This window comes from Microcoleus sp. Pol10D4 (genome assembly GCF_036701555.1).
GTDB lineage: Bacteria > Cyanobacteriota > Cyanobacteriia > Cyanobacteriales > Microcoleaceae > Microcoleus.
Genome location: NZ_JAUBRA010000032.1, coordinates 1 through 57,671 on the forward strand (window position 1 = coordinate 1; position 57,671 = coordinate 57,671).

Consider the following 57,671-nt stretch of genomic DNA (forward strand, 5'->3'; position numbering starts at 1 on the left):
TTATAAAATGGAACCGAAAAATAAAAAATAAAGGTAACTTAGTTAATGCAGTTTAGATGTCGAACAGCTTATCATCCCTCCATTGACCGAGCCAAGCAATAAAAAAATGATTGCCGTAGTGGGTGATAAAACATTGCTAGACACGACAACCAAGACGGGCTACCGATTGTGCGTACCGATGCTTGCGCCGACTCATCCTGACTTGATAGAGCGTCTAGAAATTAAGTCAGGTAAACCGCCTGAAATCCGTTTACTCTCAAGTAATTCGGAAACGATTTCTAGAGCTTATGCTAAGAGAGGGCGCGAGGCTCTAGTGGGATGGAGTAAGAACTTAAGCCAGACTCATGCTTTACGTCACCTAGCTAATCTCAATGGTCAGATGGCGGGGATTTCTCAAGAAACGAGAGCAAAAAGCCTGGGACATTCACCACAGATCAATGAAAACGTTTACAAGCGTCGCGCCAGTAGCAGCACAACCATTGACTTGCTAACTCACTCTACAAAAGAAGCTATTCCTTTAAATGACGCTATTGGGGTGCTTAAACAAATGGGTGGCAAAAAAGACTTGATTGCCTATACGGCTGCTATCTATGGCATTACGCATGAGGAAGTTATGGAACTACTGGCAGATTAAGTTTATTGCTGAGCTTAGCTTACCCCCACCTATGGGGTTTTTTATTGGCTGAAAATGGAATTCTTGAGGGGATGGCGAATCTAAAACTGTTGATTCGTAAACGATTAAAATTAATGGGCAATGCAGGATTTGAACCTGCGACCCCTTCCGTGTGAAGGAAGTGCGCTACCACTGTGCTAATTGCCCGCAGATAATTACCATACCATACCAAGTCCAAATTCGCAACTAAATTTTTCCTAAAAAATCAGCCGCTTGTTTCGGAGTTTAACTCGACACAATGCCAAGAATACAGGCATTTGTCGAGTCTGGCATCAGTTAACCTGCCACCAACCCGCCGACGGGCCGACAAACCGCACTACAATCCACCAAACAACCAAAAGACTAATCCCGATCCAGCTTCCGCGACTTGTCCACTTCACAAAATCTTCGCTTTGGGTTTTCGTGATTGGCAGCCAGGGAACGATGCGCTCTTCTTTACCGTATTCGTCGCCGATCGACTCTTTGCGACGCTTAGCTTCACCCATAATCTTTGTCTGCTAAATTAGATTTCAACTCAATACCTAACCAAATTATAGGCCAACAGGTCATCTCAAGCCTGCGTCAGCCAAGTCGTATCCAAATAATCAATCCTCGCAAAAGGACTCAAAGCCGCTAAAACCTGCTGTCCATAACTGCGGTGAATCACCCGGCTGTCGAAAATCGCCACCACCCCTTGACGTTCTCGCACAGGCGCGATCGCCCGCTGCAACTCATTCAGCGCCGCCGGCAGCAAATACAACCGAAACCAATCCCTGCGCTGCTCCTTATAATAAGCCACACGCGCCGTCACCAAAGGATTTTCCAAAGAAGGTAGCGGCAAAGTTGCGATCGCCAGCAAGTGAGGCGCGCTCAATTCCCCCTGATGTTCCCGCCAAAACTCCCACCCAGTCACCAAAATCGCATTCTCGCCCACATCAGTCTTTTCTACCTGCACGCGAGAACCGAACTCAGAAGCCAAAATCGCCGCCAGCCGAGCCCTCAGCGGTACATCACCAACAATCAGCACCGTTAAACCCGCCACCGACGCGCTCATCAACAGCAAAGTCCGACTTTCTTCAATTAAAACACCCTGAAATTCCGGCGTATTTGGCAGCGGCAGCCAGTTGGGAATGTACAGTTGAATTAATTCGCTTTGTCGATCGGGCGAAAACTTAACGCTCGTCAACTCTGGCAGTCCCAGCATTTGCCGGAAGATCGGAGCCTTCGGTTCCACATCCACCGCCCCCCCAATCAACACGACAGGCTGATAATCCCAAATTTTGCTCAAAACCTCAGCCACCTGCACCGGCGCGCAGAACAGAGAAAATGAGCCAGCCTCCCGATGAATTTCCGCCCACCGCAGTTTTCCGTTTACTTCCCACCGCTGCCAAAAATTGCTCCAAGCAGCCGGAATCAGCGAATTCGGCTCGATCCTTTCAAACAGCCCCTCCAAAATATTTTGCTCTGCAGTTTCCAGCAAATAGCACTCCTCTGGTTTCGCCGGATGCTGAAAGAAAGCCCGCGTTAGCATTACCCGCCCTTGGAGGATTGCATCGGCTTCCAAAGGCTGAGATTGCATTAAATCATTCCAGTCAGCAGGTTGCAAACACGCCGTCAATTGCTGGCGCGTCCAAACTTCCAAGTCATCCACACCGTCGATAATTGTCGGAATATTGCTGTGAAGTTCCGAATTCCCCGCCAAGCGAGCCGCCAGCCAAGACTCTGGATCGGCTAGCATCAATCCTCGTCCAGTGGCACGATCGGAATAAGTCTCGATCGACTTATCAGTTTGCAGCCACTCTTGCAAACGCGGAATTTCCACAGCTCTCAAATGCTCAATCAGCCGTGTCGGCGCCACCAAAATCACAGGTTCCGGCCACATCAAAATCGGCATCAAATAGCTGACTCGATACCGCTGTCGGTAAGCTCCAGCCGGAAGCCCCGTTTGGATCAGAGCGCTGCGCCCCAAGCGCAACGCCCGCGCCACGAGCCGCGCCATCGTTAAATGGTGGGGCCAGTGCGGCTCGGAGTGCGATCGCAGGAAGCGGAGCAGCGAATTGTGGACTTCTACCTCAATCAATCGGTTTTAAAATTGACATTTCTCACTCAACATAATCAAAACTGGCCAGAAAATCAACTACTTTTTGACCGAGAGGCAAACTGAATTTACTCTCCTGATGAGTTGCACCTCCCTTCCCAAAATTCCCGTGAGAATTCACCATCAAACTCTCCTGTCCCGAACTAATTAAAATAGTTTGGGTAGGTGACTCAAAAAACTTTGTTGGCTGACTCACCCGTGATATATCAGAGACCAAATTTATCAACTCATTTAATTTATTTGTAGCTATACTCAATGCTTTACGCAACTGTAATATTTGTTTTTCTTCCAAATTTTGAGTTTCGATATTTTTGCCAATAACCATAATATTTGTCTGAGTTTGTACAGCATCCTTAAAAGGAAGAATCGCCAAAAAAGCTGCTGGCAATAAATACTCATCGCTCTCAAATCTAAAAGTTAGAGTTGTGCGGCGGTAGCCGACTTCAATATTAGGAGGAAAATTCATTGCCCGGTAATGCCGAGCTATTTCGCTGTAAGCTGTTGCTAAGGTGCTGTTTGCTGAGTAGTCTAAAAGTGCGTCAACCACAATTTGCACTAACCCAGGCGTGTGATTTAAAAATTTTCTCGATTCTGACGGCGAATTAAATTGTTGAATCTGAGTGCGATCGCCTGCGGGGCTGAGGTCAACCCACTGGCAAGTAATATCATCTGCGATGATGCCACATCGAGGAACCAAATACAGTTTTGCTCCTGTTAAAGTTGCTCCCCTCAAATCAGCGCCCACCCAATCTGCATTAATCAAATTTGTTTCTGTCAAATCAGCGTGAACGAAACTAGCACTTCCTAAATTAGTATTTCTTAAATCTGCTCCGTTAAGGTTAGCTCCGCTCAATTTAGCACTGCTGAGATCAGCGCCGTTGAGGTTAGCTCCCGTCAAATCAGCCCATTTGAGGTTAGCTCCGCTCAAATTGGCACTGCTGAGATTCACCTGTTGCAAAGAAGCTTGTCTCATATCGGCATTGTTAAAATTAACGCCGCTAAGTTCTGCTTTCGTCAAATCTGCGCCGTGTAAGTTAGCTTCTTGAAAGTTAGCTGAAGCAGCCGAAGCACCTCTGAGATTTGCACCGGAAAGATTAGCAGCGCACAGGTTAGCTTCCGTCAGTTTTACCTCTCTTAAATCTGCTTCAGTCAGGTTTGCACCGCTGAAGTTAGTTTTGCTGAGTTCGCAGCGGACTAATTCGCTTCTAATCAGGGATGCTCGGATTAATTGAGCTGCACTTAAATCGGCTCTCACTAAGTTTGCTACGTTGAGAGTAGCCCCGTTTAAGATTGCCCGCGAGAGGTTGGTACTGCTGAGTCTAGCCACATTCAGGTTAGCTTCGCTCAAGTTAGCTTCGCTCAAGTTAGCGCCGCTGAGGTTGGTGACAAATAAGCTAGCCCCCCTTAAATTTGATTGGCTGAGGTTGATGCGGCTGAGATTAGCTTCATTCAGGTTGATTCCTGTGAAATCTCTGTCGCCTTCAGTGTATCTTTTGACGATTGCAAATCGTTTGAGCAGTTCTTCAGCTTCCATTTGTTTACCTGAATAAAATGGCGATCGGCTAACTTTTATATGGCATGAAGAGAAATGATATCAAATTAATTTATAGTATTTACTCACCGAGCTGATAAAAGCTTTTGACAAACTCAATGACCGTATTGAGTGGCGGAGTGGTAAATCTTTGAGCTTTAATTGCAGGACTGATAGATGTTTTGTTGACTCCGGGCAAATTTGTCAAGTTTCTGCCAAAATCTGGGTGATAGTGAATCATCAAAGTTTCGGCGCTGGAGTTGGCCAGTACAGTTTGGGTAGGTGATTGGAAAAAACTTGACATCGGTTCGCGATCGAGGCGAATCGGCTGAATTTTCATTTCCCCTATTTTTCTCATTGTTTTGGTCAGGGCTACGTTTAATTGCACTACCATATTTGAGACTCTGACGCCCAGGTTATTACCACTTTGGGGTTGAATCATCTTGATCAGAGTAATCAAATTTTTCTGAGTAAATGCTGCATCACTAAAGGGAATAATTGCAACGAAAGCGGTGGGAAATAGTTGCTCGTCCTGTTCTATTTTAAATGATATGATTGTACGCCTGGAATTAACTTCGATACTGGGAGGATGGTTCAAAGCAGGGTATTGACGGGCAATTTGGCGGTAGGTAGCTGCAAGGACAAAGTTAGCATCGGGGTCGAGGGGTCGATCGACAATAATTTGAACTGTCGGCGGTGTAGCATTGAAAAACCTTTGAGATTCTTCTGGGGTAAAGCGCTGAATGTGGCTGCGATCGCCGTTAGGACTGAGGTCAACCCAATCGCAGGTAATGTCATCTGCTTTCACATCAAACCTAGACACCGCGTAAATTTTTGCCCCCGTCAGGGCCGCCCCCGTCAAATCTGCGCCCACCCAATCAGCGTGAATCAAATTCGCTTGAGTCAAATCTGCGTGTACCAGAGTAGCGTTCAACAGATTGACATTGCTCAAATTTGCCCCGTACAAGTTCGCCCCGCTCAATCTCGCTTCATCGAGGTCAGCGCCGGTCAGGTTCGCCCCGCTGAGGTCAGCCCACCGGAGATTAGCGCCTCGCAAGTCAGCGCCACTAAGGTTTGCCTGAGAAAGATTAGCTTGTCTGAGTTCGGCATTGCAGAGGTTGACTCCTCGCAAGTCTGCCCTGCTGAGGTCGGCTCTGTGCAAGTTTGCTCGTTCCAAGTTGGCCGCTGTTAGAAAAGCGCCTCTCAGGTGAGCCCCGCTGAGGTCGGCTTGCTCTAGATTGGCTTCTCTGAGGGTGGCTTCTCTTAAATCTGCTTCGCTGAGGTTTGCCCCGCTTAAGTTTGCACTGCTGAGGTTGGCTCGGATCAGTTCGGATCTGATCATTGTAGCTTCGACGAGTTGGGCTTCGCTGAGATCGGCTCGAATCAAGTTAGCCACGTTGAGGATAGCGCCGCTGAGGTTGGCTTTGTAGAGATTTGCACCGCTGAGTCTGGCAACATTGAGTTTGGCTTTTCTCATGTTGGCGTTTGACAAATTGGTGCCACTCATGTTGGTGAGACTCAAGATTGCCTCACTGAAATTAGCCCCACTGAGATCGATCCTGCTGAGATTTGCCTCGCAAAGGAGGATGGCAGTAAAGTCTCTTTCTCCTGCTGCATATTTGGTGATGAGTTCTTCGGCATCCATGCTTTTCAATTTCCCTGATGTCTTAGCTAGAACAAAGCTTTATTGTGCCAACTTTTAAACTAGAATAAGCATTTTCTGTAACTTGATGCAATATGCTTAGACATCTATATTGTGGAAGCCTTTTATAAAATCCAAAATGCTAGTGATATTAGCTTGAGCCAATTTTGTGCTTTCGGCTAACTTCCCCGATGTTGAGTTACTTGGATCGTATTTTTTAATCAGGCGCTTGCCGAAGGCTGGGTGGTGATATACGCTGAGTCTTTGATCGCGAGAATTAATTAAGCTCATCTGTGTTGGAATCTGAAAAAAATTGATGCTTTCGCCTATTTTTGGAAAAGAACTGGAAATTTTGATTTGGTCTACTTTGCTGATAGCTTGGTTAAGAGCTTTGCTGCATAACTGGACGTGTTTAGATTCTTTGACGTTAAGTTTGCCTGCATCGTGGGATTGAATCATTTTCATCAAAGCTATTAGGTTTTTTTGAGTTGTGGCAGCGTCGTTAAAAGGAATGATGGCAACGTAAGCGGTGGCAAATAATTTATCGTCGCTGTCCATTTTAAATGCGAGTACGGTGCGCCTGGAGCTGACTTCGATCGTGGGAGGCTGACTTAAACTCGGGTATTGTTGGGCAATTTGGTAATAAGTTGCAGCTAGTGCAAAATGAGCGCCTTGGTCTAAGGGCGAGTCAATCACGATCCGAACTGTGGGCAAGGTTTCATGAAAAAATTCGTGGGTTCCTCCCGAGTTCAACCAGTAAATTTGGCTGTGGTCGCCGTTGGGGCTAAGATCAACCCACTTGCAGGTCATGCCTTCGGTTTTGATGCCGAGCCGCGAAACTGCGTGAAGTTTTGCTCCGGTTAAGGTGGCTCCGGTTAAGTCGGCTCCAATCCAGTCGGCGCGGATCAGATAGGCATTTGACAGGTCGGCGTGAACTAAGCTGGCATTCAGCAAGTTGGCGTGGCAGAGGTCGGCTCGGCTGAGGTCGGCGCCGCTCAATTTGGCTTCGCTCAAGTCTGCCCAGCGGAGATTGCAGCCGCTGAGAATGGCCCAGCGCAAATTGACGCCGCTGAGGTCGGCGCCGCTGAGTACGGCTTGAGTGAGGTTGGCTTGTCTCAGTTCTGTGCCTCGCAAGTCGGCGCCGCTGAGGTCGGCTCGGCTAAGGTCGGCTCCTTGCAGGTTGGCTTGTTCGAGGTTGGCTTCTGTCAAGCACGCGCCGCTGAGGTGAGCGCCTCGAAGGTTGGCTTGAGCGAGGTTGGCTCCTCGAAGGGTAGCTTCGGTGAGGGTGGCGCCGCTGAGGTTGGCTCCGCTAAGGTTGGCTCCGCTGAGCTCGGCTCGAATTAGCTCGGCTCTGATCAGTTTGGCTCCTGTGAGTGTGGCTTTTTTGAGGTCAACTCGCACTAGGTAGGCGACATTGAGGTCGGCGTCGGTGAGGTCGGCGCCACCTAGATGGGCGCCACTGAGTCTGGCGATGTTGAGTTTGGCACCTGTGAGGTTGGTTTTGCTGAGGTTGGCTCCGCTCAGGTTTGCTACACTCAGATTCGCACCCTTGAGGTTGGCTCCGCTCAAGTTGACGCCGCTGAGGTTGGCCTCAGTCAGGTTGATTCCGGCAAAGTTTCTTTCTCCGGCGGCATATTTTTTCAGGAGTTCCTCGACTGTCATGGGGGCGGCACCGTATCAAATATCCCCATTTTATTGCTATGAATATCGGTATTGTAGGACTGGGTTTAATTGGCGGCTCGATCGGGCTGGATTTACGATCGCGCGGGTTTAATGTTTTGGGGGTTTCGAGTCGGCAGCAGACTTGCGATCGGGCGCAAGCTCGCGGTGTTGTCAATGAAGCCAGCATAAACCTGTCTCTGATGGCAGCAGCCGATGTGGTTTTTATTTGCACGCCGCTGGGGTCGATCGAGCCGATCGTCCGAGAGTTGGTGCCCTATCTTTCCCCTGATACCATTGTAACCGATGTCGGTTCCGTAAAAACACCCATAGTGCAGGCTGTGTCTTCTCTGTGGCCGAATTTTGTAGGGGGACACCCGATGGCGGGGACTGCTGAAAGCGGAATTGAGGCGGCGGTAAAGGATTTGTTTGTGGGCCGGCCTTATGTGGTGACGCCGACTGCCCAGACGCCGACGCTTGCGCTGGATAAGGTTGAGGAAATTGCGCGGTTGCTGGGTGCTAAAGTTTACCGATGTGAGCCGATCGAACACGATCGAGCTGTGGCTTGGATTTCTCATTTGCCGCTCATGGCGAGCGCGACGCTGGTTGCTGCGTGCGATCAAGAGGGCGATCGGGATATTGTTAATTTAGCCCAACATTTGGCGAGTTCTGGTTTTCGGGACACGAGCCGCGTTGGCGGCGGCAATCCCGAACTGGGAGTGATGGTGGCAAAGTACAATCGAGAGGAATTATTGCGATCGCTCTCTCTTTACCGCGACAGTCTCGACGAGTTCATCAGCGATATTGCAGCGGAAAATTGGCAAAGTCTCGAACACAAGCTGAAGCAGACTCAACAAGCAAGACAGAATTACAACTTGTGAGCCAAAAATTACAAGCCAATTCAACCAGTAATTGACGTTCAGGTTGAGGCGCAAATAGTTGGTGTAGTCGCTAAAATGAAGCCAGTGTTAACGTTTAAAGCCTAGGAACGGGGCATTTGAGAATTAGAAATTAAACAAGGGTAAGGTGCGCGCCGAGCACCCTACTAATTTTTAATTCTCGGCCCTATTTCCGATGCCCCATGCCCTATGAATGATTCTCAAGTATCACCAAATCCATCAAAACCTGTCCATCCCCTAAAGCGGCTGATGAAGTACGGGCGCCGCTACCGCCTGAAAGCTTGGCTGGCCAGTATCTGTTCGCTGCTGAATAAATTCTTTGATTTAGCGCCGCCAGCATTAATCGGTATTGCCGTTGATGTGGTGGTGAAACAGCAAGATTCTATCCTCGCTCAGTGGGGCATAAAAGATGTCTTTTGGCAACTGGCAATTATCACTCTTTTGAGCGCGGTTGTTTGGACGTTGGAATCTCTTTTTGAATATGCCTATGATTATTTGTGGCGCAATTTGGCTCAGGATATTGAACACGATTTGCGTCTGGAAGCTTACAGTCATTTGCAGGAATTAGAATTAGCTTATTTTGAAGAACGCAGCACGGGCGGTTTGATTTCTATTCTCAATGATGATATCAATCAACTCGAACGTTTTTTGGACGACGGTGCTAATGAGGTAATTCAGGTAATTACCACTGTTGTTGTGATTGGCGCGGCTTTTTTTGCTGCATCTCCTGGTGTTGCTGGGCTGTCAATGCTGCCGATACCTTTTATTATTTGGGGTTCGATCGCCTTTCAAAATCGCCTTGCTCCTTTCTATGCTGATGTGCGGGAAAAAGTGAGTTTTTTGAACGGGCAACTGTCGAATAATTTGATGGGAATTACTACTATTAAAAGTTTTACTTCCGAAGATTATGAAATTCAGCGTATCGAAGCACAAAGCCAAGCTTACCGCCAAAGCAACCGACGGGCGATCGCACTTTCGGCAGCTTTTATTCCGCTAATTCGGGTTGTGATTTTCTTGGGGTTTATTGCAACACTATTTCTGGGCGGTTTGGAGGTGGTGGCGGGCCGGTTGTCTGTGGGGACTTACAGCGTTTTGGTGTTTTTAACCCAGCGGTTGCTGTGGCCACTGACTCGCCTGGGAGATACTCTGGATCAATACCAGCGCGCAATGGCTTCTACTAATCGGGTGATGAATTTGTTGGATACTCCGATCGCAATTCGCACGGGTGATATTCGGCGGCCTGTTAGTTCGATTAAGGGTGAGTTGGAATTTAAAAATGTTACCTTTTCTTATAATCAAAGAAAGCCGATTTTGCAGTATTTTTCGTTGACTCTGCCGGCGGGCAAAACTACTGCGATTGTTGGCGCTACTGGTTCGGGCAAAAGTACGCTGGTGAAACTAATCTTGAGGCTGTACGAGGTACAGTATGGCAATATTTATCTCGACGGTATAGAATTAAATAACCTGAATTTAAAAGATTTACGGAGAGCGATCGGATTGGTGAGTCAAGATGTGTTTTTATTTCACGGTACGGTGGCTGAAAATATTGCTTACGGCAGTTTTGAGGCTAACAATCGAGAGATAGTAAATGCTGCGAAAATTGCGGAGGCTCACGAGTTTATCGTACAATTGCCGGACGGTTACAACACTATTGTAGGGGAACGCGGTCAAAAATTGTCGGGGGGTCAGCGGCAGCGAATTGCAATTGCACGGGCTGTTTTGAAGAATCCGCCGATTTTGATTCTTGATGAAGCTACTTCAGCGGTGGATAACGAGACTGAGGCGGCAATTCAGCGATCGCTCGAACGAATTACCAAAAATCGCACTACAATTGCGATCGCCCACCGTCTTTCTACTGTCCGCAATGCCGATTGCATTTGTGTCATGGAAGAGGGGCTGGTGGTAGAATCGGGGCAGCACGAACAACTGATCGAACAGGACGGAATTTATGCGGCGCTCTGGCGCGTGCAATCTGGTATAAGATAGAAACGCAGCGGTTTTGGGTAATTGGGAATTGCTAATTTGTAATTGGGGATGGGCCATTGGGCATGGGTAACTAATGACAACAGTCAACTGCCAACTGCCAACTGCCAACTGCCAACTGCTAACTGACAACTGACTGTAAAATATTAGTTTATACAAACAAGAAGAGAAAATGTTTCTATTTGATAGCCCTGAGTCTAAACCCAACGAAAATAGCTGGAGTCGGAAATTAGATAAATTTGTGAAAGCTAATCAACATGAATTGGCTGCTTTGGCTTGGGGGCTATTTCTGGAAAGGGGAGAGGAAAGCGAGGAGATTTTGGCAATTGATGTTGCAGAAACTGCGCGTTTTGTGTATTGTAAGAAAGAGGCGGTTGAAGAGTTGAACCGTCAAGTAAAAAGTCATATTCAGGAAGTTGTAGGTGTGTTGAACGCTCACAAGCCTGAGAAGGAAGTGGCGATTTTGGCGATCGGTGAAGGTCAAATTAAGTTGATTCTTTTTGAACCTAAGCCTGAACCTCCTGTTTGTTTTGAGGAAGCTGCAACAGATGTTGATACATTGTTGGCTAAGCTGGAACAGCAGATGGTTGAATGTATGAAATAGCACTTAGCATGGGGGTTCAGAAACCGGGTTTTTTTACGAAAATACACAGGTTGCAGCCAACAGATTCGGTAAAAAACCCGGTTTCTTTGGTTGGTATAAGATATTTTAGTTACCGGGGAGTTGTTTGCGGTTGCGATCGTATATTTCATAGAGTCGCTGAGCCATTGCGATCGGAATTCCCAACGCTGGAGCCACGATTTTGATGCCTTCTACGCCGCCTGCAAACACTAGGCTTAAAAGGTCTATCCAGCCCCGCCATTCTTGCGGATTATCCTGATATATAGTTGCCAATGCACGCTGGATGATGTCAAGAATTTCTGCTTCTGAAGCTTCGGGATATTGTTGGCGAATGTTTTGAAGTTGTTGCGAAAATTCGCTAACTGCTTCCGCTTGTTTGGGGTCGGGAAAGGTGTAGTTGTATTGAAATCCTACCATGTCACCCTGAACATTCACTTCATCATTATTGATGCTGCCGACTTGATTGATATGGAAAGTGTTTTGATTTTTAGATGGTTCTGTCATAAGTGTTATTAATTCTGGTTTGGCGATGAGAACAAGGGCATCAATTGCGCTCAGGCGCACTTGAATATCGGGGTCTGTTGAGACAGCATGGTAAAGCTCAGGAATAGTTGACTCGATGCCCAATTTTCCTAATGATACGGCAGCTTTGGCACGGATTATGGGATCATCTGAATCTCGCAAGAGTTTGCAAAGGATTAGGACGATCGCCTGTTGGTTTTCTGGGGTAATTGCCACAGTTGTCTTTAAGCAACCGGGTACTGGGCAACGCTACCCAAGGCATCGACGGCGCTTTCTCTGACGTGCGCGTTTGAGTCTTCTAGCAACCGGATCAAGACTGGAATTATATCTTCGTTACCCAGTTTTCCCAGGGCGATCGCGCTCACTTGACGAATTTCCGCATCTGGATCTTCAAGGAGTTTGAGTAAAGCCGGAATTGCCGCCTCGGAACCAATTTTGCCTAACGCATCTATTGCACTTTTACGCACATCGTAGTTTGCATCTTCAACTAATTTGAGTAAAGCTGGAATTGCCGCCTCGGAACCAATTTTGCCTAACGCATCTGCTGCGCTTTTACGCACATCGTAGTTTGCATCTTCAACAAGTTTGAGTAAGGCCTCAATTGCTGCCTTGTCACCGATTTTGCCTAATGCTTCAGCCACACTTTGACGCACAAAGTTATCTGAATCTTGCCCCGCTGCTAGCAGGTGAGGAATGGAGGCTTTATCGTTCAGTTGTCCGAGGGCTTGGATGGCGCTGCGGCGGACTTCAGGAGAGGTGTCTTTGAGGGTTTTAACTAAGATGGGTGCGATCGCGACATCTCCTATTTTTCCCAATGCTTCTGCTGCTTTTGCCCTGACGGCGGGGCTGGCATCCTCTAGGGCGGTGCAAAAGGTATCTAGCACCATCTGCTGATATGCTGGGTTTTGAATCATGCTATGAGCCTCCGGTTGGGATAGCGCTTACCTTTGTTGTATCAATTTTTGGGGTGAATATTTTGCTGTGTGCCAACTTGGTCGCCTTTAACATTGACGGTTCCAGTGTTGAGATTCCCAACTTTCTCAATATTAAAGGTTTGCCCAGCCGAATTATTGGTCTTGGTTGATTCCGGTGTTAGGGACAACTGACGTATCGGGTAGTTGTAGTATTTACAGGCGGCTTGGATGGCGAGGATGAGACGGTGAACTTCTGTGCCGGATTTGGAGGGAATTAAGGTGAGGAGGTGGGGGAGATGGGGGGCGACTTTCTCTGTGTGCTGCTTAGCGATATTGGCTATCGCATTTGCCGCACTCGATCGCACATCAGAGTCTGAATCTTCAAGAAGTTCAAATAATCCCGGAATCGTCGGCTCAGAACCGATTTTTTCTAATATATCTACCATACTCAAAGGCAGAGCACAGCCTGAATCTTCAACCAGTTCAATTAATTTAAAAATAGCCGACTCATAACAGATGTTTTCTAACGCATCTCCCGCCATCTCACGCACATCCGGATCTGAATCTTCAACGAGTTGAAGTAAGCCCGGAATAGACTCTTCGGAGCCGATTTTTTCTAACGCATATATTACATTCAATCGTACATTTTTGTTTGAATTTTTAAGGAGTTTAAGTAAACCAGGAATCGCCTCTTCGGAACTAATTTCACCTAACGCATCTGCGGCCACCCAACCCACGTCCGGGTCTGAATGTTCAATAAGTTTAATTAAGCCAGGAATTGCCGCCTCGGCCTCATAACCGATCGCGCCTAACGCATCTGCCGCCATCGAACACACATCGGGATTTAAATCTTGAAGGAGTTTAATTAAGCCAGGAATCGTTTCCTCTGAGCCAATTTCGTATAACGCATTTGCCACAATCCAACGCACATCTAGATCTGAATCTTGAACGAGTTGGACTAAGCCCAAAATTGCCTTTTCGGAACCGATTTCGCCTAACGCATATGCCACGCTTAATCGTACATCAGGGTCTGAATCTTTAACTAATTTAAGTAAGCCTATAGTCGCAGCCTCAGAACCAATTTGACCTAACACATCTGCCGCAATCCAACCCACATCAGAATCTGAATTTTTAGCTAATTTCAGTAAGCCCGGAATTGCCTCATCGGAACCGATTTCACCTAATGCATCTGCTGCACTTATTCGGACATCAGGGTCTGAATCTTTAATTAGTTTAAGTAATTCAGAAATCGCTGCTTTAGAAGTAATTTTGCCTAATGCATCTGCCGCCTTACTACGAACATTAGAGTCTGAGTTTTTAGTGAGTTTAAGTAAACCAGAAATTGCCGCCTCACTATCAATTTTTTCTAACGCATTTACTGCATTTTTACGCACATCATGGTCGGAATCTTTAACGAGTTTCAGTAAGCCAGCAATCGCAGCCTCCGAACCAATTTTACCTAACGTATATGCCACACTTGATCGCACTTTCCAGTTTGAATCTTCAAGGAGTTTCAGCAATCCCGGAATCGCCACATCCGATTGCACTTCCCCCAAAAGCGCAACCTTCAACCACCCCGGCACATCCAACCCATCCACCAACCCAACCGTGCGCTTCTGAAACTCCCGCTGCACCTCCCCCGCCAGCCGCGCCCCCAACATCAAATCTACATCCAAAGCCAGCCGCACCACCCGCACCGCCTGCACCTCATCCCCCAACAACGACAGCATGAACGCCAGAGGCTCAGTCCATTTAAAATAATTTAAATAGAAATGCTGTAACCGTCGATCATAGATCGCATCATCATGCCTCTCAACCAACAGTTTCTGCAACGCCCGCCCCGCATAATACTCCTGAAATAATTGGTGATGAAACTCAATTTCCTCCGGTTTTGCCGCCACCTGCAACAGATGATGCTCCAGCAAATCCTCTAGCCATTCCTTCGCCTTGGTTGGCGCATCCAGCACTCCCCGATCGCCCAACCAGCCCTCCAAAATCCTCTCAGCCCGATCGCGAGAAATCGCCACCAAACCCTCCGTAGGCTGCTGCAAATCGCCCTGCAACATCACAAAAGCCAACTGCGGTAAAATATCCGATTTGAATCGCCGAAAATCATCTGAAACCGGGATACAACCCTTAAACTCGTCATACTGGCGATCGAACTTCTGAAACAACTCGCCCTTACTTTGGGGAATTTCCCCGGTATTTTCAAACACCTCGCACATCATCCACAACAGCAACGGCGTTTCTGCAATTTCTCGCAGGCGATCGCGCAATTGTTGCAGCAGCGAATCCCCATGTTGTGGCAAATGTTTGTGTACAAACTCTCGCATCTGCGGTTGCGTCAGCGCACACATCTCCAGTTGTTGCTCAATTCCCAAAAACCCACCCAGCGCCAAATCCCGCGTCGTGAAAATCATCGGCGTATCGGGATTGTCGTCGTGGAATAGCTGCAAATCTTGCCGCCTTTGTTGGGATGGCATCTCATTCACGCCATCCAGCAACAGCAGCAACCTGCCATCCAGCAGCAAATCATCCACCTCTTCCGGGCTAACTTTCAGCTTTGCTTGTCGAAATTCGGCACAGATTGCTTCTAAAATCGAGCGATCGCTCCTCAACTGCACCAACACCGGAATCTGTCGATCGCCCTCCTTGAGCGCTTTTAGTGCCAATTCCCACCGAAAACGCTGCAAAACCGTCGATTTTCCCGAACCGGGTTTGCCGACTAGCAGCACATTTCCCTGCGACACGTACTTGCGGAGTCCCGCCAGCACTTCCAGCCGATCGATTTTCGTTTCTGGTTTATTTTCTGCGGATCGAGGTTGCGATCGATCCTCCAGTGGAATTTCCACCCGCACCTCCACCTGTAAATCCGTCAGCGTGTAGAGATGCTGTTGTTTTTTATAAGACTCAACCAGGGATTGCAGATATTTAGGAAAATCAACTGGTGTCGCCATTTGATTATAGATTTTAGAATATGGATTGATTATAGAATTTTTTCTCGATCGGCGATCGATGCTGAAAATTCGGGACAAAATCACATCATATTAAATCCGGCTTTAGTACCCCCTTTTCTCTTAGTCCCCCTCTGCTCGGACTTCGTATGCGTAGACGCGATTTCCAATCTCCGGGCTATCTCAACATCGTGAAAGCCACATCAGCAACAGGCTTTCCGGCCTGTTCCACAAAGAGTAAACCGGGACTTATTATAGATATCAGAATAACCAGCAATCAAAATAACCAGCGGGCGGCGAATCGTCAAGCAAAATTTGAGCTTTGTCTAAATTAGGTAAAGCTTCCGCCAATTCTCTACCTACTTTTACCTCAAGCGCCCTGTCTGTTAATGGAAATGAAAATTGATGGCTATCTTGCAAATATTTTGCCTGAGCCACAATCTCATCTTTCTCCAAAATCTGGCTGTTGCTACCAATCAAAATGCTATTACTTTCCTGGCAAACACACAGGCACACCTGAGAAAACACACTTTGAAAAGTTGTGATTTTTTCGGCATAAAACTGATCTCTGTGCAGCAGATTTGCTACCACAACTCCCTCGCTTGACAAGTGTTTTTCGCAGATTTGATAAAATTCTTTGGTGGATAGGCGGTGCGGAAAGTAGCCGTTGCCAAAAGCTACGTCGATCATGATGATATCGTACTGAGTATCTGATTTTTGCTGCTCTAAATACTCTCGGCCGTCTTGAATTGTTACAGTTAGCCGATCGTCGAATTTCACCCCAAAGCACTGTGTAGCTGCTTCGATCGCGATCGGATCGACATCCGCACATTCTATAACAGTTTCCGGCAAATAGTGGTGCAAAACTAAGGGAATTCTGCCGCCGCCAAATCCAGCCATATAGATTCTTTGAGGTTGGCTTTGCCACACTAAACCCAACATCATCGCCTGAGTATATTCAGACACTAGATGTAAAGGATTGTTGAAATCGAAAAGAGATTGCAGTAAATCTGTTTGCCGATTTATTTTTTCTACTAAAGATAGCTTAATGTGCGATCGCTCTTTTGTGACTCCCACATAGTGAACACCAGACTCTTTGCAAAAAATAACTTTGTCTGGCTGTTGCTGCAGCCAAGCCAGCCGCTGTCGAATAGCGGATAAATTAATAGATTGCCAAGTTTTGTGTTCCTCAATCATCGGATTTTAAATTTTATTTAAATTCGATATTTTCTAAGAAAATAGCCTCATCAACCTGGTTTCTACCAAAATGGCTGAGTCGCCCGATATCGGTGAAGAAACCGGGTTTTTAGTGAAGGCTTGGGCAAGTCATCTTCTCATTTTCTAGCAAGGCAAAGAACGAGAAGACAACAGAAATTCACCTGATTATAGCCGCTTGTACGCCACCAATTCCAAACCTGAAACCGAAAGTTCCACTTTTTCCCAATCTTGCTTGTCACCTTCCAACTTTTCAAAGGCTGCTGAGGTAAGCAAAATCTCTCCGCGTTCCGCCAAATCCTCTCCTAGCTTAGATGCCAGATTAAATTCCGCTCCGTACATATCCTCTCCTTCTAGCATCAAAACATCTCCACAGCCAATACCAATGCAGAGGTAAATATCCATCTCCGGCGGCAGTGTCGTGTTGACAGCCGCCGTTTGTTTCAAAGAGTCGATCGCAGCTTCCACCGCTGATTTTACATCAGTAAAAACTGCAAAAATATTGTCTGCTTCCTCCTTAACTACAGTACCACCGTATTCTGAAATTATCGGTTTGACAATTCCGTGCATCCGGTGAATCATTGCCAAAAAATGAATAATTCCGTAGCGAACTGTCGTGCGCGAAAATCCCGACATATCCATTACTAAAATGGCGTAATTTTTGCGGAAAGAATCATTGATTTTTGCATCAATTTCCGCCATTCTTTCGGGATGCTCGTTTCTTTCTTGCAGCAGCTTTTCTAAGTTAGCGCGGTTATTTGTTTTCATTTTATTTTAATTAAATTCCCAATCCCGACACAGTTCTTGAGGGCGTCCAGCAGGATGCACCGCACAATTGATGCCATCCTTACCGTAATAATAATCGCAGACTTTGCAAGGTTTAGTTTGCTCTAATTTTTTCATCAAAATTGCCCGGATTGTCTGGACTCGGTTGCGATACTTGTTTGCATTCGAGTGACTCGGTTCAATTGCCAAAGCTTGCTCGAAAGCTGCTAAGCTGGAATCGTACAATTTAATAATTTGGGAGCTGTATTTTGTCCAAGCATCGGCATGGCTTTGATACAGTTCGACTGTACTTAAATTTAAAATTCCGTATTCTGTCCAAGCGTCGGCTGAAGCTCGATCGAACTTAATATTGGCATTGAGCAAAACTTTTTTGATCGTTGCCAAAAGTTCCCTCGGCTGCCAAGGTTTGCTAACATAAGCCTCGGCGCGATCGCCCTGGAACCTCGCAAATAAAGCTAACTGCTGTCCCTTGCCTGTTAAAAATACCACCGGTATGTTCCGAGTTTCGGGATTAGCTTTAATTAAACGACAAACCCCGTAGCCGTCCAGACGGGGCATTATGACATCTAATAATACTAAATCGGGGCAATTTTTCTCAATTTTATCCAGCGCTTCCACACCGTCAGATGCCTGAATTACATTCAATCCGCTGCATCTCAACTGATGTGAAATGCACTCCCGCTGGCTGCGGGAATCTTCCACCACTAAAACTGTACTCATCACTCCCCACCTGGTTTTTGAGGTAAACTTGTTCGCTGCTTCGAGTTGCCCTTGCTGAAATCAGTTTACCCGCATTGGAAGAGTTTGTTATCACTGGCAAGCTAGACTTACTAAAATTGCAACAAATCTTAAACTGGGAAGCAAAGGTGATACTTATCAGAAAATGCTGGTTCCTAATACGCGGACAATTATTCGAGGTTTAGGCGGTAAATATTCGGCTTTTAAGCCTTAATAACGGCAAATCGTACTGATATCGGACGAAAACCTTGTTGAATTGCAACAGATAATCGGCTACTGTATACCTTGAAGTTCTTAAGGACGACAAATGAATAGATTGCTCCTCACTTTATTGGTAAGTCCGACGCTGTTTGGATCTCTGATGTCTTTGAGCGCGATCGCAAATCCCGCTCAAATTGGCGAAACACCAAGCCAATCGGCTGATTCGCCCCGCTGCGTGCGATCGCCCCACACTCAGCGTCTGAGTTGCGTGCGCCTCCCCGCCAAAACCGTTGCTTCAAATTCTAAACCGACGATCGCTTGGCAGCGCCCTGCTGACGAACAGACGGCGATGCTGGATTTTTCGGAAGAAGAAAGCGATGCCGCCGTGGCGATGTTTGGCTGCGACTGCCCGGTTTGTATCAATTCCCTGCGCCAGTTGCGCGGTGTTCCCCTGTTACCGGTGTAAGGGCGATCAATCCAACAGCATTGGGAGTCAGTGTCAAAAACCTGGTTTCCGATCGCTGCGGACTTTGGAATGCCTTTAGCTTTCTCACTTTTAAAGAAATTGTAGTCAATTTGTTGCAGGATTCCTAGAGATTTTTTATCTCTCAAAATCGGATCTTTACTTTTTAGCTAGAACTTGTTTAAGTTGAACAGTTGCTTGCTCAATTTTTTCGATACTACCTGGGTTGACCAATCCATAGTAGTCAAAAACGTAAACTCGATTATTTTTTGTGGCTGTTAGTTGATTCCAAAATGAATCAGATTTAAATTGGTCTAAAATTCCTTCTCCCCGATCGACTATAATGATTACTTCGGGATTAGCTTCTAAAACCTTTTCCGCTGAAAGCGTCACGTAGCCTCGCACGGGGCTATCTCCTTGCAATTGGGCTGCGACATTTTTCACGTTAAACTTACCCAGCAAATCTCCAGCCCAACTGCTTTGATTCGGCGATAAAATCGGTTGTCTGCTTACCAAAACTAAAGTGGCGGGGCTTTGATTTGGGATGTCTGCTAAAAATGTTTGGTAGCGTTTTAACAGAGGTTCGGGATTTGTATTGAGGGATTTAGCTAAAGTTGTTGTTAACTCTTCTAGGGAGTTCCAGCTATCAACTTGAGTGAGTAAAGTTTTTATTCCTAGCTGCTGCAATTTTTGCATTGTTTGGTCATGAAATCCCGACGCACCTACCACCAAATCCGGTTTCAATGCGATAATTTTTTCCAAATTGGGAGGGGTGCGTTCGGCAGTGACTGCGGTAATCCCTGTAAATTTGGGGTTGCTGCTGACTAATTTGCTGCCGGGAATTCCTACAAGTTTGGTTGGGTCGAGTTGATGGATAATATCGGCGGTTAAAGGTGTTAAAGCTACAACTTTTTGTGCTGCTTCGCTGTTAGTTGTTTGTGGTTGATTGGCTGGCGAACCAGCAGGATTTGATTGCTGAATTTGGGGTGAAGTGGCGGCGGAGCAAGCGGTAAATGCTAAACTCAGCAACAGGATAGCGGTACGATAAAAAAAAGTTTTGTACATAGTTTAGGCGGGAGTTACAGCGAGTTTAGACCAGGTTGAGACAGAATTGACGGGAAGTTCGATCGCACTTTAGCGCTTAATGATTTAAATATCAATAGTTTACGGGAGATTGTGTATAAAAAACTGCATTTATTGCCGGAATTCGGATTTTTTAAGCATCTCTTAACTTTTATTCGACCCTTTGGAACCACTACTAGGCAATAGTTTAAAGCCTATGGCAATGAGAGAGAATAGCGGATTGCGGCAATAAGTTAATAGAAATAATTGTGAATAAATTGAGAACTTAGTGCGAGGGCAACGTTATACTTTTCATAAAAGTATTAAGTGTGAAGAGTGGGAGCGATCGCACAAATCTGCAAGCCTACAGAAGTTTCTAAAATTATAGCTTCTACACCAAAAGTCTTAGCTAAATTATCAGGAGTTAAAACTTGTGTCGGAGTTCCTACACAAAAAAGTTCTCCTTTCTTTAACATAGCAATCCGCGAACTGTACCTAGCCGCTAAATTGATTTCATGCAACACAGTAATAATCGTCAATTTGTGTTTTTGATTGAGTTGATTAAGCAGCTCTAACAATTGCAACTGATAGCAAATATCTAAATAAGTAGTAGGTTCATCTAATAGCAATACTTGCGGATTTTGAGCCAAAGCTAAAGCGAGGAAAGCGCGCTGGCGTTCGCCTCCTGAGAGTTGCTCAACAGGGCGATCGCGAAATTCCTCAATTCCAGTTTGACTGATAGCAACCTCCACCTTTTCCGCATCTTCCTTGCTCAATTCCCACTGCCACCAACCCTGATGAGGAGAACGCCCCAAACTAACTAATTGCCTTACCGTTAAACCTTCTGGCACTGTTTGCTGCTGCGGCAAAATTGCTAATTTTTGAGCGACAACAGCAGCAGGTTGAGTATGAATTGCTTTGCCATCAAGCAACACACTTCCCTGCTGCGGAGTTAGGATGCGACTAACTAACTTCAAAAAAGTAGACTTACCAGAACCGTTGGCACCGATGAGACTCAACCACTCACCAGGTTGTAAAGATAAAGTGATGTTGTGGGCGATCGCAATTTCGCCGTAACCACCAGTTAAATTTTGAATTTCTAAAGACATTATATTTTGGTAATGGGTAATTGGGCATGGGGCCTGGGGCATGAGGCATTGGTTACTAATAACTAATGACTGATGACTAATGACTAATGACTACTGACTAGAACGCCGATAAAGTAGCCAAACAAACAGGGGAGAACCCAACAAAGCCGTAACCGTACCCACAGGCAATTCTACGGCACCTAAACGAGCCAAAAAATCAGCAAAAGTCAACACCCAAGCACCGCCGATCGCACTCAGCGGCAACACAAAGCGATAATCATTACCAACCAACAAACGCACTCCGTGAGGCACAACCAATCCCACAAAACCAATCAATCCGCCGATGCTGACAGCACTCGCAGCTAGCAAAGTAGCAACACCCCCAATCAACAAGCGCGATCGCACCAGCGAAACCCCCAAACCAACAGCTAAATCGTCGCCCAAAGCCAGCAAATTTATCGATCGACCCAAAAAACATCCTAACAGCAATGCAGCCAAAATATAAGGTGCAGCCACCTGCAAATCCGACCAACCGCGACCGTTCAAACTACCGATCAGCCAATTCAAAGCAGCTTGCAAACGGCTGTCTTCAGCTAACAGCAACAGTGTAGTTTGTACTGCCCCAAACAGAGAACTTACAGCCACACCAGCTAAAACCAAACGTTCAACAGAAATCCCGGTTTTAGTTTTTCCCAAAAAGTAGACCAGCATCGAAGTGAAAATAGCACCTATCCAAGCAGCCAAAGGCACCCAAGTTTGAAATATTCCCAAAGTCAGCATGGTAATCGCAACCAACCCTGCACCCGCCGAAATTCCTAATACAAAAGGATCGGCTAAACCATTGCGGAGTAACCCTTGCAGCAAAGCCCCCGACATTCCTAAAGCCGCACCCACCGTCAGCGCTGCCGCAACTCTGGGCAAACGCAATTCCCAGAAAATAGTTTGATTGACAGCATCACCTCGGTGCAGAAATGCTTGCCACAATTGATCGGCACTCATCGGCACGGCACCAAAAGAAAGCGAAAGGGCGATGGTTAACAGCAAACCCAATCCTAAGAATGCAATTGCCTGAAAAACTCGAGATTTTAGCCAGATTTTTTGCAGATCCACTACATTACACCGCAATCTTCATTAACAGCACTAAATACCATATTTCCTCTGTTTTGAACGCTAGAACTCGTTAAATACAATAATAATAACCGATTCACCTGAAGACGGCTGCAGTGGGAGCAGATGAGCAGGCGATCGCACCCGCAGGCAAAATTAAATGTATAATATTAACGAAGTAAACCGCGATCAGTGAATCATGTCCGCAAACACCGCGCTACCCGCAGCCCTAGCTAAAATCGTTCAGCGCTTTCAGCGACATTCCGATCCGAAACAGCGCTACGAACAACTGCTGTGGTATGCCAAGCGACTCCCAGCATTTCCCGAAAGCGACAAACTGCCGGAAAACAAAGTTTCTGGCTGCGTGTCGCAAGTTTATATTACTGCAAATTTGGCAGACGGAAAAGTTCTGTATCAAGGTGATTCAGACGCTCAGTTAGTCAAAGGATTAGTTGGCTTGCTGGTGGAAGGTTTGAGCGGATTAACGCCTGCTGAAATTGTCACCATTACCCCAGATTTTATTCAAGACACTGGATTGAATGTGAGTCTGACACCTTCCCGCGCTAACGGATTTTACAACATCTTTCAAATGATGAAAAATAAGGCACTTGCTTGTGAATTAAGCAAGCAAGCCGAAGCAAATTAAAAGAATAAACAGCCATGACTCAAACTACAAATTTAACAAAATCAGGTTCTGACAACTATCCCACCGCAGTTCAAGAATATATCTGGAATTGGCAAGAAACCCAAATCAAAGTTATTTACAAAACCAGAGGACAGGGAAATCCTGTATTGCTGCTGCCTGCTTTCAGTACGGTTTCGACGCGAGAAGAAATGCGTCCTTTAGCAGAATTATTAGCTCCTAAATTTCAAGTTGTGAGCTTAGATTGGCCGGGTTTCGGCGAATCAGATCGCCCGCGAACCGACTATCAACCGCAATTATACCATCAATTTGTCAAGGATTTTGTTGAGGCAATTTTTAATAGTCCGATTGCTGTAGTTGCAGCAGGTCACGCTGCGGGTTATGTGATGCAATTAGCGCAATCAAAGCCCAATGTTTGGTCAAAGATTGTCTTAGCTGCGCCGACTTGGCGCGGGCCTTTGCCGACGATGACCAAACAGCAAAGTGGCTGGCACGGAATGGTGAGAGAATTAGTACGATCGCCCTTACTGGGACAATTCCTATACAAACTCAACACTGCGCCGTCTTTCCTGAGTTTGATGTATCGGCGTCACGTCTATGTGGATGCTGCCAAAGTCACGCCCGATTTTATTCAAAATAAGTGGAAAATTACGCAAAAACCAGGTGCTCGCTACGGTCCCGCCGCCTTTGTAACTGGTGGTTTAGATCCGGCAAAAGTGCGATCGGAATTTACAGATAATTTTCAACAATTAGCAGTGCCTGTGATGGTTGTAATTGCTGAAAATGCGCCGCCCAAATCAAAGGCTGAAATGGAAGCATTAACGGAATTACCGGGTGTTGAATCGCGAGTTATTCCTGGTTCTTTGGGTATGCACGAAGAGAATGCAGCAGCTTTAGCAAATGCGATTCAATCTTTTATTTGAGAGGATTAAGAGGGGATGAACCGCAGAGGGCGCAGAGAACGCAGAGGGGAGAAGGGAAGAGGAGAGGAATGCAAGCTGTTTTTTTTACGTTAGTTTGGATGGTTTGCTATTGGTTTTGTCTGCCAGTTTATGCTGTCGGAGATTCGCCGATGGTCAATTTGCCAAAGAGTACGATCGAAAGTGCGATCGACTTTCACATTCATTCTTCTCCTGATGTGATTCCCCGCAGATTGGATGATTTTGAGGTAGCGAAATTAGCTGCTAGGGCGAAGATGAAAGCTGTGGTATTGAAAAATCACTTTGCGAGTACAGCAGCGCGGGCAGTTTTGGTTAATAAAATAGTACCAGAAATCGAAGTTTTTGGGGGAGTGGTTCTCAATCATTCGGTAGGTGGCCTTAATCCCGATGCTGTAGAAGCAATGCGCCGAATTGGCGGCAAATACGGTAAAGTAGTGTGGCTACCAACGGTTGATGCTGAGCATCACTTGCAGGTTTTTCACAAGTCGGGAATTGGGATTAAAGTTGCGAAAAATGGCAAGGTTTTACCGGAAACAGCAGCGGTATTGAAGATTGTAGCAAAAGAGAATTTGGTATTGGAAACCGGTCATATTTCATCAGAAGAAGTGATGGCGGTTGTCGGTGCAGCCAACCTGCTCAACATTAAGAACATCCTGATTACCCACGCAATGGCGGATGTACCCGGTTTATCCCTAGAAAATATGCAAACAGCCGCCCAGATGGGAGCTTTTCTAGAACTCGCATTTGTCAACGATTTGATGGGAGAAAATGCCGTTGATGACGGACACAAAAACTGGCATCAAGTTCCTATTAGTAAGATGGCAGCAGCGATTAAACTAATAGGAGCCGAGCATTTTGTTATGAGTACAGATTTGGGAAGAAAACCCGATCCTTTACCTGCGGAAGGTTACAAATTATTTGTGAAAAAATTGATAAATCAAGGCATTTCCCCGCATGAAATTGATTTAATGATGAAACACAATCCAGCTCGATTGTTAGGCATTTAGAATTGGTAATTGGTAATTGGTAATTGGCAATCGGGGATTGGGAACTGCTAATTGGGAATTCTATTCCCTCTTTTCTCTTCCTTCTTCCCTCTGCCTTCTGCCTTCTGCCTTCTTCCTGACATCCGTTACATCCGTTACATCCGTTACATCATCCGTTGCCGAACTTCCTTTTTCTATTCTTGATTGCCTTTGCCCCGCAGGTATCCGTTATCTGCAATGCGCCAAGCACCCCCAGCATTGCCCGTTAAATCGCTATCTTCCACGGTAGCAATGCCATCTCTGTAAATGGCGATCGCCTCACCTTCATTACCATTAATCCGACACCGGCGCACGATCAATTTTCCTCCCAATCCGACACCTATTCCCAAACTGCCGTTGTCAAAAATACTGCAATCTTCCACCGTTGCTTTCCCATGATCCGATATAAAAATTCCGTTCCATACCCCATCATGAATTTGACTGCGGCGGAGGATAGAATTTGCATCGGGGCCGCAAATTCCCACCACAGAATAGTCCGCAGAAGTGATATCGCTGTCTTCTATGATTAACTCGCCTTTGCGAATATCTACAGTGTAATATTTCCCAGTTGCGTTCAGTGTTAAACCGCGCACTAAAGCACTGTCAGTTGCCATTTGAATGCAGTTTGAGTTGATACTTTCAACCACAATGCGATCGACATCTCCGCTGCCGATAATTTCTACCGATTTGTCGATAATTAGACTTTCGCGGTAAACGCCTGGATGCACGTCAATGCGCGTGCCCGGTGCTGCATTTTTCAGCGCTTCGCTAATAGTAGTATAATCGCCTTCACCCTGCTGAGAAACAACAAATCCTTGACTCTTCCCAACTTTGGTATCTGAAGTAGATGCTTTAATTTGCTCTGATTCCGAGTCAAAATGCTCAGATTGTCGATCGCCCGCTTCGGAAAGTTGCGATGTTACCAGCAAGCGTTCTTGATAAACTGTCTCTAGCTGATGTTCTAACTCGGATACTTGAGATTGAAGTTGAGCTTGATTCTGGTTGGCTGTCTCGATTTGACTTTGAGTTTCCGAGAGTTGAGAATAAAGGTGCGATCGTTCTCTGTTAGCAGTTTCTAGCTGAGATGCCAATTCAGAGCGAGTTTGGCGAACACTTTCTAACTGGTGTTCTAACTCGGATACTTGAGATTGAAGTTGAGCTTGATTTTGATTAGCTGTTTCGATTTGACTTTGAGTTTCCGAGAGTTGAGAAGTGAGCTGAGATTCCAATTCAGAGCGACTTTGACGCACACTTTCTAACTGACTTTCTAAGTCGGATACTTGAGATTGAAGTTGATTTTGATTCTGATTGGCTGTCTCGATTTCACTTTGCAATTGGGAGATTTGAGAAGTGAGTTGAGATTCCAATTCAGAGCGATTTTGACGCACACTTTCTAACTGGTGTTCTAACTCGGAGATTTGAGATTGAAGTTGATTTTGGTTCTGATTTGCTGTCTCGGTTTCACTTTGCAATTGGGAGATTTGAGAAGTGAGTTGAGATTCCAATTCAGAGCGATTTTGACGCGCAATTTCTAACTGGTGTTCTAACTCAGAGATTTGAGATTGAAGTTGATTTTGATTCGGGTTGGCTGTTTCGATTTGACTTTGCAATTGGGAGAGTTGAGAATAAAGTTGCGAGCGTTCTGTGTTGGCATTTTCTAGCTGAACTTCTAATTCAGAGCGAGTTTGACGCACACTTTCTAACTGGCGTTCTAACTGGGAGATTTGAGATTGAAGTTGAGTTTGATTCTGATGGGCTGTCTCAATTTGACTTTGGGATTCCGAGAGTTGAGAATAAAGGTGCGATCGTTCTGTGTTAGCAGCTTCTAATTCAGCTTGCAGTTCTGATAACTGAGATTGGAGTTGCGAGCTATCTCCATCCTTGCGATGTATCTGAGACTCCAATTCTGACAACTCAGACAGCAGTCTCTCTCGCTCTAAAACCACCATTTCGGATTGAAGTTGTAATTCATGAACTTGAGAGTTTAACTGCATTTTCTCCTCATTAGCTGCTTCTAACTGTCTTTGCAGTTCTAATAATTCAAACGGAGGTTGCTTTGCTTGTTCGCGAGCTGTTTGCAATTGAGAGTTGAGTGTTTCGCGTTCTTGCTCTGCACTGTCCAATTGAGCTTGTAGCTCTGACAATTCCGAAGTAAATTGCGATCGCTCTGCTTCGACTAATTGCAGTTGAGTTTGCAAACCCGACAGTTGAGACTGAAGTTGGTGCCGCTCTTCAATGGAGCGATCGAACTTAATTTGAATTTCCGACAACTGGTACTGTACCTGCAATCTGCTTTGGCTAGCCGTTTCCAACTGACTCTCAAATTCCGACAGCAGAGCGTGAAATTGAGAACGTTCTGCATCCACCGCCTCTAACTCTGCTTGCATTTCCAGCAATTGAGCGTTAAGTTGCGATCGCTCCCGATCCGCAACTTCTAACTGATCTTTAAGTTCGGCCACTTCTGCTAACTGCGACTCAGCTTGTTGAGCATTTTCTAGTTGAAACTGCAAATCCGCAATCAAAGCATCAATTTGCGATCGATCCTGGGCAATTCCTGCCAAAAATTCTTCCATTTCCGACACTTGATTGTTTAACAATTCTTGCTCGCGAGTCACAGTTTCCAACCGACTCTGCAACTGCGACAATTCAGAATTTAGCTGATTTTCATTCTGTACTTTTTGTCGCAATTCCGAAGTTCGGGCATCCAACTGAGCAGCCAAATTCGATATAGCCTCCTGCGAACCCTGCATCCGCACCAAATTGCGTGAATTTCGCTTATTCAAAATTAGGTAGCAGACTAATGCCCCGCCTCCAAAGCCTATTAATAAAAGTAATGCTTCCATTTGTTTTATCTAATTAAAATAAATTGACTTGTTTTGATGCTGACCAAAAAATGGACATCCACAAATCGCTATCTTATATCGTTTCCGGTTGCATCGGAATAATAAAATCGAGTCAACAGTTAACACTCAACCATTCAGTCTTCTGACTCCGAGCCAACAGTCAACAGCCAACAGTCAACAGCCAACAGTCAACAGCCAACAGTCAACAATCATGAGAAGTGCAACCGGAATTGATATTACTCAAAGCTATCACAACTTGTCAGCCTGTGTTCACTTGGCTCAACAATTTATATTTCTTTACAAATCCCTTTTGTTTAGAGGTAAGGTGCAGCGCACCCTGCAAGTCCGATTAATGAAGCAAATCCACAATATGAGGAATAATTTCGATATGCTGAGTCAACAAATAATCCAACCTATCCGCCAATAAACTAAAAATTAAATCGTTATAACTCATCCCGTATTCCGCCAAACCTAAAGCTACCAAACTCGTCACATTTTCCCCTGGATGTTTCAAATCCGGTTTGGGATTTGCTTCCAAAACATAAAGAGAGCCATCAGCATCACTTCGGACATCAATCCTCACCAAACTGTTCAAACTAAACTCCCAATAAATTTTTCGAGCTAACTCAATTAACTTTTGTTTGAGTTCTGGTTCCTCAGCGCCCATCAACCGTCCTCTATCTGCCGTAATCGCCTTTTGATCCATAGAAGTAAAGATACGTTCGTCAGGCTCCAGCACGCGCTCCACAGTCGAAAAAGCAAAGGGTTTTGTATGTTTATCAAATCTGCCTTTAGCATAAGTAACATAGCCACAGACCGCTACACAAAATTCTCGTCCCGGCAAATATTTTTCAATTAAAGCAGTATTGTGAGTGTCTCGGTGAACTTCCGAAACCGCCTGAGACAAACCCTCAACCTTGTCTACAAAATGAACGTGCAGCGAAGCGCGACCGCATACTGGTTTGACAACAAACGGCCCTTGATACTCCCCGAATGCAATGGCAAAACGTTGATGCAAATTAGGCTCCAAAATCCCTTGAGAAGGATGCCAAGTCATAAAGGGAGCGGTTTTAATTCCGACTGATTGCAGTTCTCGTTTAAAAGCGTGTTTGTTATCTAAAGTTGAACTATTTAAAGGATTATGACCGACATAAGGCATTCCCAACATTTCCAACAATGCGGGAGTGTGACAAACAGGATTGTAGCCCTGGACTCCCCCAGTATTCAGCCACACTAAATGGATATTTTTTTGTTTTAGTTGTTCCGCCAAGTTCATGTCGTCAGGCATGACAAAGACTTGCTGAAAGCCAATTTTTGCTAATGCTTTAGCAATCTCGCGGGCGACCACTTCGTAACTCTTCCAAGCGCGGGGATTGTGAGTTTTGTAAATCACAGAACCAGGGCGATCGCAGTTGCCGCCGAACACCACAGCAATTCGCAATTTAGCAAACAGCACCTCCAAATATTGAGGTAGCAAACTAAAGTCATAATGCCAGCGATTCAGGCTAATTGAGGTTGGAATCATTTAAGTATTTTTTCCTGTGTGTTTTATTTTTTATCGGCCGAACGGCTAGATTTTGCCAAATATATTCCCGCTAAAACTACCGAGAAAGCAAACCAATTAAACAAGCTCAAACTTTCCGCAAACAGCACCCCAGCAATAATCGCAGTAATCACGGGTTCTAGCAGCAGGAAAAGAGCGACAAATCCCGACGACAAACGACCGAGACTGTGGATGAGCAGTCCCTGGCCGAAAGCTTGACAAATCACCGCCAAACCAATTACAGCCAGCCATCCCTGCCAAGAATAAGGAAAAACTCGATCGCCCGCCAGCAGAACCAGTGGCCAAACCAATATACTACCAATAAAACAGCGCCACATCAATATAGTTGTCGCCGGAAACTTCGTTCGCAAATGTTCTGCAATCAGCAGATTTCCTGCATAAAACATCGCCGATAAAAGAGCAGCAACGTCGCCGACAAGAGTGTCTCCCGCCGTTTGCAAATCGTCGATTCCGATCGCAATTGCACCACACAAAGCCACCGCCAGTCCCACCAAAAACCTGTTATCAAAGCGCCGCCCCAATAGCAGCCATCCCCCCAAAGTAGTAAATAAAGGAGTTAAGTTTCGCAGTACAGTAGAATTAGCGACATTAGTCTGAGTTAGTGACCAGGCCCAGAAACCCAAAGAAGCAGAAGAAACCACGCCTACGGCTGTTAACAGCATCACATCTTGCAGAGTGTAGCTCGATCGCTCTTCTACTTGGGCCCCAGACATTCGGCGGCGCGCAGCATCAGCACCATTCCACACTCCAAATACTACAGTTGCTATCCACAAACGGTTAAAAACAGTAGCATTCGGGCTGATTTCCCGTTCGCTAAACTTAATAAAAATCGCCGCCAGCGACACCGCTAGCAGCGCCGCAGACAGCGATACGATCGCCCAAAATTTGCCTTGACTGTCAGCTAATTCACCGTTATTTAAACCGTCTTGCTTTCCCGAAACAATAGTTTTGTCTTCAGTTGTTAAGGCAGAGTTTAACTCGGTTTTTTCCAAAATATTGCGCTGAAGTTCAATATTTGGCTCTGGCAATCCCAGTTTTTTTGACATTATTAAAAGTTCCAATGAAGGCAAAAGGCAGTTGTCTAGGGTGCGTGACAAAAGAAAATTTGGGCGACGAATGGAGTGACTCAAAAGTCACGCACTCTACTTACTATGGCTGCACCAACTATTTTTTATAGTTAACAGCAGCTTAGGCTGAAGGTTTAACAGAAAGCCTCGTCAAAGCCTCCTTTATCGCCGGTGGCAATTGCCGGATAATCTTGTTCTTGTCACGATCGACACCAACCAAAGTTACCTGTGCTGTCACATATAACTCCTGAGTATCAGCCGATCGAATTTCGTAATCCCAAAGCAGCCGCACACCCTCGGTAGCAGCGATCCGCGTTCTGACTGCCACAGATTGACCCATTTGTACAGCCCGGTGGTAGCGCAGCGAAAGTTCCACCACGGGCAATTCCAAACCCTGCGCCACCCAGTCTGCATACTCGATGCCAAGAGAGCGCAAACTTTCTACCCTAGCCTCCTCCATCCAAGCAATATAAGTCCCGTGCCAAACCACACCGCTGTAGTCAGTATGGTGAGGGTACACTCGCACCAAATATTCAAACCAGCCCTCAGAGTCCATCCCCCGCCGATTTTGAATAGCACCAGCCGGTGCGAGTTCTGGTTGAGTTCGATCGTTCTCTAACACTTTACAAATCGTTCCAAAACGCTACATTTCTACAAATCATAAGACAAACTTCAGGCTTATGCTTGACTGTAAGAAACTAGAGTACCAACGCCCTAGTTTAACGTCGCACAAGAAAACTCAACTGTTTTTACCGCCAAAACCATGATAGAAAAAATTTTAGTAGCCGTCGCCGGTCGCGGCTTGTGCGAAGAGATGTTTAATATGTTGATGGACATCCCTTCCTTGCAACAAACCTCTGTCACCGTCTTGCACGTCGTGCCGCCGCAAGTAACCTCTGATGGCATGGCCGAGAAGTTGGAAGAAGGAGGAAAGATCTTAGCACAAGCAGTCCAGTCTTTGAAAATAGATCCCAGCAAAGTCAACCCCCGGCTCAAACAGGGAGACCCGAAAACCACAGTTTGCCAAGTCGCAGAAGAAGAACAATCCGACTTAGTAATTATGGGTTCTCGGGGACTCGGACGGCTGCAATCGATTTTGGAAAACTCTGTCAGCCAGTACGTTTTCCAGCTAACATCCCGACCGATGTTGTTAGTAAAAGACGACATCTACGTCAAAAAAATCAAGCGCGTCATGGTGGCAGTAGACAAATCAGAAGCTGCCAAACAGTCATTAGAGCTTGCGCTATCTTTGGTTAAAGAAGTCAGCGGGGGAGAGATAATTTTAGTACACGTCACCAAAGATTTGACGGGAAAAGCCAGCGAAGATTTAACAGCAAGTGCTGAAAAAGACCCCGTATTAGCTCCGGCAGTAGCACTAGCGAAACAAATGGGAGTTAGCTACCGCTGCGTGAGTGCTACAGGCAAGCCAGGGGAAGAAATTTGTCGGATTGCAGACGACTTGAATGCCGACTTGTTGGTAATCGGTTCCCCGGATCGGCGACCCAATGTTGCCAAAAACTTTGTGGATATCGATCGACTCCTAGGAAATTCGCTATCAGACTACGTGCGAGTTTACGCCAACTGTCCCGTCTTGCTAGCCCGCACAGTCGGCTAGAATCTCATAAAAATTAATACGGGATGCGGGAAACTCAGTGGCTTCAGCCCTGAGAGGGAAGCGGCACGGGGGACTTCAGTCCCCGTGTCTTTCTTTGTTGCTATTTCTATTGAAATATTGTATTCTGATCGACAAGTGAGTAAGAACAACCATCTACGTGTTGAGACATCCTAGTACGGAGAAATTCCCGCCCCTGGAAACAACGGTCAAGTGCAAATTTGATGACAGTATGACAGTAAAGGGCAAGTAATAGCAGGTTGTTGAGCGTACCGCATTTTGGCTTAGCGATGGACTCGGAAAGCTCTAAAAAAATAAAAGTAGCTAGAAACCTAAATTTAATGTGGGTGACTATGTAGACGGCGTTTGACGGTCGTAGCGAGAGTAAGACTTAAAGCTTCCTCTGTCAGCAGAATCTCAGTGGCTTCAGCCCTGAGAGTATCAACGTTAAGAGTTAGCAGCTAACACTCAACAGTTAATAAAAAAAGCGCCTCAGCAAAAAGCTGTTGGCGCTTTTTTTTTGCAAGCAGCTTGCGCCTGACAGAAATAGCAGCAGTTGCTAATCTTTTCTACCTTGACGGCTAGCTGTTTGAATGTACAGAATGATTAGAAAAACACTGGGAACCAATACAAACAGAATGGTTGCCACAAACCCTAAATCGTTAACTTCCATGAAGACGCTCGCCTCTATCGGAAAATAGAAAAACACACACAACTAGGATATCACTCAAAGGCAAAAGGCAAACTCGAAGACAGAAGAAGAGCTGACGGACAAGCATCTAAACCCGCTTTCTGCCTGGATGCCTCGCGGCCCAATCTCTTATTTGTCCTAGAAACCAAGTTTCTTTTCCTAGGTCGGCAAAAGGCGTGATTATACAGTGAAATAGGAAAAAAACACAATTATTGCATTCTTCATTTTTCTTTCTTTCTGCATTAGAGCATCTCTAGCCTTCTGCCTTCTGAAAGTTACGGTTTAGTCTTCACGCTCACCTGGCCATTGACCATAGCTTGACAAGCCAACCGATAGTTTTCGGGCTTTTTCTTGAGCTTGCGGTTCTCAAAGTCAGTGCGGGGCGACAGATTTTCACTGCCCTCGACAATTTCCACAATGCAGGTGCCACATTGACCAATGCCCCCGCAATTCATGAGCTTTCCCGAAAACGTGTACAAATCGATGCGGTTTTCTAGAGCTTTGAGTCTCAAATTGGCTCCGTCTGCTGCGATGACTTCCTGATTTTCCTTCACAAACTTGATATTGGCCATTGCCGATTCCCTAACGCAGTTGACATGGAACTCTATTACAAAATATTAACGAATGTGTCAGACGTTTAATACAGGATGTCCAATTTTTCTGGTAATTAAAGCTCGCCCCAACTCAATGTCAAGGAGCATCCGAGAGGTTATTAGTCGGAAGATTGCTCACAGCCCGCTGAAGAGACGAAAGCCCCAGGTTGTACGTGACAATTGCCGACAATCGGTTTCTCTCAGCCCTAGTCAAATCAGTTTCCGCCTGAATCACATCCGTCTGAGTACCCACACCAGCTTGAAACCGCAGTCTCGCCAGACGCAGAGCTTCCCTCGACTGCAAAACCCCCGCCTCCGAAGTTTCGATATTCTCAAAACTCGACTCTAAGCCAAAATAAGCTTGTTCTACTTCCCGGCGCACCTGATTGCGGAGTTGGTCGAATCGACTTTCGGCGATCGTAATATCAGCCTCCCGCTGTTTTACCCTGGCGTTCGCCGCGCCCCCGTCGAAGATACTCCAAGTCAGACTCGCCCGGATCGAATAACCATCGGCCCACCCACGAGGAATAAACGGAGCGGGGTCGTCAGGGTCTTGTCCCTGCACGTTGTAACTACCTCCAACACTAAGTTGAGGCAAACGCCCCGCCTGAATCGATCGCCTCTGCTGCTTGCTGATATCCCTCTGCACCAACTGCTGTTCCAACTCGGGGCGATTCCTAAAAGCCTGCACGATACTCTCTTCCAAAGACAGCCTCCAAGAGCCCGCTTGCTCTACCGGATCAGCCGCTGTCAAGTTCGCCGACTGGCTGACATTCAAAATCTCAGCCAGACGCCGCTGGGCAACTCGCTGATCGCGACGGGCAACTGACAGTTGTTGCACTTCGTTAGCCAAATTTGCCTGAGCCTGCAACACAGCAAATCTGGTTCCCACCCCTGCCCGTTCCAAAGCTTCGGCATCCCGCAAACTTTGCTCGGCATTTCTGACCGAAGCTTGGCGGATGGCAACTTGTCCGTCCGCGTTTTGCAAAGTGTAGTAAGCCTCAGCAGTATCGAAGCGGAGTTGCTCGGCTTGGCGTTCCACATCCAGTTCCCGAAGGCGCAACTGTTCCTCTGCCGCGCGGATGTTAGCCCGCCGCCTTCCGAACAAATCGACATCATAGCTCAACTGCAAAGCGCTGTTGAGACTGTTGCTGCCTAAATTTGGGGGGGCTTGGGGGGCGGGCTGCCCGGTTTGGTTTGCCACAGAGTTGAGGCGACGCTGCTGAGCCCGGACTTGGAGTTCTCCGCCGGCACTCACAGAACGGCTGGCGTCCATTTGAAAATTCAGGTCTGGATAAAGAGCAGCTTGCTGTTCGCGCAAAGCTGCTCTGCTTTGTTCCACTTGCTGTCCGGCGATTTGCAAAACTTGGCTGTTGCGGCGGGCGAGGTCGATCGCCTGCTGCAAGGTAATTGACTCTGTTTGCTCGATCCTGACATCCTCCGGGTTTGTCGGAAACTGCAGGGGATTCGGGTTGGGTTCCAGGGAAGCCGGAGGCTTGGTGTCTAAAATGCCCCTCGGAGGGAGAGGGGGGAAACTTTCGTTCGGAGTGCCCCGGAGAATTGGTACCGGGGAACTGGGCACAGGAACATTGTTGGGAGGGTTCGGGGAAGGCTGCTGAGTCTGTGTCGGTTCCAACCCTCTTAGAGGCGTCGAACCGGCCTGAGACAGAGTTGATGGGGAAGCCGGAGCAGCCTGTTGAGGCTTTGATGCTTGCTCGGGACTGGTTTGAGGGTTAAGGGCGATCGACTGTTCGGCCTGTGATGCTGATTCTGCCGCTGTGTTCGAGGTCGATCGAACATTCGGCCCTAATTCGACGAGCTGATTGCTAGGGGCCAAGCTGTCCTGAGACTGAGCCGGAGGCTGTGCTGAAGCACTCTGTGCGGCGTTGCCCAAAGTAATTGCAGCGCCCACTCCGACTCCGATGATTTGACGAAAAACACGCATAATTTTTTAATTAGTCTGCAATCCTAGAGACAATTTTAGAGCAAGAGTTGGCTTCAAGTTTCTAGTTTGTAGCCTAAACTCGCCAGTTACAAGTCAGAATTACCCTACTCATCTTAACTTTTGAATGTTCGATTCAAAATTTACAATTCAACCTCAGCAGTTGCCAGACCGATCGCCGCCGAGATTAGTTCCTCTACTCCGCTCACCGGCAAAATCCGGGTTTTCAGCGAGCTGGCGAGCTGTTCGAGGGTCATGTCGTCGAGAAAACGCGGTTCCCCCTGTTTTAGCATCACCGACGGCAGCAGGATGCCATCTCCCAAGTCTCGCCCCTGCAAAGCTTCGAGTAAATCTTGCCCCGTGAGCAAACCTGTGACAGTGATAGTTTGTCCCCAGTAGTGGCTGCACAGTGCTGCCATGTTGACGGACAAGCCGGGAATTTGGTTTAGTTGTTGTACGATCGGCTCAAAAGCTTTTTCTACAGCATTCCCCACCACCCAAACTAACTTGCGATCGGGCTCGACTTGCATCGGTTGCAGCTTCTCAAAAGCCGTTTCAAACTGCTGGATAAACTGGCGGATCGAACCCACACCGTTACCAATTTGGGGATAATCTTCGTAATCAGCAGCCGACGGCAAATCTAAACCCGCTATTAAAAACCACTCGTCCGCCAGCCAAATACACCGCGATTTTGAATTCTGCTTTTTAGCTTTTTGCCCGCCTTTTCCTTTACTCAAAAGCACTTGAATTTTCTGCACTTGCTCGATTACTTCTCGCGCTTTTTCCGCAGTTACTGCGATCAGTTCATCTTCGGGAGGGCGAAAACGAGTTAAACCCACCGGCACTACAGCCACCGATGCTACAGCGGGCATATTTCCACTATGAAACTTTGCCAAATCTAACAAAGTGCGTTCTAAATGTTCGCCATCATTAATCCCAGGACAAACAACTACTTGAGCGTGAATTTGCAAGCGGCGTTCTTGAAACCATTTGATTTGTTCGAGAATCTTCCCAGCCCGGAGATTTTTTAACAGCCTAATTCGCACTTCTGATTCGGTAGCGTGTACGGAAACATAGAGAGGAGAAAGCCGCATTTGTTCGATTCTGTCCCACTCTTTTTGAGTCAGATTTGTGAGAGTGAGATAGCTACCATAAAGAAAGCTGAGGCGGTAGTCATCATCTTTGAGATACAAAGTTTCGCGCTTTCCCGGAGGCTGCTGGTCAATAAAGCAAAAAGGGCAGCGATTGTTGCACTGAATTAGTCCATCGAAGAGAGCAGTTTCAAATTCCACTCCCAAGTCTTCGTCGTACTCTTTTTCGATTTCTAACTTGTGAGTTTTGCCTTTGGCATCTAATACTTCTAGTTCGAGAAATTCATCGGCGCACAGGAATTGATAGTCGATCAAGTCGCGGGGTTTTTGACCGTTGACGGCGACGATTGAGTCTCCGGGTTCAAATCCCATTTCGGCGCAGATGCTGTCGGGGATAACTTTAGTGATTAGGGCTGGTCGGGTTGATAATTCGCTCATATTTATTAGTTATTCCCAATTAATTATTTGTTTGTTATTAGTGGGACTCTGTTACACTTGTTTTGAATTGATAAAACTTAGGCTATTTTATCGCCAACGATGACAGCGATGGGAACCGCATAATGAATTTCCTCGCCTCGAAAATGCGCGCCAATTCCGAGACTATCAACACCAATATCCTCTCTAAAAATTTCTCTGATTTTCTGGTCATCGCCGGGGTTGGGAAAAGAAGCAGCTAACTGTTGTTCTAGTCCAAGTTCTACCTTGTAAAAAGCCAATTTAACATTTTGAAGATTGGCATCTGCGACTAATTTTGGAAACTCTTCCAGAGTCAAGGCGCGAGTATGAGAGGGATCGCGCAACTTCTCAATCCGGTCATAAGCATTCACTTTATCCGGTGGCAAAGCAACATCAGCAATCAGGATTCGACCACCTGGACGACATACGCGAACCATCTCTGATAGAACAACATCTGGCTGCAAAAAATGATGGAAAGCGTAACGACTCAGAACAATAGAAAAAGTAGCATCGGGAAATGGTAGTGTTTCAATATCTCCTTGTTGCCAGGACAGATTAATCAAGTTTTTCTGTTGCGCCAGAATCTGGGCTTGTTCGAGCATCGCTGGTGTGATATCAATGCCAGTAACGTGACTGGCAACTTCCGCAAAAGCACAACTAACAATACCTGAACCGCAAGCAACATCTAAAACTGTGTCTTTGTCAGATACACTCGCCATTTCTCTCAGCAGGTACAGAGACTCTTGATTGGTGTGAGCGTACAATTTAGAGAAGGGAATTGCCTGACGAGTGAACTGGTCGATGATGGATTCCTGATGTGCGGTCATAGTTTAGGATGTGGCTAGCGGAGAATGTTTACAGTTTAACTTGTCTAGGCTGAATTTGGCGATCGGGCAATTTGCCCTTTGTTTTCACCAGGGACTCATTTCTTCTGGCACCTTTTTAATGGTGTTTTGCTGTACCTGTCAGCAAGAAGCCTGCTCTTAAATTGGTCAGAGCAAGTAAAAAATTAAAACTCAAAGTAATATATCGCGCATACTCCCTCTCAGGTTCCTACGATCGCATACCACAAACTCAGCATCAGGCACAAACTCGCTAAATGTTGCGGAATCAAAGATTTAATTGAGCGCTTGGCAATTTTTTGAGTCACAAATATTGTAACTAATAATGATACAATCAAAGTTAAACCTTGCAAGAAACTAATCACCGCTGGATCGCCAATAAAACTCGGTAAATCGTCTCTCATTTGTCCGAAAGTGGCAAAAGTTACGGGAATCAATCGGCCGCCTTCCTGCAATCCCAATCGCCAATAGTGAGCCAAACTACCGCCCCAGACTAAGGGTAAATAACCGTAGGCGAGAGATACAAATGAGAGGGGTTTGTAGGTTGTAAATGGCATGGTTTCTGCTTGTCCCAATCGATAAATTGCCTGCATGACGGCGTAGGCAATTAGGGGAATCAGCGGCGGGATAATTAACACTGCGATCGACAGTCCTAAATGAGGTAAAAATTGCTCTAAATTGATGCCCAGCCCCAACCAACTATTTATCTCCGGCAAGCGATGCAGATAAATACCGCCTAATAATAGAAATAACAGGGCAACTTCATAACTGTGAGGAACGTGGGTAGTCCATAATTCGATGCCGGGAGGGCGCAAATTTAATTCTACCGATCGATGCGGACAAGCTTTCAAGCAAGTCATGCACAAGACGCAATCTTTATTATCGGTTAATTGGGCGGGATGGGAATAAATCGGACAGCCATTAGTAGTTAATCCTTCCCCCAAGCCGGGGCCGCCTTTGTAACATTGGTAGGTGCTGCATTCCGCCCCGCAGGTTCCTTGTTGGGCGCGAAGTTCTATAATTGAGAGTTTAGCAAATAATCCATTCATTCCCCCGATCGGGCATAAATAACGACACCAAAATCGCCTCTCGAAGATTAGGGAAAAAATTACCGCTCCGGCGGTGATAAGCAACAACAAACAACTGGATAAATAGGCGGTATTTTCTAAATTCCACAACTCTTCCCACAGAAATATCAGAGTAAATAGTCCAAATAGAACCCAGCCACCCCATTTTTCGGCTCGTTGGCGCGGCCATTTATTGAGAGTTCGAGGGAAAATTTTTAGCGATAGTTTTTGGACGATTTCCCCATAAATCATAAAAGGGCAAAAAGCACACCACAATCGCCCGATGATGGGGAATAATAATAAAATTAACGGCCACCACCACGCCCAAAAGATATTTAGGGCAAAATTATGTTGTCGATCTTGGGGAGCAACAAACAGGATAATTACCACCAATGCAAACACCCAGGTGGTAAACCAATAATTCACGCGATCGGGATACCAATCGCTCCGTAAAAATTGCCGAAACTTTGGATAAATATTTAATAAATTCAGGCGAAACTTTTGTTTCTTCGCTGCCTGTGCCCAAAACACTTCTTCCGTTAATACCTGACTCCCCTGTGCTTGAACTAAGGCGCGATCGACCATTCCCTGCAATTCCTGCAAGTTCCCTGGAAAATCGTAGGCTTGTAAGCGGCGAATTGCTTCCGGTGTAACTTGGGGCTTGACTAATTTCTTTTGGCGAGCAATGATATTGAGATAATAGTTGACTTGTGCCTCTAAATCTGCTTTTCGCACCCGCAAGGATGGGACTTTAATCTTGTGTTGTGTCAGCTTATCTAGCTTGGGCTGCACAATTTCTGAGATTAAAATTATCCGGGCCTTACTAGAACGCGGTGGTCGCGGTATTTGTCCTTCCTTGACAACGGGCGTATAGGTTCCCTCGGTTAATAATTGCTGAATTTGGGGGCATAATTGAGCGGGTAATTCTTGCACGTCATTTAAAATTAACGTCCCTTCTCCCAACCATTCCAACAGCCCCGGTTTGCCGCCCAACCGCCCGAATAATTCCGCTCCATTGCTCTGAAGTAAAGCAGTTTTAATCTGAATAATTGGCTCGTTGCGACGCTGGGAACCGAAATGAATTAAAGCAGCTAAATTATCTTTTTCTAAACCAGGTTCGCCAGAGATTAATACCGATCGGCTGTCACTCGATGCCATGCGAATTTGTTGGCGCAATTTCACTGCATAACGACTATTGCCAATGACTCCTCGTTTTGCCCTGGGTACTAGATAGCTGCGGAGGGCATTTTGACGCTCGCGTTCGTAGGCAATTTCTGCTTCTAACTGCTCTAATTTCGCTGCCAAGCGTTGAGCGTAGGCTTCGGTAATGCGTGGATATCTTTTTAGCAAATTGCGCCAGCGATCGGCACTAATTACCCAAAATTGACATTCTGTCCGAGTTATAATTCGACTATCGGCAGGTTGCGATCGCTGGAGGGCAGATAAATTCACGATCGCCCCCGGCAACAAACTACTCGCCCACATTAATCCCGGTTGTTTGCTGCGGTAGCGATCGGCTTGTCCCCGTTCTAAAATATAGAGATTAGTGACAGGCGTATCTTCAATTACCACTCGAAATCCGGCGGGAAAAGTTGCCATTTCCATTTCACGCGCGATCGCCTGTAAAATCTCGCGGGATAATATGCCTAATTCGGTGGTCGATTCGAGCCAGTTAACTAATGTTTCGGTAGACATCGCTTAGTGTCGGCGAAAGCCGAATCGTGGTAGTTGGTGTAGAGTCTATTATATTCAAAAACTCGACAACCATTCCTCAGCCATTTTATTTGCATAAGCCTATTTTAGCGTTACCCTTGAATTTTAACCCGATCGCCCATTGTAAAAGTTAATTAAACTATATCGATACCGCTAACATTAATACGAAAATTCACCATCTCCTCACTAGCATTAAAATGTAAGGCAATTTGAGCAACGGTCATCTTTTTCTGAACAGCCCACAATAAGCCACGTCTGGGAATTTGCAAACAGCCTCCTAAATATACTGCTTCGTCTTCGTCTTGTTGTCGGCGTTGGGGGAGTCCTGTTTGAGGATCGCAACCGACCATCTTATGTTTAAGAATGACATGGGCGAATTCGTGCATCAAGTTAGATTCTTGTCTGGTAGGTGCATGACGAGAATTATGGACGATGCAAAGTGGATTTTTACGGATAATTCCTGCTGACCAATTGTCACTATCGCATAAGATTTTTACTTGTTCTGCTTCGGTATTAGGTACTGTTTCAGCAGTGAAAGTTTGGGCTTTAAAATATTTTACTAAGACTTTGGATGATAATGGTTGGTAGGCTTTAAAACCTAAATGATGGCGTTGGTCTGTTGCGATGGATTCCAATCTCTGCCTGTTTTTTGTTGACAAGCTAGTTATCAATCCCACTATAAATTATTCCCCCTCATTTGGATTTTGAGATAAGTCTTTATATGCCGCTTTAACTAAAGATGCTAAAGCAGTCGCGATCGCAGGATCGAGATTTTTATCAGCCCGTAGTTGAATACTAATAGCTTCAGGAGTATTTACAGCTTCTTCTTCTTCAGTATTTTTAATTAGTTCTGCTGGCGGTACTCCCAACCAATCGCATAAAGCTAAAAAAGTTTCCATGTCTGGAGTCTTGCCGTTTTCGACTCGCGAGATCGTAGAAGGGCTAACGTTGCCTATTTCCTTGGCTACTTCCCGCAATCCGCGATTGAGACGCTTGTTGCGGACTAGGCTAGCCAATTTCTCTACGTCTAAATAATTTCCCATCGCTGTTTCACAAAAAATATTTTCGTTTCTCCCTTGACACGGCAGGTGAGAGTCGTGTATGCTTGGTGAAACGATTGTATCGCTTGTAAGAAGCAAGGGCTGTTAAGTAATGTGTACTTAGCGGTGCAGAAATTAAAAAGCCGTGATAAAAAATCGGGTTAGCCCAACATCTTGCACCCTCAAATGCCGTATTTGCGTTGGCAAAAAATGGCTAGAGGATTTTATCCAGCCATAAAATAGCTGGCTGCACCACCAAGGTAATGTGTACGCGCAATTTATTTTTTAGCGATGTCAAGAGTAAGAGGAGGCACATCCCACCTTATCAATTTTGTTCACTTTACAAAGGATCGGTTTGATGGTTACTAGCAAGAAAACAGAAGTCTTTGACTATCTAGTAATTGGGTCAAAAGAATATCTAGATCGAGACAAAAAGTATCCTTATCCAGATTTGCTGCGCCACGCAATGAATGCTTTAGCCCTGGAAATGGAGAAAAGCAGACCTTTTCCAAAAACAATGAATGGTTTTTGGAAGTTATTGGAAGAACCAGTAAAAGATTGGTGTCCGAGTCATTTTATTCCCGAAGAATTCGATGGCGATTTTGGTTTGATGGATGAAGGGAGTCTCAGCGAAGAGGCTAATGATTATCTGGCTGAAGTATTATTGGAGAAAGGAGGACTCCCTGAATACGCCAGCGCCAGTGTTAAACAACTAGCGATCGATAATTCAAAAATCACAAAAATCTTAAAAAAACTGCGAAATATTTCTAACGAGATCGCTCCGGAGATAGCGCAGCAGGAATATTTATCAGTGCGTAGTTTTCTGATTAAAAATCCATACACTACTCCCAGTCAGATTCGTAAGACTTTGATGCGTACCAAGCATATTTCTCTCGAAGAAATTGGAGAGTTATACGAAGAATGTCAGGATAATCAAACCTATTGGTATTGCGATCGCTGTGGCGTGTTAACTGAAAAACACGGAAAATTGAAAGGCATAAAACCTCGTTTGTGCGGAAATCATCATAAAGACCAGTCTTTCGTCCATCAGGTTGAGTGGGAAACAGGTTTACTTCGGATTAAAGATGGCATTCATCAACGAGTTTGTTTTCCTGGGATTCCCGAACTTAATTTGTATTCGGCTTTAGCAGAATTAAAAGAAAAACATTCAAACTGTTTGCCCCAAGTCAAATTATATCCCGGTTTGGATCGTTACGATTTACAATTGCGTTTCAGCGATGGTGCAGTATGGGCGATAGATATTAAAGATGTGCGCGATCCTTACAAACTTGCGAAAAAGATCGAGCCTTTGTATGGCGAGGGAAGTTTGCGTTATAACGAAAGTTTTTATGTAATTAGCGATCGCTGCATGGCAAACTATCCAGATTATTTAGAAATTCTCCGAAAAGAATCGAAACAGCTAACAAATGCGACTCATCTAGTTAGTGAGAAAAGTTTTAAAATCCGAGTCAATGACAAAATTGCCGAATTACAAAAAGGAGGAACAGTTTAAATGTCTAGCAACACTTTATTTGAACCGCCTGCTGATTTTACAAATCGCATCGCTGCTTTAGAAGAACAGGGCGTCCAAGAACCAAAATTACTCTTACAAGTCGAACTTGGTTTTGCCTTAATGGAAAAGTTGGGCTTAGATGACGAACCCGTTACCGCAGTCTGGGCAATTTTAAGCGGGATGTTTATCAAACATCCTAAGTTACAGAATTTAAGTGCAGAAGATAGAAGGGCGATCGCAAATGCCAGACAAATTGTCCCTTTTTCAGCTCGTTTTAACTGGCTGAATGCTTTGCGAGATTATCGGAGAAGGATTCATGCAAATTGGCGCAATTATGACTTCGATATTCAAAATTTAGATAATCAAATTATCTACGGCGCTAAAAATTTGCAACAACAAGCCAATCAATGTATTTACGAAAAATGTCTGACTGCTACATTAAGCTATCGCAGAAGAGAACGCGGACAAGTAGAAGATGACACCTACTATCAATTTGAATCCGAGACAAAAGAAGAAACAGTAAAGTTGCAGGTTAAGTTTACTCAAGCACAAATTACAACATCTTATCCTTTACCCTGGTTTGATGGAGTACAAGAGCGATCGCCTGTTACTGTTAATCTTGCTGACTTAGAATCAGAAGCCGTTTTTTTAGATAATAGAGAAGAAGTTCTAGCACAGCAATATTCTTGGCTAAATACGGCTAAAGGTTATTGGTTAAAACGTTTTAATAAGCTCAACTATCACAAAGTTGTACCGGGAAACACAGTCGAACAACAACCCGCACAGACTTTAAACATAGACGGTTTTACTCACCTTCCGGGGATGGTAGCAGCAGGAAAATCTACCTTATCTTTGCTGTTAGCTAGTGATGTAATTAGGAACCATCCAAAACGCCGAATTACTATAGTTGTAGGCGATACTCAATCAGCTATTAAAATAGCGAATCAAATTAATTGGTGGTTTTGTGACGCTCCAGAAGCAGACGATCCTGTCGCCGTACCAATTTTAGGAAGAAGTCAGCGAGATAAACATTTACAAGGCTTTTCTGACTCTGACGATTATCTAGCACATCTTGAAAGAGGACAGCCGCACTGGGGCGAACGTTGGTTAAGTGTTGTCTGTCCTTTACAGGCAAGAATTTCTCAAAGCGATCGCAATAATATTTTAAACGGCAAACCCCTCAAACCGGGAACAGAACCCTGTCACAGTCTCAGAAAAGCACCCAAGGATCGGACAAAAATAGCCACTGGTAAAGCTTATTTTTGTCCTTTATTCGATCGCTGTCCGTCACAACAAGTATATCGGGATATGCCAAAAGCGCGAGTTTGGATTACTACCCCTGGCGCAATGGCACAAGCAGCAATGCCCTATCACTACGAATTACGTCCGATTAAAATCGGTGAATTAGTTTACGAACAGTCGGATATTGTAGTGTTTGATGAGGCAGATACCATTATTGAGTGGTTTGATAAAGTTTATGCAGAACAAGTAACTCTGACCGATCGGAGTAAAAACGGTGTTTTTGATAATATTAACGTTAAAACTGAACAATCAGAGAGAATCGATTTAGTGCGCTCGCCTTTGAAATCGAGATGGAGTGGGGTACAAAGAGATGCCCAAAAAGCAATTATCGCTACGCTAACGTTTTTAAGTGATGAATTAGGGCAAGAAATCCTGCAAAACTGGGTACAACAGGGTTATTTTACGCCTCACGTTCTTTTTTACAAACTGGCGCGTCGTTTGGGAGGGTTAGAAGAGGTTAATTCTTATCCGCGATCGGAACAGCAATTAAGAACTGACGAGCGAGAAATACAATCTATAATGGATTATTTTGAGGATTTTCTCAAAGACGATCCTGTACTGACCCGCAATAAGTCAAATACCGCTACAACAAGGTTATTAGAAATTGTACGGCTGATTAATAGTACGGGAGAAAGCGCGACAGACGAAGATATTTATGATGATTGTCGCAACTGGATGTCTACTTTTTTGCCGGCCACACAAAGCAACTTAAATGGATTGCGAACCGAGTTAGCTAGTCTCAGAAATCAGCAAAATGCAGAAGATTTGTATCCACATCTGACAGAAGAGGAGGATCTAGATACTATTGAGACTTTGGCGATTCGTTTGCAGTTTGCTCTCACTATTACTTTGTTAGATCGCCATACCAAGATAGTATTTTACGAATGGCAAAATAGACCTCATAATATTCGCGAAACCTCTCCCCACCGACGAATGCCAAGCGCCATGATGAATATTCTGCCATTGCCAGCAACAGGCAGACAATTTGGTACTTACTATTCTCGCAAAAATAGCAATACTCTGAGCTTATTTGCTTATACCAATATTGGGCGAGATTACGTGCTTAACTATCACCGCTTGTTAACCGATTTTGACGGGCGACGAGGCCCAAATGTTTTAGCACTTTCAGGAACATCCTATTTACCCGACTCAACTACCTTTCATGTGGGCGATCCTCAAGGAGTATTGATGCCCGAAGCCAGCGCGCAAAAGGCGATCGCGCAAAGTGAGTTTAAATTTATTCCGCAGTTTGACGATAAAAATAAACCGATGCGGGTTTCTGGTAATTTGAGCAATAAAAAGCAAGCCAATGCTAAATTTACCCAAATTGCTAAATCTTTAGTTACAGCTAGCGGTAGCAATCATTTGATAGAAGAATTGCAAAAACTCAAAGAATTAGGCGACAACGATCCCGAACTGTGGTACGGTCGCGATCGCATTTTAGTGTTGGTCAATTCTTACGAACAAGCTAAATGGGTAGCTGATGAGATGCGCAGCTATTGTCCCAGGATTCGCCAGCAAATCTACCATCTAGTTAATGATGAATTAGAACCGACACAAGACGGTAAACCGCAACCAGGAGAGCTAAAAAGAGCAGATATCGAAATATTCGGACAGAATGAAGGTAAAATATTAGTTGCTCCTACCAGTTCTATTGGACGCGGGTTTAATATCTTGAATGGTAACGGTAAAGCTGCTTTTGGTGCAGTTTACTTTCTGACTCGCCCTTATCCCCATCCTAATGATACGCAGGCGATTGCTCAAGAGATGAATCGACGCACTTATCAGTGGTTGGAGAAGGAAGACTTTATTGCTTGGCAACAGGGAGACGGCATTGCTCATCGTGCGGAATTATTGCGGAAAACAGCAAATACTTACTGGCGCTCGATCGAACAACGTTCTTATTATAAAACCCTGCGGGATAATGAGGATTTATCTTCCTTTCCGCGCGACGATCTAGCTGCAACTACATTAGGCAGGATTATTCAAGCAGTAGGGCGTTTGATTCGCGGTGGTGTTCCTTTTCATGGCTATTTTGTCGATGCGGCTTGGGCGGATAACAGTGCTAAAAAGCTTGCTGCTATTAGAGGAGGAGAAGATCCTGATACTATCGATAATGATACGGCAGAAAACAGCTTATTGGTAGCAACTATCCTCAGAGTTGGCGAGTATGCAGCCGAAAATAACTCTGTTGGAAATGCTTTATATAAGCCTTTGGCTGATGCTTTAGAAAATATTGAAGTCGTTTACTTCTAAAATATTTTGTAGAGTGATGTGTGTTTCCCATGACAACAGTAAAAAACTTTAATTTGGAGTACAGATTATGCCTGCAAAAATCAACCCTTCCTTTGCTTTACCTGCTCGTATGGATTTAGCGATCGATTCGCTATCCGATGCAAACATCGCCGTATTAATGTTTCCTTTCGCTAAGGAAGTAAAAGAATTTTGCCAAAATCTCGAAAAAGTCTTCCGCAATAAACAGACAATTTATGCACCGTACCGCCAATTAAATAATGCTATACTAGCTTGTAGTTCTACCTTAACGCATGGCTTTGAATATTTAGAAACTGTAAATTACATCCCTCAATATCGCGCTTTAGCTGTTGGTACAGGAGCCGAATCAAGTATACCAACACCAGAACAAATACACGAACTGATTTATATCTGGGCGCAAACTTGGATCAAACAGTCTTTAGAAAAGAAAGGCCAACGAGACGAGATTCAATCTGTATGCGATCGTTTTCTAGAAGCTATAGATAAAATCCCTGAAGATTGGCAGTGGGAATTTATTGCACTTAAAACTTTAATTAAAGATCTTAATGCTCAAAATGGCTTGGGTTATCAATCGATACCAAGTTTATTAGTAACTTTGTTACACGAACAAACCTGTACTATTTCTTCTGGAGATATGGAACAAACGCTCAAATGGCGTAAAGTACAAGGAGGTAGTTCAACAAGAACAGGGTTACATTTAGTTAGTCAACCTTTTAAAGCAACTTATTTTGAGGAAGATTACAGAAAAAGTGGTGAGAAAAATGCTAAAGAAAAAGAAGGTTATTTTGCTTATCGTTTAGATTTTTATTTGCATACTCAAGCAGGAAGATTTCACACAGAAGGCCATTTAAAACCTTGGGTATTCATACACCTTAGTTGTCAAAGATACGCTCACGAACCTTTAGTAGATGCTAATCATGGTCGGGATATTTCAATCTTAATGGGCATGAATCAAGCTCGTTTAGATAAATATCCGATCGACTCAACCTTAGTTAGATTAACTATTGAAAATCAAGCTCATAAAAATTGGCAAGAACAATTACCTGATTTATTAACTGAATTTAAAGCGCGAGCGCTTGTTAATCCTCAAGAGATTTTGAACAACCCTAGAGGGTTTGGTAATTTAGATGATTTTGATGATTGGAATCAAGATGAATATTATATCGTCCATGCTGAAGGCTATGAATACAAACAAGAAGGTCAAAAAGGCAGAGGACACGGACATTCTATTAAAACAGGGTTTAGTTTAACAGAAAGAGCCGATATTACTAATCAAATATTGCAATTGCTAAATCCTGTATTAATTCCAGATCGACCGATGGAATTCGATATTCCTGTACCTGCTGGTAAAAAACTGCCTTTAGCAATGAGCGATTACGACTTGCATCACAAATCTTTAATTCCATCTGCACTCAAAAAAATAACGGGAGAAGCGAAACAGCAATACATAAAAGATAAGCAAAATGTTATTGCACGTGCTATTAAACAAACCACGAATGACAAAGAGATATATTTATTTATAGTTTACTACGAAGAACACACTAAAACATTAGTTTGCCAGCAGTTACGTCAAGCTTTTTTATTGCAAGACGGCGATGAGTTTCCAGCACACATCAATGTTATAGATGTTTTTATCCATGACTCCAGTCTCTTAGAAAAATTACGCGTGTCTGGATTGCCTTCAGTTAACCCTAATTTTGATGAGGAAATTAAAAAGCAACATCAGTTGAAACGTCAAGCTTGGCAAAAGTTTTTTAAAGAAAAAATCGTTTCTTTACTCAAGGGTAAACATAATTGCGAACTTTTTGCCATAATTGAAATCGGAACGAGTAAAGTAAAAGGAATACATCCTCAACAAAGTATTCGTGGAGCTGTTAGAGAAGCTTGTGTATTGGAGAATATTAATTCTCAAATGCTGCAAACAGTCAAAGCAAATAAACCAAAGGACCAAGAAAACTCAGAAGACGATACAACTTATAGCAAAGCGGACGAGGGAAGAGTATTAAACGCAATATTAGATGTAACCCTGCGTCAAACAGGAACATTATACGGTTTACCATCAGAGGTTTATAAAGTTGCAGGAATACCAGAAAATTTTGCTCAAAAATTAGATGTAATTGCTTTCTGTCGCCTTCAAAAAAATAACTTTATCGGTAAAACTCCTTTTCAATATGCAGTAGCAGTTCGCCTTAGTGCTGGAGGCACAGTAGATGTTTTGCTTCCTCACCAACCGAAATGGGTTCCTTATTCAAAAGCAGGGATAGCTATAGGTCAATTATTTCATCAGGTACGAAAAGCAAGAAATACAATAGAAAACGATCGCAAAATTATCGATCTAGTTCAAATGAAAGGCGGACAGTTAGTGAAATTTGTTGCTGACGTTTTAAGCCAACATCTTGAAAATCCCACAATTGCTTTAATTGAAGCTGATGTCTGGCGGAATGAGCGTACTAAAGATGGCACTAAGAATGAAGCTTGGTTTCAATTAAAAAATGAGTATTTATTTGAACAAAAATATATTCTCAACTTCGAGCGCGTACCGGGTCATAATTGTCAATATCCAAGAGACGACAAAAACTTTGAAAACTTACTTGGCGTTGTTCGCATTCGCAGTAACCATGAAACTCCACAGTATGTAACTAATAGAAAAAGTTGGGACGAAAATTCTACAACTTCAGATTTTACAGAACTAAGTGGATTTATAGATAAAACTGTTCCAGAATTTTTACACTATTTTTCAGTTGGTAAAATTCCATCGACTCAGAAAAACCAAAAAACTCCTCAAGCTAGAGAATTGTATAAAAGCGATCGTGATGGGGGTATATATGCTGCAAATATTTCCTACAAACATCAACAAATGCTCGAAATGCTGCCATTTTTTGTTCGTCGAGATTTTCAAACAGAAGACAATCTTAAAGCACTTTGTCGCGTCCCGCATTTTCTAAGAATTTCGCCCGCATTTACAAGAGGAAATATTAGTCATCCATACCCAATGCACTTGGGAATAAAATTGATTGAAGATTTTCTCTGTATTTTATATCTGGAGTTATAGGAAAAGTTGATTATATCAGTTCACCATCTTTAATCTTGATCTCATTTTCAATAGACTCAAAAAATTGCGAATCTGTTCAGTAGATATGATGTGATAAACACTTTTGCTACTTCGTTCCCGATCGATATATTCGCGATATCATTGGAGTCAAATATTTGTGACACAACCAAAGCACGCGGTAACTAATCATCTAACCCTTGAATATTGGACTATTGTCTGGCCAGCCTTCGGGCGGATTAAAGTAACCCGAGATCATTCGTTTAGTCATCAACCAGGAATGCACGTATAGCGGTAGATCGACATAAACCAGAGTATCCGCCTCATCAAGTCGCAGCCAGACGGTTTCCATGCAACCAAACCCGTCAATAATCCATCTGTCAGTCTGCAAAATTTCCTGATGGGCGTGCTTGTATTCTTCCTGTGACACCTCAACGCCGCCCGATCGATATTTAATCTTGTCCAAGACGTAAAGCGGCAACCCAGTGATGTCCGATAATCTCTTGCTGAGAGTTGATTTACCGCCTCCAGCGTGGCCCAATACTGCTACTGTTGTAAAGTTTTTCCACGTCAATGATAGTTTTAGAGTTTAAGGCTAAGGCAAAAACAACTCAATACGCTGCTGCAGACGAAGCGATTAAAACCGCTCAGTTTGTCCGCCACAAATGTGTCCGTTTTTGGATGGGCAACCGAGGTGTGGAACAAAAAGATATGTATCGTCACAATACAGCATTGAGAGCCGAATATCCCTTTGTCAAAGCCTTAAACTCTCATGCTTGTCAAGTTGCAGCTCTTACGGCATATATAGGGCAAAAAAGTGTGAGTAAGGTGCTAGGGCGAGCGATTGCTTTCTTACCCATTACCGAACATACCTCACTGCCCTTGAGAAGGGCTATAATTAGGTTCAAGTTAGTCGTGTTTTAGATATTTCTCAGCCCCCCACCTGCGAGCGCCGTTAAAATGGCTACGCCAAAAGCTAGCCGATATAACACAAATATCCACGTCTTTTGAGTTTGCAGGAACTTCATTAGCCACGCGATAGACAAATAAGAAAACACAAATGCCGAAATCGTTCCCACTATCAAAGCTGCAACTCCAGCATCGCCGATTCCTTGTCCCAAATCACCCTTTAATTCCACTAATCCAGCCAGAGTAATTGCCGGAATTCCCATTAAAAAAGAAAACCGCGCGGCGGCAGGCCTTTCCAATCCCATGAACAATCCTGCTGTTAGAGTGGAACCCGATCGCGAACACCCCGGAATCAATGCAATTGCTTGAGCTAATCCCATAAAAATTCCGTCTAAGACAGTTAACTTTTCATAAGTGCGATTGCGCTTGCCAGTTTTTTCTGCTGTTGCTAACAGTAGCGACATGACGATCGAAGCAATGGCGATGCTGGCCAAACTCCTGAGTGGCGAGTTGTCAAAATCTGGAACCAATGCCTTGATTAGCAGCCCAAAAAAGACTATAGGTATTGTTCCCAAAACCAGTGCTACCGCCATTTGAAACTCTTGCGATTTGTAGTCGCGCCGCACCACGGATTCAACTGCACCAACAGTTATATTTGTCAAGTCTTTCCAGAAATACCAAAGCACTGCAATAATGCTGCCCAACTGAATAACAGCAGTATAAGCAACCCCCGGATCGCCCCATCCCAGGGCGATCGGCACTACCTTCAAATGAGCGCTGCTGCTGATGGGCAAAAACTCTGTTAATCCTTGTACAATCCCTAAAACAAGGGCCTGCACCAGATTAATTTGAGCAGACCCGGAAACATCAGCAGCGGGCGTTTGGGCGAGGAGTGCGTTAAGCAAAACTATCATTAGTTGTAAATTCCCAGTTGTCAGTTTCTAGTAATCAGTTGAATTTAATATCTTGCTCCCTTCTGGCAAGCTAGAAGCTCACCCCACCACAAATAAATTTTATTGTGGCGCGGACAGTTCCAGTCCGCCGCTGAAAAGCCGAACGCAAATAGTGATCTTCTGCCTGTAGAATCGCCTTGTCGATCGCCACTATCAGCAATTTATGATCATCGAGCCGAAACTACTTTAACCTACTCAAGAACATTTGCCTACATTTTGCTGATAAACTTAGGAAAGTTTTTGCATCTGATTTCGCTTTCCTTACAGCAACTGCCAACAACCTATGATATTTCCTGAGAACAAAAATTCACTTGTTACTGCTGCTTCAGGCATCCGCTGGCTGAGGCGAATCTTGTCAGCCAGTCTTGCAACAGTGGCGATCTCACTTAGCTTAATACTGCTAAGCGGAACGGCCCCAGCCTTGGCAACTCTTACGGACGATCGCTTTGACGGTACAATATTTGCCCTCTACGCCGGCAACGGTTCCCTAGTTCCTCCTAAAGTCAAGATTGCAGATTCTTTCAAACGTCATAAACCCGTACTGTTAGTTTTTTACACTGATGACAGCAGCGACTCCAAGCAATACGCGATCGTCGTCTCTCAACTCCAGGAATTTTACGGTCGCGAAGCCGATTTTATGCCCATAACAATTGACTCTTTGCCTCCGCAACCGTCACCAGAAATCACCGAACCAAGCCATTATTACGAAGGTTTCGTACCTCAAACTGTCATCCTCGACCAATCGGGAAAAGTAGTTTTTAATGAGAAAGGACAAATACCCTTTGAACAGGTAGATGATGCTTTTCGGAAAGTATTTGACTTGCTACCCAGAGAAAAATCAATCCCGCTCAAACGCCGTGTCGTGAACGAACTTAACGTCGAATTGTCGAAGTAATAGGTAATGGCTAATTGCTAGTCGCTATAGCAATTTTCAATGATTCCTTAACGAGAGTTTTTTTGTTTTATATTGGGTAAGGTGCGCTAGGCGCACCCTACATTTCGGGTGAGACAGTCAACAGTCAAAAGTCAACCATTATTCTCCCTCAGTAATTCTTTACAAACACCATATCGGGTCTCAGGGCAAAATGGACGTGAACTATTTAAACTTTAAACAATGAGTAGAACCTTAATTCCTGTGATTCTGGCCGGCGGTAAAGGTGAACGTTTCTGGCCACTGAGTCGCAAACAGCGCCCCAAGCAGTTTTTGAGTCTCGACGGTAGCGGCAAGAGTTTGCTGCAAGCTACAGCAGAAAGACTATTAACATTAGGTAACGGCTGGGACGATTTGTGGGTGGTAACGTCGGAAATGTTGGCTGCGGGGGTTCGCGAACAGTTGCCGCTGTTACCTCCTGAGAATTTGCTGGCGGAACCGGAGGGCCGGGATACTGCGCCGGCGGTGGCATGGACTGCTATAGAAACTGCGAAGCGTTACGGTGAGGATGCGGTGGTGGGTTTTTTCCCGGCGGATCACTGGATTGGGGAACCACAGGAGTTTATCAAGACTTTGGAGGCGGCGGCGGAGTTGGCGAACAATCAGGATGCGATCGCCACTTTGGGAGTAAAACCGAGTTATGCTTCCACCGGCTACGGCTACATCGAACAAGGCGAGGAAATTGGCAGTTTTGGGGGTTTTCCGGCCTATCGAGTGGCGCGGTTTACCGAAAAGCCCGATCGCACAACTGCTGAAGAATTTGTAGCCAGCGGCAAGTTTAGTTGGAACGGCGGAATTTTTGTATTTCGAGTTGGAACAGTCTTGACAGAATTGCGAAATCATGTACCGGAAATGATGGCAGCTTTGGAAGCAAAAGGCGCGCAGGCATACTCGGAATTACCCAAAATTAGCATCGATTACGCGCTGATGGAGAAGACGCAAAAGGCTTGTGTTCTGCCCGTAGGCTTTAGCTGGGACGATTTGGGAGATTGGAATGCGATCGGTCGTTTGCTGCAAGGAGATAAGCCGAATGTGGAGTTAGCAAAACACGTCGGAATTGATACGAAAGGTGGCATTTTCTATGCAGCCGATGAGAATGAGGTGATTGTCACCATTGGTTTAGAAGATGTCGTAGTTGTCAGAGATGGCAATGTAACTTTGATTGTGAAAAAGGATAGGACGCAAGAGATAAAACAGGTAATTAAAGTGTTGGGAGAAGATGAGAAATTGAAAGATTTGCTGTGAGAGTGAAATGAGGCAGCACGACACGGATTCTGAAGGCGGATACACCAACTATTCATCACTGTTTATCCAGGCATTCGTTTTTGAATCTGTGTTGGGCATTAATATTTACTTATTTACATAATTTCTTCTAAATTCAACACAAAACCAGGCAGTACATCTTCACCTGATAGAGTGGCAGGATTTTCGAGAATTTCAACATCTTGACCGGGGCGATAAATTTCTACCCGCCGATTTTGCCTGTCAATTAACCAACCCAATTTAGCACCGTTCTCTATATATTCTTGCATTTTCTCTTGAAGTTTCTTCAAGGAATCAGTCCGAGAACGCAACTCAACAACAAAATCAGGACACAAAGGAGCAAAACTGTCTTTTTGTTCGGGTGTTAAAGCATCCCAGCGTTCTTTTTTGACCCAAGAAGCATCAGGAGAGCGATCGGCACCATTGGGGAGCCTAAAGCCTCCAGAAGAATCGAAGGCAACTCCGAGATTATTTTGCCGACTCCAGGCTCGAAGTTGATACGAGAGATCCATATTGCGCTTGCTAGTTTCACTGCCTGTCGGTGGCATAATAATTAATTCCCCGGATGCTGTACGTTCAAATTGATAATCGCGGTTGTTCTGACAAAGCTGAAAAAATTGCTCGTCAGTTAAGTTGATGGATAATTCGATCGAGTTGGTAGGAAATTGGATGGCAATCATGTCTCTTATACGGTTTTAAACACATTTAGACTCGGGTTATTTGATCACTTACTCATTCCAGTATTTAACACAATTTTTCAATTAAATAAATTTAATTATAAAAATATCATGTCTGCTTTAACTGTATATTACTATGAGGAGCAATGCCACGGACAAAAACCGATCGCCCCCACACCCCAAAGCTCTCACGCGCATTCCCACCCTTTCCCCCAAGTTATTCCCCAAGACACTGGTCAGCCCGGTCAACAGCGCTATCCTAGTAGTTATATAGCCCTTAAACCCGATCGACCCGGAGGCCCCTTGTTTAGCCTAGTTCAAAACAATTCTCGCAAAGGAGAAATTCTAGAGGTCGTCTTCCGCAACGGTTGGGACTACATGAAAAGCCTCCTAACCGGCCGCAAAACCGACGCACCCAGTCTCCCAACTCCAGCAGTTCTCCGCAATATCCTCGTCGAATTAGGCCCAGTATTTGTCAAATTGGGTCAATTGCTGAGCACCCGTCCCGACCTTTTACCCGCCAGCTATATCGAAACTCTCTCCACGCTACAAGCGGAAGTACCGCCCGTACCGTGGTCGCAAGTAGAAGCAATCGTCCGCCTGGAACTCACACAATCTCTCGAAAATACCTTCGCCAAATTTAACACCGAAGCCATCGCCGCAGGTTCCATTGCCCAAACCCACAAAGCTACTTTAAAAGACGGTCGCGAAGTCGCCCTCAAAGTTCAGCGCCCCGGTATTGATATTGTCATCGAACAAGACATCGCCGTGCTCCGAGGTTTGGCAGAACTTGTCATGCTCACAGACTTCGGTCAACAATACGATATTGTCGCCCTAGCAGAAGAATTTGCGATCGCCCTGCGTGCAGAACTCGACTTCATTCAAGAAGCCAGCTACACAGACGAACTGCGCCGCAATTTATCTAAAAGTAAATGGTTTGACCCCACACAAGTTGTCCTACCAGAAATTAACTGGGAGTTAACTACAAAAAAACTCTTAGTAATGGAGTGGCTGAACGGAGTCCCGATTTTGTTAGGCGATTTGCAAGGAATTCGCCACAAAGGAGATATAAATGCCGAACGCGAAGAAATTACAACGCTACTTTGCCGCGTTTTCTTCCAGCAGTTGTACATCGACGGATTCTTTCACGCAGACCCGCATCCCGGCAATTTATTTTATCTCAAAGACGGCCGCATAGCTTTGCTAGACTGCGGCATGGTCGGCAGATTAGACCCGCGAACTCAGCAGAATTTGACCGAAATGTTGCTGGCAATTGTCGATTTAGACGCTCAGCGCTGCGCTCAATTAACTTTGGAAATGGCCGAATTTGCTCAGCCGACAAGTTTAGTTAATCTAGAGAACGATTTAGCTAGAATGCTCCGCAAGTATTACAATGTCAGCTTGTCGCAAATGAACTTGTCGGAAATTTTTTATGAGGTGCTGGAAATCACCCGAAAAAATAAAATTCGACTGCCCAGCAATCTCGGTTTGTATGCAAAAACTCTAGCTAACTTGGAAGGGCTGGCGCGCTCTTTTAATCCCCGGTTTAATATTGTAGAGCAGGTGAAACCGCTGATGACCGATATGTTTCGGCGTCAGTTATTAGGAGATGATCCGATACAAGCTCTGCTGAGAACTGCTCTGGATCTCAAAAGCTTATCTTTGCAATCTCCGCGACAAGTGGAAGTGCTTTTAGACCGAGTTACTTCGGAAACTTTGAAGTGGAACTTGACACTAAAAGAACTCGATCCGCTACGCCGCACTCTGGGGGATTCTGCGAACCGACTTTCTTTTAGTATTGTCGTGGGTTCGCTGATTGTGGGGGCGGCAATTATTTCTTCTAACGCGCAAACTTCTCAGCTATCTTTTCTGAGCACTGGTTTGTTTGGGGCGGCGAGTTTTTTGGGTTTTTGGTTGATTATTAGTATTCTCAGATCAGGGCGTTTGCGGAGTTGATTGGAAAGAGGAAATAGGGAAAAGCAGGAGATATAGCAATTCTTTCGGAAAGCGCGAAACTGGCTTTTTTTGTGAACGACGAACCGCAAAGACTTTCTTGACGGCTATGTTGAGAAGAGAAGAGAAATATTTCACAATTGATGCGAGGAGTGATATAGCATCCTCAACTATTAAGCAACATCTCTGACTTAAGATAGGCGATCGCCTGCAGCCGCTAAGTCTAAGCTAGAAATTGTTCCATAAACCTAATTGAGGAAAAAAAGATGAGTAGCGGCCACGCCAGCCATAAAGGTTCTTCCACAAAACCCAATACCAACACTAACGGTCAAATTACATCCCCTGACGACCAACCCGCTGACCCGCTAAATCAAGAAACATCGGGTTATCCGTTCCATAACGAAGCAATGGAAAATCCTGTTGCCACCGCGCGGCCCGACGAAGAGGCTGAGTCTGGCGAAGAACAGCAATAGTTATATCGATTAAATTGTCATCGATATGCTATCTGCGACGCGGTTGATTAGAGGTTTGATAAAAATCAGGTTTGTACTAATTACATCTTGCACTTCCATAGTCCGCCAGGGATTTGAATCTCCGGCGGACTATTTGGGCAAGTTGAGTAGTACCTAAAAACTTCTAGACTAAAAACTCAAGTCCTTACGAGAAACCTATTTAACATAAAATTAAAGTTAGGGATTATTACTAAATGAGCGGGATGAACCAAGTAGTGAAACAGGAAAAATTGCCGGAATTGGGATTAGTCTGTATTACAAAATCCGATGCAGTTCGCTTTCGCACGGTCACACGGAAGCGACTGTTGCAACTTACAGAAACTGAACAAGAAACAGTATTGCGCGAGCTTTATACAGACAACTTAAAGCGGCTTGACAAAGCGATCGACTTCTGTTGTGCTAATCAAATTAAGCTCTACCGCATGACTTCCGCACTGTTCCCTTTTGCAGATACAGATTTGGGGGAAGCAGTGCTACATTCCATGACTGAGGAATTGCGGATTATCGGCGATCGCGCTTTGTCTTTGGGCATCCGCTTGGTACTCCACCCGGATCAATTTGTCGTCCTCAGTTCCGACAAGCTTTCTGTAGTTGAAAACAGCATTAAAATTCTTGCCACTCATGCTTTAATTTTAGATATGTTGGGACAGCCCCGATCGCCCCTGGCACTGATGAACATTCACGGCGGCAAGGGCGATCGCGCTTCGCAGCTCAAATCAGTCATCCGCGATTTACCCGAATCAATTCGATCGCGCTTAACCTTTGAAAATGACGAATACGCTTACAGTTCCTCGGAAATTTTAGAAGTTTGTCTCGATACCGGCGTACCAATGGTTTTTGATGCCCACCACCACGTCATTCACGAACATTTAGAAACTTACGACGATCCCAGCGTTGCCGAAATGCTCGCAGCAGCCCGCACAAGTTGGTCGGTTCCTGAATGGCAATTAGTGCACATATCGAATGGCAGAGAATTTTTTGCCGATCCGCGCCACAGCGATTTAATTACAGAAATGCCTAATTGCTATTATCAGGCTCCGTGGATTGAAGTAGAAGCTAAATTTAAAGA

Annotated in this window: 47 protein-coding genes and 1 tRNA gene (1 of these 48 running past the window's edge); 18 read left to right on the top strand and 30 right to left on the bottom strand. The window is 45.0% G+C overall.

The genetic code is table 11. The annotated features are described in order from the left end of the window. The first annotated feature begins 106 nt into the window (after positions 1-106). Positions 107-634, top strand: a complete 528-nt coding sequence (locus QUA36_RS16880) for a hypothetical protein (RefSeq protein WP_333458466.1) — start codon at positions 107-109, stop codon at positions 632-634. 114 nt (positions 635-748) lie between these two features. Here the strand turns inward: QUA36_RS16880 and QUA36_RS16885 are convergent. The 6 genes from QUA36_RS16885 to QUA36_RS16910 form a co-directional block, all read right to left on the bottom strand. After that, positions 749-820 (bottom strand) — tRNA-Val (locus QUA36_RS16885). A gap of 125 nt (positions 821-945) precedes the next feature. Continuing rightward, on the bottom strand, positions 946-1,158 hold the full coding sequence (locus tag QUA36_RS16890) for a DUF2839 domain-containing protein (RefSeq protein ID WP_333292984.1): 213 nt from the start codon (positions 1,156-1,158) through the stop codon (positions 946-948). A gap of 65 nt (positions 1,159-1,223) precedes the next feature. After that, positions 1,224-2,732 (bottom strand): helicase C-terminal domain-containing protein, encoded by a 1,509-nt coding sequence (locus QUA36_RS16895; protein ID WP_333458467.1) that lies wholly within the window; start codon positions 2,730-2,732, stop codon positions 1,224-1,226. 22 nt (positions 2,733-2,754) lie between these two features. Next, positions 2,755-4,284 (bottom strand): pentapeptide repeat-containing protein, encoded by a 1,530-nt coding sequence (locus QUA36_RS16900; protein WP_333454744.1) that lies wholly within the window; start codon positions 4,282-4,284, stop codon positions 2,755-2,757. Between the two features lie 79 nt (positions 4,285-4,363). Next, on the bottom strand, positions 4,364-5,926 hold the full coding sequence (locus QUA36_RS16905) for a pentapeptide repeat-containing protein (RefSeq protein WP_333167926.1): 1,563 nt from the start codon (positions 5,924-5,926) through the stop codon (positions 4,364-4,366). Positions 5,927-6,022: 96 nt separating this feature from the next. After that, positions 6,023-7,585, bottom strand: coding sequence for a pentapeptide repeat-containing protein (locus QUA36_RS16910; protein ID WP_333167924.1), 1,563 nt, complete (start codon positions 7,583-7,585; stop codon positions 6,023-6,025). A gap of 38 nt (positions 7,586-7,623) precedes the next feature. Here QUA36_RS16910 and QUA36_RS16915 point away from each other — a divergent pair, with 38 nt between their 5' ends. The 3 genes from QUA36_RS16915 to ccmS all read left to right on the top strand — a co-directional run bounded on the left by QUA36_RS16915 (position 7,624) and on the right by ccmS (position 11,068). After that, positions 7,624-8,463 carry a prephenate/arogenate dehydrogenase gene (locus tag QUA36_RS16915; protein ID WP_333454745.1) on the top strand — a complete coding sequence of 280 codons (840 nt, stop codon included), beginning with the start codon at positions 7,624-7,626 and terminating at the stop codon, positions 8,461-8,463. A gap of 207 nt (positions 8,464-8,670) precedes the next feature. Next, positions 8,671-10,467 (top strand): ABC transporter ATP-binding protein, encoded by a 1,797-nt coding sequence (locus tag QUA36_RS16920; protein ID WP_333210410.1) that lies wholly within the window; start codon positions 8,671-8,673, stop codon positions 10,465-10,467. A gap of 169 nt (positions 10,468-10,636) precedes the next feature. Continuing rightward, the gene (gene ccmS, locus QUA36_RS16925) at positions 10,637-11,068 is read left to right on the top strand and encodes a beta-carboxysome assembly chaperone CcmS (protein WP_333458468.1); all 432 of its coding nucleotides are present in this window, start codon (positions 10,637-10,639) and stop codon (positions 11,066-11,068) included. Positions 11,069-11,173: 105 nt separating this feature from the next. Here ccmS and QUA36_RS16930 read toward each other — a convergent pair whose 3' ends face one another. The 6 genes from QUA36_RS16930 to QUA36_RS16955 form a co-directional block, all read right to left on the bottom strand. Then, positions 11,174-11,824, bottom strand: a complete 651-nt coding sequence (locus QUA36_RS16930) for a HEAT repeat domain-containing protein (RefSeq protein ID WP_333458469.1) — start codon at positions 11,822-11,824, stop codon at positions 11,174-11,176. Between the two features lie 8 nt (positions 11,825-11,832). Further along, the gene (locus QUA36_RS16935) at positions 11,833-12,522 is read right to left on the bottom strand and encodes a HEAT repeat domain-containing protein (RefSeq protein WP_333458470.1); all 690 of its coding nucleotides are present in this window, start codon (positions 12,520-12,522) and stop codon (positions 11,833-11,835) included. A 41-nt stretch (positions 12,523-12,563) separates the two neighbouring features. Beyond that, positions 12,564-15,479, bottom strand: coding sequence for a HEAT repeat domain-containing protein (locus tag QUA36_RS16940; RefSeq protein ID WP_333458471.1), 2,916 nt, complete (start codon positions 15,477-15,479; stop codon positions 12,564-12,566). Positions 15,480-15,737: 258 nt separating this feature from the next. Then, on the bottom strand, positions 15,738-16,673 hold the full coding sequence (locus QUA36_RS16945; RefSeq protein WP_333458472.1) for a fused MFS/spermidine synthase: 936 nt from the start codon (positions 16,671-16,673) through the stop codon (positions 15,738-15,740). A 186-nt stretch (positions 16,674-16,859) separates the two neighbouring features. Next, positions 16,860-17,459: an adenylate/guanylate cyclase domain-containing protein gene (locus QUA36_RS16950; protein ID WP_333458473.1), complete on the bottom strand. Its 600-nt coding sequence runs from the start codon at positions 17,457-17,459 to the stop codon at positions 16,860-16,862. Positions 17,460-17,465: 6 nt separating this feature from the next. Then, positions 17,466-18,197, bottom strand: coding sequence for a response regulator (locus QUA36_RS16955; protein WP_333451955.1), 732 nt, complete (start codon positions 18,195-18,197; stop codon positions 17,466-17,468). Positions 18,198-18,522: 325 nt separating this feature from the next. Between QUA36_RS16955 and QUA36_RS16960 the strand changes: the two genes are divergently transcribed. After that, positions 18,523-18,882: a hypothetical protein gene (locus QUA36_RS16960; protein WP_333458474.1), complete on the top strand. Its 360-nt coding sequence runs from the start codon at positions 18,523-18,525 to the stop codon at positions 18,880-18,882. A gap of 156 nt (positions 18,883-19,038) precedes the next feature. Here QUA36_RS16960 and QUA36_RS16965 read toward each other — a convergent pair whose 3' ends face one another. From QUA36_RS16965 to QUA36_RS16975, 3 genes are all read right to left on the bottom strand, one after another. Next, on the bottom strand, positions 19,039-19,944 hold the full coding sequence (locus QUA36_RS16965) for an ABC transporter substrate-binding protein (protein ID WP_333458475.1): 906 nt from the start codon (positions 19,942-19,944) through the stop codon (positions 19,039-19,041). A 320-nt stretch (positions 19,945-20,264) separates the two neighbouring features. Then, positions 20,265-21,050, bottom strand: coding sequence for an ABC transporter ATP-binding protein (locus QUA36_RS16970; RefSeq protein ID WP_333458476.1), 786 nt, complete (start codon positions 21,048-21,050; stop codon positions 20,265-20,267). A 90-nt stretch (positions 21,051-21,140) separates the two neighbouring features. Then, complete coding sequence (locus QUA36_RS16975) at positions 21,141-22,139, bottom strand: iron ABC transporter permease (protein WP_333458477.1); 999 nt, start codon at positions 22,137-22,139, stop codon at positions 21,141-21,143. A 196-nt stretch (positions 22,140-22,335) separates the two neighbouring features. Between QUA36_RS16975 and QUA36_RS16980 the strand changes: the two genes are divergently transcribed. The 3 genes from QUA36_RS16980 (at position 22,336) to QUA36_RS16990 (ending at position 24,727) form a co-directional block, all read left to right on the top strand. Then, positions 22,336-22,782 (top strand): SufE family protein, encoded by a 447-nt coding sequence (locus tag QUA36_RS16980; protein WP_172189131.1) that lies wholly within the window; start codon positions 22,336-22,338, stop codon positions 22,780-22,782. A gap of 14 nt (positions 22,783-22,796) precedes the next feature. Then, positions 22,797-23,702, top strand: coding sequence for an alpha/beta hydrolase (locus QUA36_RS16985; RefSeq protein WP_333458478.1), 906 nt, complete (start codon positions 22,797-22,799; stop codon positions 23,700-23,702). Between the two features lie 68 nt (positions 23,703-23,770). After that, a complete protein-coding gene (locus QUA36_RS16990) occupies positions 23,771-24,727 on the top strand; it encodes a DUF6282 family protein (protein ID WP_333451966.1) in 957 nt (318 codons plus the stop codon). Positions 24,728-24,900: 173 nt separating this feature from the next. Here the strand turns inward: QUA36_RS16990 and QUA36_RS16995 are convergent, their stop codons facing one another. The 4 genes from QUA36_RS16995 to QUA36_RS17010 all read right to left on the bottom strand — a co-directional run bounded on the left by QUA36_RS16995 (position 24,901) and on the right by QUA36_RS17010 (position 30,841). Continuing rightward, positions 24,901-27,588, bottom strand: coding sequence for a right-handed parallel beta-helix repeat-containing protein (locus tag QUA36_RS16995; RefSeq protein ID WP_333458479.1), 2,688 nt, complete (start codon positions 27,586-27,588; stop codon positions 24,901-24,903). Positions 27,589-27,937: 349 nt separating this feature from the next. Further along, on the bottom strand, positions 27,938-29,113 hold the full coding sequence (locus tag QUA36_RS17000) for an ATP-grasp domain-containing protein (protein WP_333451970.1): 1,176 nt from the start codon (positions 29,111-29,113) through the stop codon (positions 27,938-27,940). A gap of 23 nt (positions 29,114-29,136) precedes the next feature. After that, on the bottom strand, positions 29,137-30,198 hold the full coding sequence (locus QUA36_RS17005) for a DMT family transporter (protein ID WP_333451972.1): 1,062 nt from the start codon (positions 30,196-30,198) through the stop codon (positions 29,137-29,139). A gap of 142 nt (positions 30,199-30,340) precedes the next feature. Next, positions 30,341-30,841 (bottom strand): thioesterase family protein, encoded by a 501-nt coding sequence (locus QUA36_RS17010; protein WP_333230942.1) that lies wholly within the window; start codon positions 30,839-30,841, stop codon positions 30,341-30,343. A 141-nt stretch (positions 30,842-30,982) separates the two neighbouring features. On the opposite strand from QUA36_RS17010, the gene QUA36_RS17015 reads away from it, so the two are divergent. Next, on the top strand, positions 30,983-31,834 hold the full coding sequence (locus QUA36_RS17015; protein ID WP_333164049.1) for a universal stress protein: 852 nt from the start codon (positions 30,983-30,985) through the stop codon (positions 31,832-31,834). Between the two features lie 556 nt (positions 31,835-32,390). On the opposite strand, the gene psbM is transcribed toward QUA36_RS17015, so the two are convergent. From psbM to QUA36_RS17055, 8 genes are all read right to left on the bottom strand, one after another. Then, positions 32,391-32,504, bottom strand: coding sequence for a photosystem II reaction center protein PsbM (psbM, locus tag QUA36_RS17020; RefSeq protein ID WP_015177760.1), 114 nt, complete (start codon positions 32,502-32,504; stop codon positions 32,391-32,393). 293 nt (positions 32,505-32,797) lie between these two features. After that, positions 32,798-33,094: a 2Fe-2S iron-sulfur cluster-binding protein gene (locus QUA36_RS17025; protein WP_006631487.1), complete on the bottom strand. Its 297-nt coding sequence runs from the start codon at positions 33,092-33,094 to the stop codon at positions 32,798-32,800. Positions 33,095-33,212: 118 nt separating this feature from the next. Continuing rightward, on the bottom strand, positions 33,213-35,060 hold the full coding sequence (locus QUA36_RS17030; protein ID WP_333164046.1) for a TolC family protein: 1,848 nt from the start codon (positions 35,058-35,060) through the stop codon (positions 33,213-33,215). A 140-nt stretch (positions 35,061-35,200) separates the two neighbouring features. Next, positions 35,201-36,586, bottom strand: coding sequence for a TIGR03279 family radical SAM protein (locus QUA36_RS17035; protein WP_333458480.1), 1,386 nt, complete (start codon positions 36,584-36,586; stop codon positions 35,201-35,203). A gap of 77 nt (positions 36,587-36,663) precedes the next feature. Further along, positions 36,664-37,431, bottom strand: a complete 768-nt coding sequence (locus tag QUA36_RS17040) for a methyltransferase domain-containing protein (RefSeq protein WP_333458481.1) — start codon at positions 37,429-37,431, stop codon at positions 36,664-36,666. Between the two features lie 218 nt (positions 37,432-37,649). Then, the gene (locus QUA36_RS17045; RefSeq protein ID WP_333458482.1) at positions 37,650-40,208 is read right to left on the bottom strand and encodes a sigma 54-interacting transcriptional regulator; all 2,559 of its coding nucleotides are present in this window, start codon (positions 40,206-40,208) and stop codon (positions 37,650-37,652) included. 152 nt (positions 40,209-40,360) lie between these two features. Further along, positions 40,361-40,861 carry an ImmA/IrrE family metallo-endopeptidase gene (locus QUA36_RS17050; protein ID WP_333458483.1) on the bottom strand — a complete coding sequence of 167 codons (501 nt, stop codon included), beginning with the start codon at positions 40,859-40,861 and terminating at the stop codon, positions 40,361-40,363. Between the two features lie 48 nt (positions 40,862-40,909). After that, positions 40,910-41,269, bottom strand: coding sequence for a helix-turn-helix transcriptional regulator (locus tag QUA36_RS17055; RefSeq protein ID WP_333458484.1), 360 nt, complete (start codon positions 41,267-41,269; stop codon positions 40,910-40,912). A gap of 355 nt (positions 41,270-41,624) precedes the next feature. Here QUA36_RS17055 and QUA36_RS17060 point away from each other — a divergent pair, with 355 nt between their 5' ends. The 3 genes from QUA36_RS17060 (at position 41,625) to QUA36_RS17070 (ending at position 49,407) form a co-directional block, all read left to right on the top strand. After that, positions 41,625-42,779 carry a restriction endonuclease-related protein gene (locus QUA36_RS17060; protein WP_333458485.1) on the top strand — a complete coding sequence of 385 codons (1,155 nt, stop codon included), beginning with the start codon at positions 41,625-41,627 and terminating at the stop codon, positions 42,777-42,779. Further along, entirely contained in the window at positions 42,780-46,337 is a 3,558-nt protein-coding gene (locus QUA36_RS17065) for a pPIWI_RE_Z domain-containing protein (RefSeq protein ID WP_333458486.1), read from the top strand. A gap of 67 nt (positions 46,338-46,404) precedes the next feature. Continuing rightward, positions 46,405-49,407, top strand: a complete 3,003-nt coding sequence (locus QUA36_RS17070) for a pPIWI_RE module domain-containing protein (RefSeq protein WP_333458487.1) — start codon at positions 46,405-46,407, stop codon at positions 49,405-49,407. Positions 49,408-49,597: 190 nt separating this feature from the next. Here the strand turns inward: QUA36_RS17070 and QUA36_RS17075 are convergent, their stop codons facing one another. Beyond that, positions 49,598-49,978 (bottom strand): hypothetical protein, encoded by a 381-nt coding sequence (locus QUA36_RS17075; RefSeq protein ID WP_333458488.1) that lies wholly within the window; start codon positions 49,976-49,978, stop codon positions 49,598-49,600. On the opposite strand from QUA36_RS17075, the gene QUA36_RS17080 reads away from it, so the two are divergent. Then, positions 49,978-50,328 carry a hypothetical protein gene (locus QUA36_RS17080; protein WP_333456168.1) on the top strand — a complete coding sequence of 117 codons (351 nt, stop codon included), beginning with the start codon at positions 49,978-49,980 and terminating at the stop codon, positions 50,326-50,328. The genes QUA36_RS17075 and QUA36_RS17080 overlap by 1 nt on opposite strands. Here QUA36_RS17080 and QUA36_RS17085 read toward each other — a convergent pair. Beyond that, the gene (locus QUA36_RS17085) at positions 50,325-51,227 is read right to left on the bottom strand and encodes an undecaprenyl-diphosphate phosphatase (RefSeq protein WP_333164027.1); all 903 of its coding nucleotides are present in this window, start codon (positions 51,225-51,227) and stop codon (positions 50,325-50,327) included. The two genes, QUA36_RS17080 and QUA36_RS17085, sit on opposite strands and share 4 nt — an antisense overlap. 322 nt (positions 51,228-51,549) lie before the next feature. On the opposite strand from QUA36_RS17085, the gene QUA36_RS17090 reads away from it, so the two are divergent. Both QUA36_RS17090 and QUA36_RS17095 read left to right on the top strand, forming a co-directional pair. After that, positions 51,550-52,161: a thylakoid membrane photosystem I accumulation factor gene (locus QUA36_RS17090; protein WP_333458489.1), complete on the top strand. Its 612-nt coding sequence runs from the start codon at positions 51,550-51,552 to the stop codon at positions 52,159-52,161. 219 nt (positions 52,162-52,380) lie between these two features. Continuing rightward, positions 52,381-53,442 (top strand): mannose-1-phosphate guanylyltransferase, encoded by a 1,062-nt coding sequence (locus tag QUA36_RS17095; protein WP_333164023.1) that lies wholly within the window; start codon positions 52,381-52,383, stop codon positions 53,440-53,442. A gap of 113 nt (positions 53,443-53,555) precedes the next feature. Here QUA36_RS17095 and QUA36_RS17100 read toward each other — a convergent pair whose 3' ends face one another. Next, positions 53,556-54,140: a Uma2 family endonuclease gene (locus QUA36_RS17100; protein WP_333458490.1), complete on the bottom strand. Its 585-nt coding sequence runs from the start codon at positions 54,138-54,140 to the stop codon at positions 53,556-53,558. Positions 54,141-54,440: 300 nt separating this feature from the next. Between QUA36_RS17100 and QUA36_RS17105 the strand changes: the two genes are divergently transcribed. From QUA36_RS17105 to uvsE, 3 genes are all read left to right on the top strand, one after another. Continuing rightward, positions 54,441-56,093 (top strand): AarF/ABC1/UbiB kinase family protein, encoded by a 1,653-nt coding sequence (locus tag QUA36_RS17105; RefSeq protein ID WP_333458499.1) that lies wholly within the window; start codon positions 54,441-54,443, stop codon positions 56,091-56,093. 263 nt (positions 56,094-56,356) lie between these two features. Further along, on the top strand, positions 56,357-56,563 hold the full coding sequence (locus tag QUA36_RS17110) for a hypothetical protein (RefSeq protein WP_172190898.1): 207 nt from the start codon (positions 56,357-56,359) through the stop codon (positions 56,561-56,563). Positions 56,564-56,805: 242 nt separating this feature from the next. After that, positions 56,806-57,671, top strand: partial view of a UV DNA damage repair endonuclease UvsE gene (gene uvsE, locus QUA36_RS17115; protein ID WP_333458491.1) — the 5' portion only. Its footprint extends 70 nt past the window's final position; only the first 866 of its 936 coding nucleotides appear in the window; the start codon lies at positions 56,806-56,808; its stop codon lies beyond the right edge, outside the window.

What these genes read in the sequence shown, in the direction of transcription:
- QUA36_RS16880 (WP_333458466.1), top strand. Translation starts at nt 107, where the DNA reads ATGATTGCCGTAGTGGGTGATAAAACATTGCTAGACACGACAACCAAG.
- QUA36_RS16890 (WP_333292984.1), bottom strand. Translation starts at nt 1,158, where the DNA reads ATGGGTGAAGCTAAGCGTCGCAAAGAGTCGATCGGCGACGAATACGGT.
- QUA36_RS16900 (WP_333454744.1), bottom strand. Translation starts at nt 4,284, where the DNA reads ATGGAAGCTGAAGAACTGCTCAAACGATTTGCAATCGTCAAAAGATAC.
- QUA36_RS16905 (WP_333167926.1), bottom strand. Translation starts at nt 5,926, where the DNA reads ATGGATGCCGAAGAACTCATCACCAAATATGCAGCAGGAGAAAGAGAC.
- QUA36_RS16910 (WP_333167924.1), bottom strand. Translation starts at nt 7,585, where the DNA reads ATGACAGTCGAGGAACTCCTGAAAAAATATGCCGCCGGAGAAAGAAAC.
- QUA36_RS16915 (WP_333454745.1), top strand. Translation starts at nt 7,624, where the DNA reads ATGAATATCGGTATTGTAGGACTGGGTTTAATTGGCGGCTCGATCGGG.
- QUA36_RS16920 (WP_333210410.1), top strand. Translation starts at nt 8,671, where the DNA reads ATGAATGATTCTCAAGTATCACCAAATCCATCAAAACCTGTCCATCCC.
- ccmS (WP_333458468.1), top strand. Translation starts at nt 10,637, where the DNA reads ATGTTTCTATTTGATAGCCCTGAGTCTAAACCCAACGAAAATAGCTGG.
- QUA36_RS16935 (WP_333458470.1), bottom strand. Translation starts at nt 12,522, where the DNA reads ATGATTCAAAACCCAGCATATCAGCAGATGGTGCTAGATACCTTTTGC.
- QUA36_RS16940 (WP_333458471.1), bottom strand. Translation starts at nt 15,479, where the DNA reads ATGGCGACACCAGTTGATTTTCCTAAATATCTGCAATCCCTGGTTGAG.
- QUA36_RS16945 (WP_333458472.1), bottom strand. Translation starts at nt 16,673, where the DNA reads ATGATTGAGGAACACAAAACTTGGCAATCTATTAATTTATCCGCTATT.
- QUA36_RS16950 (WP_333458473.1), bottom strand. Translation starts at nt 17,459, where the DNA reads ATGAAAACAAATAACCGCGCTAACTTAGAAAAGCTGCTGCAAGAAAGA.
- QUA36_RS16955 (WP_333451955.1), bottom strand. Translation starts at nt 18,197, where the DNA reads ATGAGTACAGTTTTAGTGGTGGAAGATTCCCGCAGCCAGCGGGAGTGC.
- QUA36_RS16960 (WP_333458474.1), top strand. Translation starts at nt 18,523, where the DNA reads ATGAATAGATTGCTCCTCACTTTATTGGTAAGTCCGACGCTGTTTGGA.
- QUA36_RS16965 (WP_333458475.1), bottom strand. Translation starts at nt 19,944, where the DNA reads ATGTACAAAACTTTTTTTTATCGTACCGCTATCCTGTTGCTGAGTTTA.
- QUA36_RS16970 (WP_333458476.1), bottom strand. Translation starts at nt 21,050, where the DNA reads ATGTCTTTAGAAATTCAAAATTTAACTGGTGGTTACGGCGAAATTGCG.
- QUA36_RS16980 (WP_172189131.1), top strand. Translation starts at nt 22,336, where the DNA reads ATGTCCGCAAACACCGCGCTACCCGCAGCCCTAGCTAAAATCGTTCAG.
- QUA36_RS16985 (WP_333458478.1), top strand. Translation starts at nt 22,797, where the DNA reads ATGACTCAAACTACAAATTTAACAAAATCAGGTTCTGACAACTATCCC.
- QUA36_RS16990 (WP_333451966.1), top strand. Translation starts at nt 23,771, where the DNA reads ATGCAAGCTGTTTTTTTTACGTTAGTTTGGATGGTTTGCTATTGGTTT.
- QUA36_RS16995 (WP_333458479.1), bottom strand. Translation starts at nt 27,588, where the DNA reads ATGGAAGCATTACTTTTATTAATAGGCTTTGGAGGCGGGGCATTAGTC.
- QUA36_RS17000 (WP_333451970.1), bottom strand. Translation starts at nt 29,113, where the DNA reads ATGATTCCAACCTCAATTAGCCTGAATCGCTGGCATTATGACTTTAGT.
- QUA36_RS17005 (WP_333451972.1), bottom strand. Translation starts at nt 30,198, where the DNA reads ATGTCAAAAAAACTGGGATTGCCAGAGCCAAATATTGAACTTCAGCGC.
- QUA36_RS17015 (WP_333164049.1), top strand. Translation starts at nt 30,983, where the DNA reads ATGATAGAAAAAATTTTAGTAGCCGTCGCCGGTCGCGGCTTGTGCGAA.
- psbM (WP_015177760.1), bottom strand. Translation starts at nt 32,504, where the DNA reads ATGGAAGTTAACGATTTAGGGTTTGTGGCAACCATTCTGTTTGTATTG.
- QUA36_RS17025 (WP_006631487.1), bottom strand. Translation starts at nt 33,094, where the DNA reads ATGGCCAATATCAAGTTTGTGAAGGAAAATCAGGAAGTCATCGCAGCA.
- QUA36_RS17030 (WP_333164046.1), bottom strand. Translation starts at nt 35,060, where the DNA reads ATGCGTGTTTTTCGTCAAATCATCGGAGTCGGAGTGGGCGCTGCAATT.
- QUA36_RS17035 (WP_333458480.1), bottom strand. Translation starts at nt 36,586, where the DNA reads ATGAGCGAATTATCAACCCGACCAGCCCTAATCACTAAAGTTATCCCC.
- QUA36_RS17040 (WP_333458481.1), bottom strand. Translation starts at nt 37,431, where the DNA reads ATGACCGCACATCAGGAATCCATCATCGACCAGTTCACTCGTCAGGCA.
- QUA36_RS17045 (WP_333458482.1), bottom strand. Translation starts at nt 40,208, where the DNA reads ATGTCTACCGAAACATTAGTTAACTGGCTCGAATCGACCACCGAATTA.
- QUA36_RS17055 (WP_333458484.1), bottom strand. Translation starts at nt 41,269, where the DNA reads ATGGGAAATTATTTAGACGTAGAGAAATTGGCTAGCCTAGTCCGCAAC.
- QUA36_RS17060 (WP_333458485.1), top strand. Translation starts at nt 41,625, where the DNA reads ATGGTTACTAGCAAGAAAACAGAAGTCTTTGACTATCTAGTAATTGGG.
- QUA36_RS17065 (WP_333458486.1), top strand. Translation starts at nt 42,780, where the DNA reads ATGTCTAGCAACACTTTATTTGAACCGCCTGCTGATTTTACAAATCGC.
- QUA36_RS17070 (WP_333458487.1), top strand. Translation starts at nt 46,405, where the DNA reads ATGCCTGCAAAAATCAACCCTTCCTTTGCTTTACCTGCTCGTATGGAT.
- QUA36_RS17080 (WP_333456168.1), top strand. Translation starts at nt 49,978, where the DNA reads ATGATAGTTTTAGAGTTTAAGGCTAAGGCAAAAACAACTCAATACGCT.
- QUA36_RS17085 (WP_333164027.1), bottom strand. Translation starts at nt 51,227, where the DNA reads ATGATAGTTTTGCTTAACGCACTCCTCGCCCAAACGCCCGCTGCTGAT.
- QUA36_RS17090 (WP_333458489.1), top strand. Translation starts at nt 51,550, where the DNA reads ATGATATTTCCTGAGAACAAAAATTCACTTGTTACTGCTGCTTCAGGC.
- QUA36_RS17095 (WP_333164023.1), top strand. Translation starts at nt 52,381, where the DNA reads ATGAGTAGAACCTTAATTCCTGTGATTCTGGCCGGCGGTAAAGGTGAA.
- QUA36_RS17100 (WP_333458490.1), bottom strand. Translation starts at nt 54,140, where the DNA reads ATGATTGCCATCCAATTTCCTACCAACTCGATCGAATTATCCATCAAC.
- QUA36_RS17110 (WP_172190898.1), top strand. Translation starts at nt 56,357, where the DNA reads ATGAGTAGCGGCCACGCCAGCCATAAAGGTTCTTCCACAAAACCCAAT.